This is a genomic window from Mycolicibacterium llatzerense, from assembly GCF_025331195.1.
GTDB classification, from domain to species: Bacteria; Actinomycetota; Actinomycetes; order Mycobacteriales; family Mycobacteriaceae; genus Mycobacterium; species Mycobacterium llatzerense.
Genome location: NZ_LXOV01000018.1, coordinates 334,947 through 390,991 on the forward strand (window position 1 = coordinate 334,947; position 56,045 = coordinate 390,991).

Sequence of the window (56,045 nt, forward strand, 5' to 3'; positions counted from 1 at the left end):
AGAGCAGATAGATCGTCGCCATCTCGATGCCGGCCTGCTGGCACCAGCGGAGCACTTCGGCGATCTTGGCGGCGCCCATGCGGTAGCCGTAGCTGACGTCGTCGTGACCTGCCTCACGTGCCCAGCGCCGGTTCCCGTCGCACAGCACCGCGATATGGCGTGGCAGTTGCGCTTTCGAGGCCGTCAGCTCTTGACGGAGCCGCAGCTCATAGAGCCGGTACGCCGGTTCCTTGAGGCGCGGAGGAATGATGTCCACGAGAAACCAGACTACTGTGGACTTCTGGGTATCCCATGGCTGTTAGTGGAGGAACGTTGACCGCTCCGAGCAATACAGATCCGGCTGCCACCGAAGCGGCCGATGCGCCGGCGCACATGACCAAGCCGTACCGTGCTGCCGCGGTACTCCGCCATTCAGATTCGCTGCCGGACGTGGTGGTGGAAAGCGTTGTCGAGTTCCTGGGCAAGCCCCGAGCCCGCGGCTGGATCCACGTGTATTCGGCGGTGGTCGCGTTCTTTGCCGGCGCCGCACTGGTTTCGGTGTCGTGGGCCTTACAGGGCACCCGCGCCGGATTGGCGACGTTGCTCTACACCTTCACCATCGTCGCGATGTTCACCGTCAGCGGCACCTACCACCGGGTGAACTGGAAGTCGGTGAAGACGCGCACCTGGATGAAGCGCATGGATCACTCGATGATCTTCATCTTCATCGCCGGCAGCTACACGCCGTTCGCGCTGCTGGCCGTCCGCACCAACGGGTGGCTGCTGTTCTGGATCGTGTGGAGCGGCGCGCTCGCCGGGGTGGCGCTCAAGATGCTGTGGCCGACGGCCCCGCGCTGGCTCGGCGTGCCCTTGTACATCCTGTTGGGCTGGGTGGCGGCGTGGTTCATCGGCCCGATCCTGGAAGGCGCCGGGGTGACGGCGGTGGTGCTGCTGCTCGTCGGCGGCGCGCTGTATTCGATCGGCGGCGTGCTCTACGCGGTCAAGTGGCCCAACCCGTGGCCCCGGACGTTCGGGCACCACGAGTTCTTCCACGCGTGCACCGCGGTGGCGGCCATCTGCCACTACATCGCGATGTGGTTCGCGGTCTTCTCTTGATGATCTGTGCACGATTTTCCGCGGCAAGCGCGGAAAATCGTGCACAAATCGCTTAGAGCTGGGTGACGTTCGCGGGGCCCCAGTAGGCCTTCATCGACGTGATCTTGGCCTCGGCGTCGAAGTTCATGGTGCTGATGATGTCGATACGCATGGCGCTGTTGACGGTCAGGGTCCAGTAGAACGCGGCCTCGTGGCCGCAGACCCGCAGCGTGTGCAGTTCGTGGGAGTTCTTCGTGCCCGCGATGTTCGAGTAGAACCCGTGGATCGTCTGACGGCCGACGTGCACCTCGCCACCCACCGGGTCTTCGATGGCGGCATCGACGGCGTACAGCTGCGCGATCCCGTCGGCGTCCGCGACGTCGACGAGGTCCAGGTAACGGTTGACGTTTTCGGTGATCTGCTCGGCGCTGGGCATGCGCCGCACGCTACACGGCCGCGCCGAGGGCAGCGGCGAGATCCCCCGCCGTCGTGACCGGGAGGTCGCACATCTGGCCACGGCAGACGTACGCGGCGTCCTGACCACGCACCAGGCCACGTCCGTCGAGCAGCGCCGACGACCCTTCCGCCCCGCCGACGACGATCGCGCCACCGGGTGCGAATCTGCGTGCGGCACTGAGCAATTCCGAATCCGGGTCGGCACAGGCCACCGCGATCTGGATGGGGCCGCGGACGGCCGCTTCGGTGACCGCCAGCCAGTGGCCGCCGCCGCGCGGCGAGCGGGCCAGGATCGGGGTCGCCGACGCCAAGGTGGCGGCGGCCGCGTCGATGTAGCGCTGCGGCTCAGCAGCCAGGTGCGCGAACGTCAGCAGCGCTTCGGCGACCAACGAGGCGCCTGACGGCGTCGCCCCGTCGACCGGGTCGGCGGGGCGCACCAACAAGGCCTCGGCGTCGTCCGCGGTGTCGAACCACCGGCCGCCGCGGTCGGGGTCGGTGAAGTGCGCCAGCGCGGTGTCGAGCAGGTTCTGCGCTGCGGCCAGCCAACTGTCCTCCGCGGTCACCTGATGCAGCGTCAGCAGACCCGTCGCCAGCGCCGCGTAGTCCTCTAGGATCCCGACGCTGTCGCCGACGACGCCGCCGAGGCTGGCCCGGCGCAGCCGGCCGTCGACCAGGTGCAGATCCAGCAGCCGGCGGGCGCATCCCGTTGCCGCGTCGAAGAATTCGGGTACACCGAGCGCGACGGCGGCCTCCGCGAGGGCGGTGATGGCGAAGCCGTTCCAGGCGGTGACGACCTTGTCGTCGCGACCCGGCTGCGGACGCAGCTCCCTGGCCGCCATCAACTTCGCACGGACCTGCTCGAAGCGCGCGGCATCGTCGGGGTCGGCCAGCAGCTGCAGCACCGAACTGCCGTGCTCGAACGTCCCGGCAGTGGTGACCTCGAAAAGCGAAGCGGCCCAACGGCCGTCGTCGTCACCCAGCACCGACACCAGCTCCGCGGGCGTCCACACGTAGGTCAGGCCCTCATGCCCGGCGGTGTCGGCATCCAACGACGAGACGAACATCCCGCCGTCGCCGAGGTCATTCATGATGAACCGCGCCGTCTCGTCGGCCACCTTGCGCGCCAACGGGTTTCCGGTCAGCCGCGCCCAGTGCGCGTACACCCGCAGCAGGAGGGCGTTGTCGTACAACATCTTTTCGAAGTGCGGCACCACCCAGGAGGCATCGACGCTGTACCGGGCGAAGCCGCCTGCCAGTTGGTCGTAGATGCCGCCGCGGGCCATCGCGGCGGCTGTGCGTTCCACCGCATCGAGCGCGGAGCCGGTGCGTTCGTGGTGCCGCAACAGGGCTTCGAGCAATGCCGACGGCGGGAACTTGGGCGCCCGGCCGAAGCCGCCCCGAGGCAGGTCCTCGTCACGCAGCACCGCAGCGACGGCGTGGTCGCACAGTTCGGGCGAGGGCACGGGTCCACCATCGGGCAACCCGGACGACATCTTGCGCAGTTCCGAGGCGATCTGGTCAGAGGCCTGTTCGACCTCGGCCCGCCGGTTCTGCCAGGTGTCGGTGACCGCCGAAAGCAGCTGCAGAAAGCCGGCTTTCGGGTAGTAGGTGCCGCAGAAGAACGGCCGGCCGTCGGGCGTCAGGAAGCACGTCATCGGCCAGCCGCCCTGGCCGGTCATGGCGACGGTCGCGCTCATGTAGATGGCGTCGAGGTCGGGACGTTCCTCCCGGTCGACCTTGATGCACACGAAGTTTTCGTTCGCCACCGCTGCTACTTCCAAGTCCTCGAAAGACTCGTGCGCCATCACATGGCACCAGTGGCAGGCCGCGTAACCGATGGACAGCAGGATCGGCACGTCCCGGTCCGCGGCCTCGGCCAGCGCCTCCGGCGACCACTGCTGCCAGTGCACCGGGTTGTCGGCGTGCTGGCGCAGGTACGGGCTGGTGGCGGAGCCGAGGGTGTTCACCGGGCGCCGATCAAGCGGTGAGGTACGAGCCGCGACGAGAAGCCCGGTGCATCAGACTTAGCCATCCCGGGAGTCTGACCCAGCTTCTGGCTTGCCCGCATCCTTGTGCCCGGCATCGGTGTCCGGAGCTTCCAGTGGCACGCCCCCGACGGTGCCGTCGTCGACCGCCTGATCGGCTTCGGGATGCGCGGGGTCGAAGGATTCGGGCAACTTGCGCAGGTGCCGGTTCATCGACCAGACCAGGGCCACCACCGCGATCAACAGGATCAGGGTGATCACCAACCCGGCGGGGCTGGCCTTGCCGAAGTCGGGGCCCGTCTGGCGCGGACCCTCGGCCAGCAGGATGGTGAGCGGAACAGAAATCACAGCGATACTCCCGTGAACAGATCGGTCTCGGGCAACGTCACCGGAACCCTGGATCGGGCCAATTCATACTCCTCGGTCGGCCACAGCCGCTGCTGCCATTCGATGGGCGCGCGGAAGAAATCGCCGTTCGGGTCGATCTGCGTGGCGTGGGCCAGCAGCGCCTCGTCGCGCTGCCGGAAGAAGTCGGAGCACTCGACGCGGGTGGTGACCCGGTTGGCGAACGGATCGTGCTCGGGGTCCCAGTGCTGCAGCCACTTCTCGAACGGCCCGACTTCGCCGTGCTTGGCGAACTCGTCCTGCAGCAGCTGCATGCGCCGGCGCAGGAAGCCGTGGCCGTAGTAGAGCTTGGCGATGCTCCAGGGGTCACCGGCGTCGGGGAACTGCACGTGGTCGGCGGCCGCTTCGTAGGCGGCCATGGACACCTGATGACAGCGGATGTGGTCGGGGTGCGGGTAGCCGCCGTTTTCGTCGTAGGTCGTCATCACGTGCGGACGGAACTCGCGGATCACCTGCACCAGCCGGCGGACGGGCTCTTCGATCGGCACCACCGCGAAGCAGCCGTCGGGCAGCGGCGGCAGCGGGTCGCCCTCGGGCAGCCCGGAGTCGACGAACCCCAGCCAGTGGTGCTCGACGCCGAGGATCTCGGCGGCCTTGGCCATCTCGTCGCGGCGGACCTCGGTGATCCGGCCATGCACCTCGGGCAGGTCCATCGCCGGGTTGAGGATGTCGCCGCGCTCGCCGCCGGTCAGGGTCACCACCATGACCCGGACGCCGTCGGCCGCGTACTTGGCCGTGGTGGCCGCACCCTTGCTCGACTCGTCGTCGGGGTGCGCGTGCACCGCCATCAACCGCAGTTCGCTCACGTGTGCCTTACCTACTGTCTCTACTCGGTGGGACAACTCGATGGAGTCCAACCATGTCGCTGGGTCCTATAGTTCCAGTCCAAGCAATCCGAACCGACCGATGGGGCACCCAAAGCAGCCATGATCGAGCGTCCGACCGCCCGCTACGGGCAGCAGCGCATGTCCCGGCTGACCCGTCGCCGCATCGCGATCGGCCTCACGCTGCTCATCGTCGTCGCAGGTGTGGCGCTTGCCTTCGTCGGTTTCCAGCGCCTCGGGACGTCCCCGGTCAAGGGCGAATTGAGCACCTACAAGCTGGTCGACAACGAAACTGTGGCGGTGACGATCTCCGTCACGCGCGAAGACCCGGCGCAACCGGCGGTGTGCATCGTGCGGGCCAGGGCCCTCGACGGCAGCGAAACCGGGCGGCGCGAAATCCTGATCGAGCCCGCACAGGCCAAGACCGTCCAGGTGACCGCGGTCGTGAAGTCAACAAAACCGCCGGTCGTCGGCGATGTTTACGGCTGTGGCACCGACGTGCCGTCGTACCTGGTCGCGCCCTGATCACCGGCCGGGCGACCAACCATCCGGCGAACTCCGAACTGCGAAATCATGACGGTTGGGAGACGCCCAAGTGGTACGCTTGCTCAGTACACGGTTCCGACTGGGGCCGTGTATTGCTGCATTAGCGGGCACCTGCAGGCACCTTCTGGGGGACCCAAAACCTAGCGATGCCCTCGCGATCGCAGCGCCGCCGGCCCCGGTAACGGGGCAACCCCGGACATGACGCCGGGGCACACAAGCACTTACAACGACAGGAGAGCAGCAGACATGACCGATACCCAGGTCACCTGGCTCACCGAAGAGGCATTCGAGCGCCTGAAGGCCGAACTCGACCAGCTGATCGCGAACCGCCCGATCATCGCCGCGGAGATCAACGACCGCCGCGAAGAGGGCGACCTCCGCGAGAACGGCGGCTACCACGCGGCCCGCGATGAGCAGGGCCAGCAGGAAGCCCGTATCCGCCAGCTGCAGGATCTGCTCAGCCTCGCCAAGGTCGGCGAGGCCCCGAAGAAGTCCGGTGTGGCGCTGCCCGGCTCCGTCGTCACCGTCTTCTACGACGGCGACGAGAAGGACACCGAGACGTTCCTCATCGCCACGCGCCAGGAAGGCGTCACCGACGGCAAGCTCGAGGTGTACTCCCCCAACTCGCCGCTCGGCCACGCGCTGATCGACGCCAAGGTCGGCGAGGAGCGCAGCTACACGGTGCCCAGCGGCGCCACCGTCAAGGTCACGCTGGTCAAGGCCGAGCCCTATCACGCCTAGCCCTGCCACGGCTAGTACTACCCCGCTGGCCACCGGCTGACGATCCATGGCTCAGATCGCCGAGGACCTGTATCTGCTGCTCCTGGACAACTCGTCCGCACAGCCAGGTCTTGATCAACCCCGTCGGCACCGGGTGTTGTCCGGTGCCGTGCTGCTGGACCTGGCGCTGGCGTGCCGAATTCGGCCCGCCTCGCCAGGTGACGGCGCACCCGACGGGCACCTGGTCGCCCTCTCGGGCGACGGGGCCGTCGACCCGGTGTCCACGCCGGCACTGGAGTTACTGCGTCAACGACCGCGGCGACCCGGCGACGTGTTGTCCAAATTGCGCAAAGGCACCGAGAGCAGTCTCATCGACCAGCTGGAGCGCGCCGGGCTGCTACGCAGGCAGCCGTTGGGCGGCAACAGGTTCCGGCCCCAGTACGCGTTGCCGCTGACGGACCGGGCGCGAGTCGGCCAGGCCCGCGCGGAGCTGCTGTCGGCGTTGTTCGACCGCAGACCCCCCAGCCCTCCGACCGCGGCCATCGTGACGCTGCTGCACACCGTCGACGGACTGGGGTCTCTGATGAGCCTCAACGACCGCGGCTGGCGGTGGGTGCATGCCCGCGCCGGCGACATCGCCAGCGGCCACTGGGTCAACGAATACGAGACCGGCGTCGCCGAGGTGAACCTCGCCGTCACGGCCGCCGCGGTACGGGGCGCGCTCGTCTCCTGACGCCGAATGGCCAGTTACCACACGCTTTTTCGCAATTTCCGTGTCATAACCGACCAGTGGGCGGGCTAACCCAGCGCCTGCTCCAGGTCACCGATCAGGTCGGCCACATCCTCGATACCGACCGACAGCCGAACGAGGTCGCTCGGCACCTCCAGCTGCGAGCCGGCGGTCGACGCGTGCGTCATCGCGCCCGGATGCTCGATCAGCGACTCCACCCCGCCGAGCGACTCGGCGAGGATGAAAATCTCGGTGCGCGAGCACAATTCACGTGCGGCCTGCTCGCCACCGCGCAGCCGCACCGACACCATGCCGCCGAACCCGCTCATCTGCTTGGCGGCCACCTCGTAGCCCGGATGGCTCGACAGCCCCGGGTACAGCACCGTCGTGACCGCCTTGTGGTCGTTGAGGAATTCAGCGACCCGCAAGGCGTTTTCGCAGTGCCGCTGCATGCGCAGGGGCAGCGTCTTGAGGCCGCGGTAGGTGAGGTAGGCGTCGAACGGACCCGGCACGGCACCAGCGCCGTTCTGCAGGAACGCGAACTTCGCGTCGAGTTCCTCGTCATTGGTCACCAGCGCGCCGCCGACGACGTCCGAGTGCCCGCCGATGTACTTGGTGGTCGAGTGCAGCACGATGTCCGCCCCGAGCGACAGCGGCTGCTGCAGCGCCGGTGAGGCAAAGGTGTTGTCCACCAACACCTTCACCCCCGACGTCGCGCCGATCTGCACGATGGCCGCGATGTCGGCGATGGACAGCAGCGGGTTGGTCGGGGTCTCCACCCAGATCAGCCGGGTCTTCGACGTGATCGCCGCGCGCACCTCGTCGAGGTTCGACAGCTGCGCCGGTGTGTGCGTGATGCCCCACTGCGTGAACACCTTGTCGATCAGCCGGAAAGTGCCGCCGTAGGCGTCGTCGGGGATGACGATGTGGTCGCCCGGACGCAGCACGGCACGCAGCGCGCAGTCGGTGGCGGCCATGCCGGAGCTGAACGCGCGGCCGTAGTTCCCGCCCTCGACGGCGGCCAGCAGCGTCTCCAGCGCCGACCGGGTCGGGTTGCCGGTGCGGGCGTACTCGAACCCACCGCGCAGCCCGCCGACGCCGTCCTGTGCGAACGTCGAACTGGCGTAGATCGGGGTGTTGACGGCACCGGTCTGCGGGTCCGGCCGGAACCCGGCATGAATGGCCCGGGTCGACGGCCCGTAGGCCCGGTAGTGGTCTGCCTGGCTGCGCTGCTCACTCACAGGCGCCAGCCTAGTCGCGGAGCTTGCGTCCTTGGGTGTCGGGAACGTTCCCCATCAGGATCATGACTCCGTCGATGAGGGGCCAGATGGCACCGATGCCGCAGGTGACGAGCGAGACGACGAGCTGCAGCACACCGATGGTCGTGTAGCCGAGATAAAATCGCCCGACGCCGAAGCCGCCCAACAGGATCTGCAGCAGACCGGCCGTCACCTTGGACTTGTCCGACAGGGGCAGCCCCGTCATGGGGTCACGGCCGAACGGTGCGGAGGGGTCCACCGCGTACTGCGGCGCATAGCCGTAGCCCGGCTGCGGGTATCCCGGCTGCGCGTATCCCCCCTGCAGCGGGTATCCGGGCGGCGGGTAACCCGGCTGTGGCGGATAGCCCGGCTGCTGCGGGTTACCCGGGAATTCCGGCTGGCCGAACTGCGGCTCGCCCGGTTGCTGCTGACCGGAACTGTCGCCGGGTTCGTATGCATTCGACGTCGGCTCGTATGGATTCGACATTGCTTGACTCCCCGTCTAGTAGGTGGTGGTGGTGCCGCTGCTGCCCACGATGAACGCGATCAGGCCGAAGTAGAAAATGGCGATCAGCGCGAAGATCGCCAAACCGATGTAGCCGATGATCAAGCCGGCAAGAGCCATGCTGTCGCCATCCTCACCGCTCTGCTTGATCTGCGACTTGGCGAGGTGCCCGAAGATCACGCCGAGGATCGAGGTGGCCGCGCACGTCGCCAGGCCCAGTAGCGAACAGACCAACGATGCGATGGCCAGCCCGTTGGTCTTCGGCGGCTGCGCGTACCCGAACGGCATCATTCCGGGCATCGGCGGCATGCTCGGGTAGCCCTGGGCCACAGGCGGATACGGCGCGACCGGCGGCGGGTAACCCGGGCCCGGGTACCCGGGAACCGGCGGCGGAAACGCTTCGGGCGCCGGCGTCGGCGGGTAGAGCTCCGCGCCATAGGCCGGGAGCGGCGGCATGCCGTAAGCCGGGGTCGAAGCCTCCGGCTCGCCCGCGCCCTGGTTCTGTTCGTGCTCTGTCATCGTCCACCCCGTCTGTCCCTGAGCGACCAGCGTAGCCGGGGTGGGCACTCGCCTTACGCCGAACTCCCGGTGTAGAACTGCACCATGACAGCCTCGATCGACAACCTGCTCGGCACTGACGACCTGCTGAGCGCCGAGGACATCGAATTACGCACCATGGTCCGCCAGTTCGGCGAACAGCGGCTGCGTCCGTTCATCGCCGAGTGGTTCGAGAACGGTTCGGTGCCGGTGCGCGAGATCGCCACGGAGGTCGGCAAGCTGGGTCTGCTCGGCATGCACCTCACCGGGTACGGCTGCAGCGGTTCGACGGCGACGGCGTACGGGCTGGTGTGCCAGGAACTGGAAGCGGTCGACAGCGGCATCCGTTCGCTGGTGTCGGTGCAGGGTTCGCTCGCCATGTTCGCGATTCACCACTGGGGCAGCGAAGAGCAACGTGAGCAGTGGCTGCCGGGGATGGCTGCGGGTGATCTGATCGGCTGTTTCGGTCTCACCGAGCCCGACTTCGGTTCCAACCCCGGTGGCATGCGCACCACCGCCCGCCGGGACGGCGACGACTGGGTGCTCAACGGATCGAAGATGTGGATCACCAATGCCTCGGTCGCCGATGTCGCGGTCGTGTGGGCCCGCGCCGAGGAAGGCGTGCTGGGGTTCGCGGTGCCCACGGACACACCGGGTTTCAGCGCCCGCGAGATGACGCGCAAGATGTCGCTGCGGGCCTCGGTCACCTCGGAATTCAGCCTCGATGACGTGCGGCTGCCCGAGTCCGCGCGGCTGCCCGGCGCCCGCGGTCTGGCCGGGCCGCTGAGCTGCCTGTCGGAGGCACGGTTCGGCATCGTGTTCGGCGCGGTGGGCGCGGCCCGAGACTGCCTGCAGGCGACGCTGGACTACGTCGGCACCCGCACGGTGTTCGACAAGACGCTCGCGGAATATCAACTGACGCAGGCCAAGATCGCGGACATGGCCGTCGAACTGGGCAAGGCGCAGCTGCTCGCCCTGCAGCTCGGCCGGCTCAAGGACGCCGGGAAGATTCAGCCCGAGCAGATCAGCGTGGGCAAGCTGAACAACGTCCGTGAGGCCATCAAGATCGCCCGGCAGTGCCGAACCCTGTTGGGCGCCAATGGCATCACCCTGGAGTACCCGGTGATCCGGCACGCCAACAATCTGGAGTCGGTACTGACCTACGAGGGCACGTCCGAGGTGCACCAGTTGGTGATCGGGCAGGCGTTGACGGGAGTCAGTGCGTTCCGCTGACGGGAGTGCGCTTGCGCGGCGGTGTCACACAGACCGTCCCCATGACCATGTCGGCGAAGGTCCGCCGATGCGCGTCCCACAGCGGCCAGAGGTAGCCGACGATCGAGAGGTCGGTCAGGTGCACGGCCTGCCGCAGCAGCGACCGCGTGAAACCGATTGGCGCCCCTGAGGTTTGGCCGACCACTCGGCAGCGCAGTGCGGTCTTGCCGAGGCTGGCGCCGGTGCGGCCCTGGCGGTAGCCGAAGTTCCAGACCAGATACCCCACCATGAGCGCCCAGGTCGTGACCAGGCTGACGTAGCCCAGCGTCGAGTAGCCGTCGCCGCATTGCGCGCCGCCGTCGAATGCGGAGGTATCGGTGTCGCACACCCGGTCTCGGGTGAACCAGACCAGCGCCGCGCCGGCCGCGGTGAGCACCAGCAGCGGCAGCAGGTCGATGACAGTGGCGGCGGCGCGTCGCCACCACGGGGCATACGTCATCAACGGGTCGACACGCAGACCGTCGACATGATCTTGTCCGCCAGCGTCTGCCGCTTGGCGTCCCACAGCGGGAACAGGTACCCGGCGTAAACCGGGACGGCGTCGACGACGTGGGCCAGCTGCCGCACCACCGACCGACCGAAACCGACGGGCTCCCCCGTCTTTTCGTCGATCACCTGGAAATGCAGGACCCGCTTACCCAGGCTGGAGCCCGTGGTGCCTTGCAGGTAGCCGTGATTCCACACCATGAACAGCACCGCGCCGATGACGCCAGCCAGCCAGATCAGCACGCCGGCGACCGAGTTCCCGGTGGCGCAGAATGGGCCGATGCTGTAATCCGCCTGATCGGCAAGGCATTTCGTCACACGCTGGGATCGCTCGACCAGCCCGCCGACGATGATGACGAACAGCGGGGGGACCCGGTCGATCAGGCTGGCCACCACGCGGGCCCACCAGGGTGTGTAGTTCAAGTCGTCCTGTCTCATCTGCTGCCGTCATACCTGTTCGGGGGCCGCGACCAACCGGCCACGTCCCCCGAACAGGTCACAGCGTTACTGCGTCAGCGGGGCGACCTGACCACCGCTGAGGCGACGGTAGGTGTACACCAGCATCAGCGAGGCGACCGGACCCGCGACCAGAATGCCGACACCGCAGGCGAACGCGCCTGCGAAGACGATCAACCCTGCCACCAGCCAGACCAGAATCACCTGTCCGACATTGGCTTTCACGATCTCGATACTGGCTTTCAGCGAGTCGATCGGGGACAGATTGCGATCGACCAGAATCGGGTGCGCGAACATCGCGAACAGTGCGACGACCAAACCGGGAATCACGCACAACGCGTAACCGATGCCCACGAGCACGCCCACGATGAGCGTCAGCAGGATCATCGGGCCGATGTAGCGCGGCTTGAAGAACGACCCGATGGTGGTCGGCTGTCCGTCGGCGATGCCCAGCAGGCCGACGTAGTTGGCCGACGAGATCGCCGCTGCGACAACCAGCAGCACGAGGTAACCGAGCACCAGAATGGCGATGCTGGCGGGCCCGAGTGAGGTGATGTTGTACGAGTAGCTGAATCCGGCGTCGTCCGCCGAGTAGCTCGAGACCGAGGTCTCAGCCAGGCCCAGGGCACTGAACTGCACGATGCCGGCGATCACACCGACCACCAGGGTGTAGACCAACGTCGACACGATCAGCGGCGCCGGGTTCTTGGTGAACTTGTTCCACGCCCACGCCAGTGCGTCGCCAACGCTGAACGGGGCCACACCGCCCGGCGCGCCGTACTGATACCCAGCCGGCGGGTAGGCCCCCGGAGGCGGCGGGGCGAAGCCACCCTGCGGCGGCGGGGGCGGCGGGTAGGCACCGCCCGGAGGTGGCGGCGGCGCGTATCCACCTTGCTGCGGTGGGAAACCACCCTGCGGCGGCGGGAAGCCTCCGCCGGGAGGCGGCGGGTAACCACCCTGCGAGGGCGGCGGGTAACCACCCTGCGGGGGCGGCGGGTAACCGCCCTGCGGCGGCTGCGGGAATCCTCCGCCTTGCGGCGGCTGCGGAATGTACTCCGTCGGAGCGCCTCCCGGAGGCGGCGGGGGGAACCCTCCCGGCGGTGGCTGCGGAATGTACTCCGTCGGCTGATTCGCGTCCGGCGGCGTGCCTTCCGTCGGTTGGTCCGTCATCTTTCGTCCCTCCGAGCGATGTGGATGTGGCGTTTCTAGTTACAACGTGAACTACACGTACAACGAAATGAACGGCGCTATCGGCACATTCCGAATAACAAACCAAATGCACATTACCGTCAAAACAGCCGGAGCGGCCCAACGCCGATGCTGCCAACTGGTGATTCGTCGGCCCACGACTCGACCATAGGTCCATGCGCCATAGGCCCAGATGAGCAGGACCAAGGCGATCAGACCGACCGCGTTGAAGTGCAGCGCAGCCGAAAAGTCGCCGTGCATCAGCGAATACAGCATTCGCATGCTGCCGCAGCCGGGGCAATCGATGCCCAATAGCGCCTTGGTGGGGCAGACCGGAATCGGGCCACCCGGCACCGTCGGGTCGCTCAGCCACACCGCGCAGCACACGACGCCGGCGGCTGCCGCAACACCGAGCGGCCCAAGGAGCGGACTAACCGCCTTGGGCCGCTGCAGGTGTTGCATCGTCGGACCTGACTAGCCCGGGTACGACGTCGAGAACGAGAACGCGCCGAGCACGACGACGAAGACGATGTAGAGCACGGCCACCACGGCACCGGCGATGGCGCCCCACATGGCCCACTTCTTGGCCTCGTCGGCGGCGGCCTGCGCCAGGTCAGGCCGGCCCTGCTGCCACAGTCCGGAGACCTGCGTCGCCTTGACGATCGACACGATGCCGAACGGCAAGCAGCAGAAGATGGTGACGAGAATGCCCCACACCAGGTTGTTGTCCGGCGGCCCGCCTGCAGCGGGATACCCACCAGCCGGCGGGTAACCGCCCGGCGGAGGCGGCGGGAAGTTCCCCGGAGGGGGCGGCGGGAAATTCCCGGGCGGCGGTGGCGGGTACTCGGTCATTGCGGCCTTTCCAAAGGTGAATTAGCGAGAAGCGAGCATCTCGCCCTAACGGAGAAGATAAGTCAATCTCCCCTGCTTACGCGGCTTATTTACGCGAGCCGCCCTGGGACAGGAAGCCGAGCAGATCGTGCCGGGTCAGCACACCGACGGGCTTGCCGTCGTCGACGACCATGACGGCGTCGACCTCGCGCAGTTCCTTGGCCGCCGCGGACGCCAGCTCGCCGGCACCGATCAGCGGCAGCGGCGGGCCCATGTGCTGCGCCACCGCGTCGGCCAACTTCGCCCGGCCTTCGAAAACCGCTGAGAGCAGCTCACGTTCGGACACGCTGCCCGCCACTTCACCGGCCATCACGGGCGGCTCGGCTCCGACCACTGGCATCTGCGAGACGCCGTACTCGCGCAGGATGCCGATGGCGTCGCGCACCGTCTCCGACGGGTGGGTGTGCACCAGGTCCGGCAGCGCGCCGGACTTGCCGCGCAGCACGTCGCCGACGGTGTGTTCCTCGGGTGTGCCATCCAGCCGGCTCCGCAGGAAGCCGTACGACGACATCCACTCGTCGTTGAAAACCTTTGACAGATAGCCTCTTCCGCCATCCGGCAGCAGCACGACGACGACCGCGTCGGGACCTTCGCGCTCGGCGACCTTGATCGCGGCGACCGCAGCCATGCCGCACGAGCCACCGACCAGCAGGGCCTCTTCACGCGCCAGGCGCCGGGTCATCTCGAACGAATCGGCGTCGGACACGGCGATGATCTCGTCGGGAATGCTCGGGTCGTAGGCCGACGGCCAGAAGTCCTCACCGACGCCCTCGACGAGGTACGGCCGGCCGGTGCCACCGGAGTACACCGAGCCCTCGGGGTCGACGCCGACGACCTTCACCCGGCCGCCCGAGACCTCTTTGAGGTAGCGGCCTGTGCCCGTGATGGTGCCGCCGGTGCCGACGCCCGCCACGAAATGCGTGATCTTGCCGTCGGTGTCGGCCCAGATCTCCGGGCCGGTGGTCTCGTAGTGACTGGCCGGACCGTTCGGGTTCGAGTACTGGTCGGGCTTCCAGGCACCGTCGATCTCGGTGACGAGGCGGTTGGAGACGCTGTAGTAGCTGTCCGGATGGTCGGGGGCCACGGCCGTCGGGCAGACGACGACGTCGGCGCCGTACGCGCGCAGCACGTTCTGCTTGTCCTCGCTGACCTTGTCGGGGCAGACGAAGATGCACTTGTAACCGCGCTGCTGCGCGACGATGGCGAGCCCGACGCCCGTGTTACCGGAGGTGGGTTCGACGATGGTGCCGCCCGGCTTCAGTAGTCCCGCCTCTTCGGCGGCGTCGATCATCTTGACCGCGATGCGGTCCTTGGCGCTGCCGCCGGGGTTGAGGTACTCGATCTTGGCCGCCACCACCCCGGAGCCAGCTGGGACAACCGAGTTCAGTTGGACCAGAGGCGTATTGCCGATGAGCTCACTGATGTGCCGGGCGATGCGCATGGGTACATGTTGTCAGGCCGCACCCGGGTTGCGCATACCGGATTACCAGGTTGCCTCGCGGATGTACTCGCCGATCTGCTTCAGCGAGCGGTCGGCTTCCTTGACCAGCGGGGCAGCGAGTTGGAACACGTGCATCTGACCCGGCCAGACGTGCACCTCGACCGGCACGCCGCTGGCGGCCAGCATGTGGGCGGCCTTGCGGGCGTCGTTGAGCAGCACCTCGGAGCCGGAGACGTGGATCAGGGTGCGCGGCAGCCCGGGCTCGATGTGGTCGAGCGGCTCGTACACCTCTTCCGGCCGGCCGTCGACGATGTGGCGCGACGCGGCGTCCTCGATGAGTTCGACCAGCGCGTCGAAGGCGTGCGCCGGGAACATCGCGTCGGACTTCATGTTCGGGTGCTGGGCCCGGCTCTCGTTGTCGATCTCGAACAGCGGCGACATGGTCGCGACCGCGGCCGGCAGCTCGCCGTCCTCCTGCAGCTTCTCGGCCAGCGCCAGCGACAGGTAGCCGCCGGCCGAATCCCCGGCCAGCACGATCTGATCCGGCTCGTAGCCCTTCAGACGCAGCCAGCGGTTGGCGTCGTAGCAGTCCTCGATGGCCTCACCGATCGAATGCCTGGGGATCATCCGGTAGTCGACGACCAGGACGGGGGCGTCGGCGTACTTCGACAGCGCGCCGACCACGCGGGCGTGGGTATGCACGCCGCAGGTCAGGAACGCCCCGCCGTGCATGTAGAGGATGACGCTGCGCCTGCCATCGGCCGGCAGCACGCCCTTGGCGCGGACCAGTTGCGCCGTACAGTTCGGCAAACCGATCGTGGCGCGGATGGTACCCGGCTCGGGCCTCATGACGCGGGCGACGAAATCGACCATTCCCCATGGCCAGGGGGCCTTCGGAACGTAGCTGCCGATGGTCAGAGTTGACTTGATGGCGAGGGTTGCGGCCACTGACATCAGGCGTCCGGCAAGGCTCGGACCGTCCTCGATGATCTCTACCGGCGCGCCGTCGCTGACCGGGTAGCGGCGTGGTTTCCGCCCCTTAACAGGACTTATAGCAACACTATGGGTTCTGACAACCCTGCTCGGTGCGGTCATCGCCACCACTCCTACGCCTTTGTAGTTCCGGTGCACTTCGTTATTTACGTCACTTAATAGACAACCCGCGTAACTTAGCTTGCCACTGCTACATAGATCAACAATCAAAGTCGCCGAATTAATGCCCCAGTCGATATGACTACGTGACCGGGCTGCCCGCGGTTCATCGACCTGCGAATCTCCGCAACCGACCTAGACTGAACGCCGTGGGCATACGTGCACCGCGCCGGACGACAATCGCTCTGGCGACCGCAGCCACCATTGCCTCGACGGGGTCGGTCTACGTCGGGGCCCGCAACCTCCTGAGCGGCCAAGCGGCCAAGGCGCGCCGGGTCATCCCCAAGTCATGGGAGGTCCCGCCGCGCGCCGACGGCGTCTACAGCCCCGGGGGCGGACCCGTCGAAAAGTGGCAACGCGGCGTGCCGTTCGACCTGCACCTGATGATCTTCGGTGACTCCACCGCCACCGGGTACGGCTGCCGAGACGCCGACGAGGTGCCCGGCGTCCTGCTCGCCCGCGGGCTCGCGCAGCAGTCCGGCAAGCGAATCCGGTTGTCCACCAAGGCGATCGTCGGGGCGACGTCGAAAGGCCTGTCCGGCCAGATCGACGCCATGTTCGTGGCCGGCCCACCCCCGGACGCCGCGGTCATCATGATCGGGGCCAACGACATCACCGCCGTCAACGGCATCGGGCAGTCGGCCCGCCGGCTCGGCAACGCGGTGCAGCGCCTGTGCGCCAGCGGCGCCGTCGTGGTCGTCGGCACCTGTCCGGACTTCGGGGCCATCGCGGCCATCCCCCAACCGCTGCGGTTCGTGGCCCGCAGCCGCGGTCTGCGTCTGGCGCGCGCACAAGCCGGTCAGGTCCGGTCGAACGGCGGCGTGCCGGTGCCGTTCTCCGACCTGCTGGCGCCCGATTTCCTCAAGGCGCCCGAGGTGCTGTTCTCCTCGGACATGTTCCATCCATCGGCCGCCGGATACTCGCTGGCCGCCCAGCAGCTGCTGCCCGCCCTGTGTGAAGCGTTGGGCGAGTGGACAACTGAGTCGCCGCCGGCATCCGCGCTGGTCTCCCGGACCGCGGACATGTCGAGCCTGCTGGCCCGCCTGGCAGGCGTGGCGCACCTGTGGCGGCGCACGACAGGTGTACCCGCGCCGATCGTCGCTCCCGTCACGGGATAAATTCGCCAGGAAGTATTTCCTGGATCCTTAGGAGCTCCTGTCATGCCCGAAGCCGTCATCGTCTCCACCGCCCGCTCCCCCATCGGCCGTGCCGTCAAGGGCTCGCTGGCCACCATGCGGCCCGACGACCTCGCCGCCCAGATGGTGCGCGCCGCGCTGGACAAGGTGCCCGCACTCGACCCGCGCGATGTCGCCGACCTGATGATCGGCTGCGGACAGCCCGGCGGTGAGGCCGCCTACAACATCGGCCGCGCCGTGGCCGTCGAGCTCGGCTACGACTTCATGCCGGGCACCACCGTCAACCGCTACTGCTCGTCGTCGCTGCAGACCACCCGCATGGCGTTCCACGCCATCAAGGCCGGCGAGGGCGACGTGTTCATCTCGGCCGGTGTCGAGACCGTGTCCCGCTTCGGCGTCGGTGCTGCCGACGGCGCGCCGAACAGCAAGAACTCGATCTTCGACGAGGCCCAGGCCCGCACCGTCAAGCAGGCCGAAGGCGCCACCGAGTGGCACGACCCGCGCGAAGACGGCGTCCTGCCGGACGTCTACATCGCCATGGGCCAGACCGCCGAGAACGTCGTCCTGCACACCGGCATCAGCCGCGAGGACCAGGACCACTGGGGCGTCCGGTCGCAGAACAAGGCCGAAGAGGCCATCAACGCCGGCTTCTTCGAGCGCGAGATCGTCCCGGTCACCCTGCCCGACGGCACCATCGTCTCCAAGGATGACGGCCCGCGCGCCGGCACCACCTACGAGAAGATCAGCCAGCTGAACCCGGTGTTCCGCCCGAACGGCACCATCACCGCCGGTAACGCCTGCCCGCTGAACGACGGCGCCGCCGCCCTGGTGATCATGAGCGACGAGAAGGCCAAGGCCCTCGGCCTGACCCCGCTCGCGCGCATCGTCTCGACCGGTGTGTCGGGTCTGTCCCCGGAGATCATGGGCCTGGGCCCGATCGAGGCCGTCAAGCAGGCCCTCGGCCGCGCCAACATGAACATCGGCGACGTCGACCTGTACGAGATCAACGAGGCCTTCGCCGTGCAGGTTCTGGGCTCGGCCCGCGCCCTCGGCATGGACGAGGACCGCCTGAACGTCTCCGGTGGCGCCATCGCGCTCGGCCACCCGTTCGGCATGACCGGCGCCCGCATCACCGCGACGCTGATCAACAACCTGCAGACCCACGACAAGCAGTTCGGCATCGAGACCATGTGTGTCGGTGGTGGCCAGGGTATGGCCATGATCATCGAGCGGCTTTCGTAAGTTCCTGACGCGGCGCCCCGCCGCCTCGCGTTGACCCTGTACTCAGGGCGCAAATGTTCGAGTGACATGCGCCCCAGGTACAGGGTCGACGTGTTTCTGGGGGACGGTGGCGTTGACCCTGAGTCCTTGGCTTAATTCAGATACCCGACGCAGTCCGCGACGGCAGAAATGCCGCAGGATTTCGTCGATACAGCGCCCGCGCCCACGCACGATTGACCCATCCGACGATCTCGCCACGGCGATGTCCGGCGGCAACCCTCACCACGGTCCACCCGATGCCGGCGACGTATTCGCTGCGCACGATGTCGTAGCCGATCTGGTCCGCATGCTGCTCACCGTCGTACTCAACAGCGAGCATCAGGTCTTCCCAGCCCATGTCGAGGAAATATTTGGCACGACCATCGGGGCCGGGCACCGGAATCTGCGTCTGAGGCTTCGGAAAACCCTCCGCGATAAGCAATTGCCGAAGCCAGGATTCTTTCGGCGACTGCGCGCCAGAGTCATAGAGATCCAGAGCGCGCTCCAATTGGCGCAAGCCTCGTGCATGCCGATGCTGTCCGGCCAGTGCCACGACGTCGTCGACGCTGAATCCGGTCGCGGCCCCGAGTGCGTCAAGTCGGGCAACTGCCTCACCAACTCGCCCCTGTCGCCCCAGATCAAATGCCGTGCGGTGGGGTGCGGTAACGGGCATGCCGTCGATGTGCTGAATCTCGCCGTCGAGAAGGAAGTCGTCGCGGGCGATGACGCCTCGCGGCGGCCTGGTGTTGGCATAGATGAGCTCGATCGGCACGTCCTCAGGCACCCAGCGAGCGCCGTGCACTGCGGCTGCGGCGCTTCCGGCGATGATTGCCTCGCGACCAGACCACAACCATGCGGCCTTCGTCCGCTGGTAGAGCGACAGATCAATTCGCTTGTCTACGTAGATGTTCGGCAATATCGCCCGGTGATAACGGCGCAGCTCGTAGCGCGTGAGTGACTGAGCCACCACTGCCTCGCTGCCGATGAATGGGTCCGATTCTGTAGACATGACGCAACGGTCCGTCGCCCCTCTGACAGCAGTGCCCCGAAACTGTGGCCTGAGCCGTAACGTGTGGATCAACTGCGATCTGTGCACAACCTCCGTTGATCCTGCATCCGCGGCGCATTCGTGCGAGAAGCCGAGGCCACCATTACAGGGTCAACGCATCGACGGGCGATCAGGACTCTGCCCCTGAATCCTTGGCGCATTTGTTCGAGTGACATGCGCCCACGATTCCGGGTCAACGCAAATCGGGCCGCACCCCATAGACTCAGCCCCCGATGATCACCATCGGAACCCCTCTGTCGCCCAGCGCGACCAAGGTCATGCTGCTCGGCTCCGGCGAACTCGGTCGCGAAGTGCTTATCGCGTTGCAACGCTTGGGCGTCGAGACCATCGCCGTCGACCGCTACCCCAACGCACCGGGACATCAGGTCGCCCACCACGCGCGCACCATCTCGATGACCGACCCCGACCAGCTCAAAGCGCTGATCGAGGCCGAGAAGCCGGACCTCGTGGTGCCCGAGATCGAGGCCATCGCGACGCCGGCGCTGCAGGAACTCGAGGACGCCGGTGTGGTGCGGGTGATCCCGACGGCTCGCGCCGCCCGCCTGACGATGGACCGCGAGGGCATCCGCCGGCTGGCCGCCGAGGAGCTCGGGGTGCCGACCAGTCCCTACAAGTTCTGCGATTCGCTGGAAGAGCTCCAGGCCGCGATCGATGGTGGCATCGGCTACCCGTGTGTGGTGAAGCCCGTGATGAGCAGCTCGGGCAAGGGCCAGAGCAAGCTCGACGGACCGGACGACGTCGCGAAGGCCTGGGACTACGCGATGGGCGGGGCGCGCGTCACCAACACGCGCATCATCGTCGAGGGCTTCGTCGACTTCGATTACGAGATCACGCTGTTGACCGTCCGTGCCGTTGGGACGAGCGAAGCGACGGGGAACACCACAGACGCCGAGGGCCAGGTCGAGACCCAGTTCTGCGAACCGATCGGGCACCGTCAGGTCGCGGGCGATTACGTGGAGAGCTGGCAGCCGCACCCGATGTCGGCCGCCGCCCTGGCCAATGCCCAGCAGATCGCGCACAAGGTCACCGAAAACCTCGGCGGGCAGGGCGTTTTCGGTGTCGAGCTGTTCGTCAAGGGCGACCAGGTGTGGTTCAGCGAAGTCAGCCCGCGGCCGCACGACACCGGCATGACGACGATGATCACGCAGTGGCAGAACGAGTTCGAGCTGCACGCCCGCGCGATCCTCGGCCTGCCGGTGGACACCTCACTGAAGACGCCAGGGGCCAGCGCGGTGATCTACGGCGGTGTCGAGGCCGAGGGCATCGTCTTCGACGGCGTCGATCACGCGCTGCAGGTGCCGGGCACCGATATTCGCCTGTTCGGCAAGCCGGAGAGTTTCCGGACCCGCCGGATGGGCGTGGCCCTGGCCCGCGCCGCGGATGTCGACACCGCACGACGCAACGCTGCCGAAGCCGCGAGCCGGGTCACGCCGCGCGTGGTCTGACCGACAGCACCGTGACACGAAGAAGGGGCGCCCGCCGAAGCGGACGCCCCTTCTCTGTCAACGGAGCTAGTCGTTGTTGAAGTAACTCAGCAGTCGCAGGATTTCCACGTACAGCCAGACCAGGGTGACGGTCAGGCCGAGCGCGACGCCCCACGCCGCCTTCTCCGGCGCACCGGCGCGGATCATCTGGTCGGCCGCGTCGAAGTCGAGCAGGAAGCTGAACGCCGCCAGCGCGATGCAGACCAGCGAGAAGATGATCGCGATGGTGCCGCCGCTGCGCAGGCCCATGCCGGCGCCGCCGTTGAAGAAGCCGATGATGAAGTTGCCGAGCATCAGCGCCAGGACGCCGAACATGCCGGCCACGATCATGCGGGTGAACTTCGGGGTGACGCGGATGGCGCCGGTCTTGTAGACGACGAGCATGCCGAAGAACACACCGAAGGTGCCGAGGATCGCCTGGCCGATCAGGGCGCCGGCGTTGGCGCCGGACACCGCGAAGTTGGCCATGATGAACGAGAAGGCACCGAGGAACATGCCTTCGAGCACCGCGTAGGTGAGCACGATGCCCGGGTTGTCCTGCTTGCGGCCGAACGTGGCGATGAGGACCATCACCAGGCCGCCCAGGGCACCGATCATGGCGATGGGCCCGGCCAGCGCCAGGTTCGACATGATCACGAAGTACGAAACGACCGCGCTGACCGTCAGCACCGCCAGCGTGATGCCGGTCTTGGTGACGACGTCATCGATGGTCAGCGGGCGGGCGAAACCGGCCTGCTGCTGCGGGTACTCGGTGTACGGCTGGGCCATGGTCTGCTGGGCACCATATGCGGCTGCGCCACTACCGAATTGCGCGTATCCGCCCTGCGACTTGGGCAGGGAACGAAATATCGGGTTGCTGCTCTCGCGCACCGTCGGGTTCCTCTCCTGAAGCTGTGGTCCGTCTGCTGACGAACACCCACACAACGTACGACTTCGGGTGTTGGTTCCCGGCGAGACGGAGAAACTGGGAACTTACTGTGAAACGGTACCTGGTCGACGTAGCCGACGCGCAACGATCTAGATTGCTTACCGTGGCGGAAAACGAGGATATCCTAGTAAATGTCGAGAACGGCGTCGGCGTCGTCACGCTGAACCGTCCGAAGGCCATCAATTCGCTCAACCATGTGATGGTCACGGGCCTCGCCGACGCGCTCACCGCATGGGAGCACGACGACAGCGTGCGCGCGGTCCTGCTGACCGGAGCCGGCGAGCGCGGCCTGTGCGCGGGCGGCGACGTCATCGCGCTCTACCACAGCGCCAAGGCCGGCGACGACAACGCCAGAACCTTCTGGCACGACGAATATCTCCTCAACGCCCACATCGGCCGCTACCCCAAGCCGTACGTCTCACTGATGGACGGCATCGTGATGGGCGGCGGCGTCGGCGTCGGCGCGCACGGCAACATCCGCGTCGTCACCGAGAAGACCAAGCTCGGCATGCCCGAGGTCGGCATCGGCTTCATCCCCGACGTCGGCGGCACCTACCTGCTGTCGCGGGCACCCGGCCTGATCGGCCTGCACGCCGCACTCACCGGTGCCCCGTTCTCCGGCGCGGACGCCATCGCCCTGGGATTCGCCGACCATTTCGTCCCGCAGGCCGACCTCGCCGCTTTCCGAGACCTGGTCATCAGCGATGGACCCGACGCGGCCCTGGCGAAGCACGCCATCGAGCCGCCGGCCAGTGAGCTTCTGGCACAACAGCATTGGATCGACGAGTGCTACGCCGCGAACACCGTCGCTGAGATTCTGGAGAACCTGCGCGGCCATGAGGCCGCCGAAGCCAACGCCGCAGCCGACCTGATCGCCACCCGGTCCCCCATCGCGCTGACTGTCACACTGGAGGCCGTGCGCCGCGCCGCCAAGCTGCCGACCCTCGAGGACGTCCTCACCCAGGAATTCCGGGTCTCGATGGCGTCGCACAAGTCCCACGATTTCGTAGAGGGCATCCGCGCCCAGCTCGTCGACAAGGACCGCAACCCGCAGTGGTCCCCGGCTAATCTGTCGGACTGCACCACCGCCGACGTCGACGCCTACTTCGTCTCCGCCGACCCCGACCTGACCTTCTAGGAGCCCTGATGACGTTCGAAACCATCCTGGTCACCCGCGACGACCGCGTCGCGACCATCACCCTGAACCGGCCCAAGGCCCTCAACGCGCTCAACAGCCAGGTGATGGCCGAAGTCACCACGGCCGCAGCCGAACTCGACGCCGACCCGGGCATCGGCGCCATCATCATCACCGGCAGCGAGAAGGCCTTCGCCGCGGGCGCCGACATCAAGGAGATGGCGAGCCTGACGTTCGCCGACGTCTTCTCGCAGGACTTCTTCGCACTGTGGAACAAGTTCGCCGCGACCCGCACCCCCACCATCGCGGCCGTCGCCGGCTACGCGCTCGGTGGCGGTTGTGAGCTGGCCATGATGTGCGACCTGCTGATCGCCGCCGACACCGCCAAATTCGGCCAGCCCGAGATCAAGCTGGGCGTGCTGCCCGGTATGGGCGGCAGCCAGCGCCTGACCCGCGCCGTCGGCAAGGCCAAGGCGATGGACCTGATCCTCACCGGCCGCAACATGGACGCCGAAGAGGCCGAGCGCTGCGGCCTGGTGTCGCGCGTGGTCCCCGCCGACACGCTGCTCGACGAGGCCAACGCCGTCGCCAAAACCATTGCCGGCATGTCCCTTTCGGCGTCGCGGATGGCCAAAGAGGCCGTCAACCGTGCCTTCGAGAGCACCCTCGCCGAGGGCCTGCTGTACGAGCGCCGGCTGTTCCACTCGGCCTTCGCCACCGACGACCAGACCGAGGGCATGGCGGCCTTCACCGAGAAGCGCGCACCGAACTTCACGCATCGGTAAAGTCGAGCGGTGGCCGACACTGCTCAAGACTCTGATCCTGCCGACGACGACGGCACCGCTGTAGCGGTAGCCGACCCGTCGGGCGAGGAGTCGCTGGCGGCGAAACTGGAAGAGCCGCCGTCGGATTGGTGGGTCCGCCGCTACACGTTCTTCGGCACCGCGGTGGGCCTGATGTTCATCTGGCTGTCGATGACTCCGTCGTTGTTGCCGCGCGGCCCGCTGTTCCAGGGCATCGTCAGCGGTGCCGCCGGCGCGTGCGGCTACGGCTTCGGAGTCCTCGGCGTCTGGCTGGTGCGCTACATGCGGTCGAAGGACAGCAGCCCCAAGGCTCCTCGCTGGGCCTGGCTGACCCTGATCGGGATAGGCACCATCGGCCAGGTGCTCGCGATCATCTGGTTCCACGTCTGGCAGGACGACGTCCGGGACATGATGGGCGTGCCGCGCATGGGCTTCTGGGATCACCCGCTCACGGCAGTGCTGTCGGTCGTCTTCCTGTTCGCGTTCGTCGAATTCGGGCAGTTGGTGCGCAAGCTCGTGCTGTTCCTGGTGCGCCAGCTGGAACGTGTTGCGCCGCCGCGGGTGTCGGGCGTGGTCGCCGTCGTCTTGGTCGTCAGCCTGTTCATCGCGATCCTCAATGGCGTCGTGGTCCGCTTCGCCATGTCGACGATCAACAACATCTTCGAGAACGCCAACAACGACACCGACAACCCAGCACCCACCAGCACGCTGCGCTCCGGCGGCCCGCAGTCGCTGGCCAGCTGGGACTCCCTGGGCCATCAGGGTCGGGTGTTCGTCAAGGGCGGACCGACCGTCGACGAACTGTCGAAATTCAACGGCACCAAAGCAATCGAACCGATTCGTGCATACGCCGGCCTGCACTCGGCAGAAGGCATCCGCGCCACCGCCCGGCTTGCCGCCGACGAACTCAAACGCACCGGTGGACTGAACCGCAAGGTGATCGCGGTCGCCACGACGACAGGTACCGGCTGGATCAACGCTGCCGAGGCATCAGCGCTGGAGTACATGTACAACGGCGACACCGCGATCGTGTCCATGCAGTACTCGTTCCTGCCCAGCTGGATCTCGTTCCTGGTGGACAAGGAGAACGCCCGCCAGGCCGGCCAGGAGCTGTTCGAGGCGGTTGACGAGATGGTCCGTGAACTGCCCGAAGGCAAACGGCCCAAGCTCGTGGTGTTCGGCGAGAGTCTCGGCTCGTTCGGCGGCGAGGCACCGTTCCTGTCGCTCAACAATCTGATCGCCCGAACCGACGGCGCCCTGTTCTCGGGACCGACATTCCAGAACACGATCTGGACCGATCTGACCGCCCGGCGCGACGCCGGCTCCCCCGAGAAGCTGCCCATCTACGACAAGGGCGAGTACGTCCGGTTTGTCTCGCAGCCAACGGATTTGGACCGCCCGACCACCGTGTGGCACCACCCACGAGTGGTGTACCTGCAGCACCCGTCCGATCCGATCTCCTGGTTCAATCCGGATCTGTTGTTCCACATGCCGGATTGGTTGCGCGAACCCCGCGGCCGCGATGTGTCGCCACGGATGGAGTGGATTCCGGTGGTGACCTTCCTGCAGGTCTCGGCTGATATGGCGGTGGCCGTCGAGGTGCCGGACGGGCACGGTCACGTGTTCATCCGCGACGTCGCCAACGCCTGGGCGGCCATCCTGCAACCGCCGGGATGGACACCGGAGAAGACCGAACAGCTGCGCCCCTTGTTGGCGCGCGGTTACTCGAGCTGAGACGACCCGCTACACCCAAGCGCCGGCGCGCAGCAGCACCGACGCGGCCGTCCCGCCCAGCAGTCCTTCGGCGACCAGCGCCCGGTACCCACCGATGACGTCGGTGGCCCGGTAGAGCCCCAGGTCCTGCAGCGCCGCAGCGGCCAGGCTCGAGGTGTAGCCCTGCGAGCACAGCACGACCCACTCGACGTCGTCGCCGGTGGCCTGCGGCAGGCGGGCGTCGCTGGTCGGGTCGCAGCGCCATTCCAGGACGTTGCGCTCAACCACGAGCGCGCCGGGGAACTCGCCCTCGACGGCGCGCTGCGCGGCCGGCCTGATGTCCACGAGCACGGCGCCCCGATTCAGCGCGGCCGGGATTTCGGCGGCCGACAGCCGGACCAACCGCTCCCGGGCGGCATGCAACATAATGTCAACTTTGCTCAGCACATTCCCCGTCGCTTCGCTCGCCTGGAGCATCAGTCCCCCTCGGGTTTGTCGGTGAGTTCGGTGTAGACGCGACGCAGCTTGTTGCTCTCAGAGACGTCGTAGTACGACATGGCGGTCAGCGGCGGCGAATAGGCGTGCACGCTCAAGGTGGGATTCGATACCGTCGCCGGCTCATCGGCGGCGCGCACCACGTCGTGGACCCAGCCCAGCGGGAACGCCGCCTGGTCACCGGCCGCCAACGTGCGTTGGCGCAGCCCGCGACCGTCCCATCGGGTCTCCTCCAGCGCACCCGACACCACGGTCAACGCACCCAGCGATCCGCCGTGGTCGTGCAGTTCGGTGCTGCGCGCGGGGACCCAGCTGATCAACCAGAGATCGAGTTCGTCGTCGCCGTACAACCGGCGGTACCAACGTTCTTCGAGTGGCAGGCCATCGGCGGGCAACAGCCGGTCGTATCGACCACTGAGCACATCGTCTGCGCACCGGTCAGTGGCGTGCAGCAGGTCGGGTAGGCGCAATCGGGTCGGCGCGACGAGAGCAGGACCAGATACAGAAAAATCGGTCAGGACGGACATGACGGAACTCCAATGCAGAAACGAACGGTGGGCTATCAGCCCTCATGAGGCCGGGCTCAAGCCCGACAACACGTCGCGTTCTGCACGTTCTGCACTGCCATGTTCCCCATCGTGACGGGCCCCCGGCGAGTGGGAAAGGGTTAGCGTCAGGGTGATCCTGAATGCGCGACGACCTAGATTGGCTCTCATGCTGACCATCAGCCGAGCAACGCTGCTCACCGCCACCGCCTTGACCGTGCTCACGGGCTGCGGTCCGGACAAGCAGTCGGGTACTGCTCAGACGCCCGCCGCTGAGCTGCCCACGCAGTCGCACGAACACCCGGCCCCCGGCGGGGTCGCCGTCTCCCCTGGCGGTGTGACGACCGCCGTCGACGTCCCGTCGGCGGCCACGGAGTCCGAATTCGGCCAGGCCTGCCACGCCGCGAAACTGTGGATGGACGGCCAGCGAGCCGACCCGACGACGCTGGTCGAGCCGTACCTGAGCATCCTGCAACGGCCGGAAACACGTGATCCCGGTAACTTCAACACCCCCTGGGTCGAGCTCACAGCAGCCCAACAGGCGGGCGTGATCATGGCCGCGACCAGCGCATCCAAGGGCGAATGCGGCTGATCACCGGCGTTCTCTGAGGATTCGCTGAGTCAGGGGCGTTGCCCTAAAATCGGTGGTGCTGCCGTCCGGTCACTGAACACGCATCCACGCGGGCCGCGGTGCTACCGAACTTCCGACCGCCGGATCCGACCGGCGGCCCACACGTACCCGCGAGGCCCGCCGAGATGAACGCCATGACCGCATCCCCTCGAGGTCGCATCTGAGCACCCCCGATTTCCAGCGCAGCGATTCCGCCCGCCACCGTCTTCCAGCCCGGCACCGCCGGAGCCGGCTGCAAAGCCTGCTCAGCGCCCGCGTGGGCTGGGACACCGTCGGCCGCGTAGCGCTCGCGCTGGTGACGGTCGTGGCCGTGGCGGCGACCGGTCTGGGTTGGTGGACGGTGCGCGGCGCGCTGCACGGCATCACGGTCAGCGACGCACTCGGAGCGGACGCGCCGAAGTCCACCGGCGGGGCGATGAACATCCTGCTGATCGGCCTGGACTCCCGCAAAGACCAGCAGGGCAACGACCTGCCGCAGGCACTGCTCGACAAGCTGCACGCCGGCGATTCCGATAACGGCGGCTACAACACCAACACGCTGATCCTGGCGCACATCACCGCCGACAACCATGTGGTCGCGTTCTCGATTCCGCGTGACGACTACGTGCGGGTCACCGGCATCCCCGGGTACGACCACATCAAGATCAAAGAGGCGTACGGCCTGACCAAGGCCAACGCCATGCAGCACCTGATGGACAAGGGCGTCACCGACCAGGCCGAGCTGGAGCGCAAGAGCCGCGAGGCCGGACGCGCCGCGACACTGGCCGCGGTCCGCAACCTGACCGGTGCGCCCATCGACTACTTCGCCGAGGTGAACCTCGCCGGCTTCTACGACATCGCCGAGAGCCTCGGCGGCGTCGAGATCTGCCTGAACCACCCGGTGTACGACGACTACTCCGGCGCCGATTTCCCGGCCGGCCGGCAGACCCTCGACGCCTCGCAGGTCGTCGCCTTCGTCCGGCAGCGGCACGGCCTCGACAACGGCGATCTGGACCGGACCCACCGCCAGCAGGCGTTCCTGATCTCGGTGATGCACCAGCTGCAGCAGGACGGATCGTTCAGCGACCTCGGCAAGCTGAACCAGCTGATCGGCGTGGCACAGAAGGACGTCGTGCTGTCGGCCGGTTGGGGCCAGGAGCAGTTCAAGCGCATGGGCGAGATCGCCGGCGGCGCGAACGTCCAGTACCGGACGCTGCCCGTCGTGCGTTACGACAACATCGACGGCCAGGACGTCAACATCGTCGACCCGATGGCCGTCAAGACCGAGGTCGCCAAGGCCTTCGGCCTCAAGCCGCCGCCGGGAGCGACGACGTCGACGCCGACCACGTCGACCGAGCCGTCCACGCTGGACAAGGCCTCGGACAGCACGGGCACCACGTCGAAGAACGCCAAGACCGCGATCATCGACGTCATCAACGGTTCCGACGTGATGGGCCTGGGCCGGCAGATGTCGGAGATCCTGGGCGATCTCGAATACTCCATGGGCCAGACCAGGAGCTCGCAGGACGGCGAGCTGAGCTCGACGGCCGTCGACTTCGGCACCGGAGCCGACGCCGAGGCCAAGCACCTGGCCGAACTGCTCGGCATCGACGCAGTCCGTGCCGACCCGTCGGTGCCCGCGGGCCGCATCCACGTCACGCTGGGTCCGGGCTACCAGGTGCCCGACACCCTGGACAGCGTCTCCATGGCCGCGGCCAAGTCGTCCAACTACGACACCACGTTGCCGACGCCGGAATCCGGCCCGCCCGTCCGGGCCAACGGCGGGATCCCCTGCGTCAACTGAAGCGCGTCAGCGGCGGCCGCGAACCTGCGCACCTGCTCAATCGAACTTTTGCAACCTCAGTACAGACTCAACGTCCTCGAACTTCACCGAGCCTGACCACACGGCGAATCTCGATGCATGTTTCCGCCGTCCCGTCAGGCTCGCGCCACCGCCGTACGTGGCGGCGGACCTGACCTGCGCCGGGCGAGCGGTGTTCGTCGCGGTGTCAGCCCCCTCCCCAAGGACAAGTACCTGAGCGCAATCGGCATTGCGATCAACCGGTGGTTTTTGCACTCAGGGACCGCAGACGCCGCGGAAAGGTCCCTTAGTGCAATCACGGTCGCCGCGTGCGATTGGTGATTGACGCTAGGCACTCCTGCGAGCGGGTCTCGCTCCGAACCAGCGGAGGCCAGCCTTGAACGCACGCTGGCCCTGGCAACATCGATTTCGCGATCTGACCGCACGCTCGCGATGTCATACATCGCACGCAAGCCGGTGCCTCCGGAGAATTAATTAGATTAGTTCAACGAATTAATTTTGCGGCCTCTTGCGGCTCAAAATCGGGCCCGAACGCCATTCCCAGAACACAAAGCACAACTAACAAATTTGCCTGCCGACCAGGCAAAACATCGCGAAACCAATGAGATCAGCTAACGAATGCGACGTATTTCCCAACTACTGGTCAGTAATTGTGCTTCGCCTCACACAATGGTGCACACTATGGGATGTCTCACTCATAGTCGAAGGGATGAGCCCGATGGTTGCTCGTCAGCACGTACCGGTCGCGCGGGCGCACAGTGGCGCGGTCAACGGTCGCCGGATGCTCTTCATGGGCACCCTGTTGCTGCTCATCGCGGTCGCATCCGTCAGCGGCATCGTCTTCGCCATGAGCAGCGGACAGCCGCAGGTGGCCTTGATCATCGGCCTGATCTCCGCGGCCTTCTTCTCGCGCATCCGCTGCTGACGCCGCCTCGCCTCACCTCAGCCTGATCCGCACGCCAAGATAGGGCCATGCGGGTCGCACTGGTCCTCGGCAGCGGTGGCGCCCGGGGTTACGCACACATCGGAGTCATCGACGCGCTTCGCGAGCGCGGATACGACGTCGTCGGCATCTCCGGTTCGTCCATGGGCGCACTCGTCGGCGCCCTGCAAGCCGCCGACAAACTCGACGAATTCACCGCGTGGGCCAGCGCCCTCACCCAGAGCGCGGTACTCCGCCTGCTCGATCCGTCCCTCACTGCCGCCGGGGTCCTGCGGGCCGAGAAGATTCTGGCCACCGTCCGCGAGATCATCGGCCCGCGGACCATCGAGAGCCTGCCGATCCCTTTCACCGCCGTCGCAACCGACCTGATCGCGGGAAAGTCGGTCTGGCTGCAGCGCGGCCCCATCGATGCGGCCATCCGGGCCTCCATCGCCATCCCCGGCGTCATCGCCCCGTATCTGCTGGATGGCCGGTTGCTGGCCGACGGCGGCATCCTGGACCCACTGCCCATGGCGCCGCTCGCGGCCGTCAACGCCGACCTGACCATCGCGGTCAGCCTCAACGCCAGCGACCCCAGTCACCCGGCAGAGTCCCCCAGTGCCACCGCCGAACTGTTGAGCCGGATGCGACGCAGCACGACGTCACTGATCGACCGGGCCGCGGCGAGCACCCTGCTCGACGGCCCCACCGCACGATCGGTGCTGAGCCGCTTCAGCAACGCGGTCGACGGAATCGACCAGCCCGCCGAGGCCGACGCCGAGGCCGAGGACTCCGCCGTGCCACGGCTCGGCGGGTTCGAGGTGATGAACCGCACCATCGAAATCTCGCAGGCCGCGTTGATGCGGCACACCCTGGCGGCGTACCCACCTGATCTGCTGATCGAGGTCCCGCGCACGGTGTGCCGCAGCCTGGAGTTCTATCGCGCCGATGAGGTCATCGACATCGGGCACGAATTGGCCAGCGCCGCACTCGATTCCCTCGATCTCGGCAACTAGGCCAGGAACGCGGCGACCTCAGCCGCGACCCGGCGGCCCTGCGCCCGGCCGGCCTGCGCCGACGGAATGCGGCAGGCCGGATCCAGCGGATCGAGACCGAAGGCGGCGAGGGACTCGCCGTCGGCGTAGATGGCGCAGGCGCTGCCCGCGAAACTCTTGACGTCGGCGCCGGGGCCCGCGCCGAACGGTGACGGCGAGTCCGAGGGAGCCGGGACGAGGACGACGGCGGCGTCACAGTCCTTGACCGCAACCATGTTGACGCTGCTGCCCATGCCGCCGTCCATATACCGGCGGCCGCCGATGGTCACGATCGGCCAGGCCGCCGGCACCGCGCAACTGGCCTGGACCGCATCGACCAGGGACACTCCCGACTCGCGGGTGAACACCACCAACTCGCCGGTGTCGATGTCGACGCCGGTGATGCGCAGGTCATGGTCGGGCCACTCGCGCGACGGCAGCCGGCGCTCGATGACGTCGCGGCGCACGGCCGGGCTGACGGTGTCGGCCTCCGCCGCGGCGACCCCGAGGCGCTGCAGCTGCTGGGCGCGGGTGCCGTTGGCGGTGGACATCGCCTCGATGAACACAGTCAAGGCGACTTCGATGTTGATACCGGGGCTGATCTCCGCGGACTCGGCGGCGACCTGGCGTTCGAACAGCTCGCCGATGCTCAGCGCACTGCCCAGCTGAGCGCCGACCGCCGAGCCCGCCGAGGTGCCCAACACCACATCCGCATTCCGCACCGCTGCCGCGATCTCGGGGGCTTCGTCGGCGATTCCCTGCAAAATGCCGGTCTCCCATGCGATGCCGGCGATGCCGCCACCAGCCAAAACGAGCGCACGCTTAGTCATTAGTTCATCTAACATGATCCGGCGTGCACCGTGGGACTGTCATCCCACCAGGAGGTCAGAAAGATGCTCCAGGGACCGGCCGGCGTAGCCCTTCCACAACCGGCCGAACACCGGCAGCAGCGGAGCGGTCGCCGCACCGCGCCGATGCAAGGTCCAGCGCCAGGTGATCTTGGTACCGGTGCCGGCGGGTTGGAACAGCCATTCGCCGTTGACGCCACTGATCAGCGCGGCCATCGGGCCGGTGATGTCGGACAGGGTGTAGCCGAACGAGTGCGGCTCGTTGAACGACGTCAGCGTCTCGGCCATGCTGCCACCGCCCTGCAGCAGAATCGTGCGGGTCTGCCCGACCGCGTCCCAGATGCCGGTCTGGTCACGAACCGCCTTGATCGGCGGGATCGGCCCGTACCACCGACAGAACAGCTCGTTCAACGGCATCGGAACCGTACCGCTGAACGCGTCAGCGACCGTGACGGGAACTGTTCGTGATTGCTCGACCACCAATGCCTGCGCCATGATGGCGATCGTAACCATCGAAGCTGACCACTGGAGTGTCATGACCTCAACGATGCGGGCCCAACGGTTCTACTCCGACACCAAAAAGATTGCGGTGGAAGATGTTCCGATTCCAGAACCAGGCCCCGGCGAGGTCCTCGTCAAAGTCGCCTACTGCGGCATCTGCCACTCCGACCTCAGCCTGATCAACGGCACGTTCCCGTCGCAGCTCCCGGTGGTGACCCAAGGGCACGAGACATCAGGCACCGTCGCCAAGCTGGGACCGGGCGTCACCGGCTGGGCCGAGGGCGACCGCGTCGTCGTCGCCGCCGGCAAGCCGTGCATGGACTGCGTGAACTGCATGCGCGGCGACATGTCGAACTGTCTGCGGATCCGGCTCATGGCGTTCGCGTACGACGGCGGCTGGGCCGAGTACACGGTCGCGCAGGCCTTCGGGCTGACCCGCGTACCCGACAACGTGCCGCTGGAGCAGGCCGCGATCCTGGCCGACGCGGTGTCCACGCCGTTCGGCGCCGTGGTCCGGACCGGCCAGGTGGGCATCGGCGAGTCGGTGGGCGTCTGGGGCGTCGGAGGGCTCGGCACGCACATCGTGCAGTTGGCTCGGTTGGTCGGGGCCGCGCCCATCATCGCCGTCGACGTCAATCCGGCGGTGCTGGAGCGCGCGCTGGCCGTCGGCGCGGACTACGCGTTCGACGCGCGTGACCCGGAGCTGGCGGCGCAGATCGCGTCGGCCACCGGAGGCCGGATGCTCGATGTCGCGTTCGATGCGGTCGGCAAGGGGTCGACGTTCGATCAGGCGCTGGCGTCACTGACCGTCGGCGGCCGGTTCGTCGGTGTCGGCATGAGCGCCGACGCCCCGACGATCGGCCCCACGTCGTTCTTCAACCTGACCCGCAAGCAGGTGCTCGGCCACCTGGGCTACCAGAACGCCGACATCGGCACCCTGGCCACGCTGGTCTCTCGCGGCCGCCTCGACCTCACCCGGTCGATCAGCGAGATCGTGCCGCTGGAGGACGTCGCCGAAGGCATCGCGAAACTCGATCGGGCCGAAGGCAATCCGATCCGCATCCTGATCCAGCCCTAGCCCATTTCCCGCGAGCGTGCGCGAATGAACGCTATCTCAGGCGCGGCGCTGCCTTCGCGCTGACGAGCGGCAGGTCCAGGTAGGTGGCGATACCCGGTTCCGCGGCACACACCGCGGGCACGGAGTTGACGCAGTGGGCGGCGGTGCCGACGACGCCGGGTTCCGGTCCGTCCTCGCCGACGAGTCCCTGAAAGCCCTTGATCGACACGGTGAAGTCCGGATTGCCCTTGACCTCCATCTCGTAGCGTTGACCTTCGGGGCCGAAATCCCATGCGGGATCGAGGTTTTCCTCGCCCATGAACCAGTTGACGGTGATGCGGACGACGACCTCGTCGCCGACGACCGCCTCCCAGTGGAACTTGCGGGCCGCCACCTGGCCGGGCTGGATGAGCCCGAGCGGCGAGTCGATGGGTGCGGTCGCCACCGCAACCTCTTGGCGGGCAACGATCTTCGGGTCGGCGTTGAAACCGAATTGGTCGACGCACATCCGGACAGCCTGGATGAAGCCGCTGTCCAGGAGCTTCTGCATGGGGCCCGTCAGCGCCTTGTCCGGGGTCTCACCGAACCCCATCACGTGCCGCAACACGTCGGGTGCCTCGTAGGTCCGAAGGTCCGAGAACTCCTCGGCCCGAACGAAAGTCACGCCGGTGGACATCGCCGAGAACAGCAGCGGGAACTTCTCGCTGATGCCGCCGGGCGCGATGCCGGTGCCGTGCAGCGTGACGCCACCGGCCAACGCGGCCTCGCGCACCGGCGCGCCCTGCTTTTCGCTCGGGTACACCCAGCCGACCGGCGTCACCACGTTCTTGCCGGACCGCAGCAGCGCGGCGACCTCGTCGGGGTTGGCCATCAGCGGGGCGTAGATGACGGCTTCGGCGTCCAGGTCGAGGATGTCCTGGATGTTGTTGGTGGCGGTGACGCCGAGCGGCGCCACGCCGATGATCTCGCCAACGTCCTTGCCATTCTTGGCTTCCGAATGCACCCAACAGCCGACGAGCTCCAGGTCGGGGTGTTCCAGCACGCCGTTGATCGCGGCGACGCCGACTCCGCCGGTTGCCCACTGCACGACCCGCAACGCCATGAAACCTCCCGAGGACCGGCAGAACTAGAACACGTTCTAGGTTGTATACCACCGGCTCGGCTCCGGAGACCAGACCTTTGAGGTCTTGACTAAAAGCGCCGCGCGTGACTGAACTACAGGTAGTAACGAAAGGAACCCCATGACCAAGAATCGTGTGTTCGTCGTCGGCGTCGGCATGACCAAGTTCGAGAAGCCCGGCAGTCGCGAAGGCTGGGACTACCCGCAGATGGCCAACGAGTCCGGCAACAAGGCGCTCGCCGACGCCGGCATCTCGTACGACCAGGTGGAGCAGGGGTACGTCGGCTACTGCTCCGGCGACTCGACCTCCGGCCAGCGCGCCCTGTACGAACTGGGCATGACGGGCATCCCGATCGTCAACGTCAACAACAACTGTTCGACGGGTTCGACCGCGCTTTACCTTGCCGCACAGGCGATTCGCGGCGGCCTGGCGGATTGCACCATCGCGCTGGGCTTCGAGAAGATGCAGCCGGGCTCGCTCGGCGGCGGCGCACAGGACCGCGAATCCCCGCTGGGCCGGCACGTCAAGGCCCTCGCCGAGATCGACGAGTTCGCCTTCCCGGTGGCGCCGTGGATGTTCGGTGCGGCCGGCCGTGAGCACATGAAGAAGTACGGCACCACCGCCGAACACTTCGCGAAGATCGGCTACAAGAACCACAAGCATTCGGTCAACAACCCGTACGCGCAGTTCCAGGACGAGTACACGCTCGACGACATCCTGGCCGCCAAGATGATCTCCGACCCGCTGACCAAGCTGCAGTGCTCCCCCACCTCCGACGGATCGGGTGCGGCGATCGTCGCCAGCGAGGCGTTCGTCGACAAGCACGGGCTGGCCTCGCAGGCCGTCGAGATCGTCGGCCAGGCCATGACGACCGACTTCGCGTCGACGTTCGACGGCAGCGCCGCCAACATCATCGGCTACGACATGAATGTGCAAGCCGCACAGAAGGTTTACGACCAGTCGGGCCTCGGCCCCGAAGACTTCCAGGTCATCGAGCTGCACGACTGCTTCTCCGCCAACGAGCTGCTGCTGTACGAAGCCCTGGGCCTGTGCGGAGAGGGTGAAGCGCCGCGGCTGATCGACAACAACGACACCACCTACGGCGGGCGCTGGGTGGTCAACCCGTCGGGCGGCCTGATCTCCAAGGGTCACCCGCTGGGCGCGACGGGCCTGGCCCAGTGCTCCGAGCTGACCTGGCAGCTGCGCGGCACCGCCGACAAGCGTCAGGTCGACGGCGTCAACGCCGCTCTACAGCACAACATCGGCCTGGGCGGCGCCGCCGTCGTGACGGCCTACCAGCGCGCCGAGCGCTAGTCACCACCTCTCGCGAGCAGACGCAAAACTGTCAATTTCCGAGCGGAAACGACAGTTTTGCGTCTGCTCGCGGCTGTAACTCGCGGCAGTAATCAGCCCGCGAACATGGCGTCGACCAGGCGGCGCAGCACCTGCCTGGTCTCGCGACGAGTCTTCTTCGGGTCCTCGGACGTGGCGATGAGCATGGCCGCCTCGTCGAGGGCCCCGATCAACACGTGCGCCAGTGCCCGCACCGGCTGACGGGCCAGCTGGCCGGCCTTGATGGCCTCGCTGAGCAACTGCTCCGTCATACCCAGGCTGTAGCGCTGGGCCACATCACGAAAGCCCGCCCAGCCCAGCACGCTCGGGGCATCCAACAGGACCAGCTGCCGCACCTCGGGGTCGCCGGAAACCTCCAGCCAGCCGTCGACCGCGGCCCGGATGGCATCGGCCGGTGTCGTCGCGCCGGACGCCGCCACCGACTCCCCGAGCCGGGCCATCACGTCCTGCTCCACCGCCTCCACCACGGCCAGGAAAAGCGCAGCCTTGTCGGCGAATTGGTGGTACATCGCGCCGCGCGTCACCCCGGCGGTCGTCGCGATCTCGGGCGTACCCACCTCGGCATAACCACGCTCACCCCACAGTCGCCGCGCAGCGACGATCAACGCCTCACGCGTCGCCGCGGAGCGTTCTTCCTGGGTACGCCTCTTGTTTTCCATACACCCTGTTGGTAAGTTGCGGACAGCCTGTTTGTAAATCAGTATCGAGCTAGGAGTGATCCATGTCGATCATCGAGATTAACGCCGGAACCATCCATTTCGAGGAATTCGGGCCGAAGGACGGCAGACCCGTCGTCTTTGTGCACGGATACATGATGGGTGGCCAGCTGTGGCGACAGGTCGGCGCGCGCCTGGCCGCACGCAGCCTGCGATGCATCGCCCCGACCTGGCCGCTGGGGGCGCATTCCGAACCCCTGCGGCCCGGTGCCGACCGAACCATCCATGGTGTCGCGCGCATCGTCGCCGACACCCTGGCCGCACTCGACCTCGACGACGTCGTCATCGTCGGCAACGACACCGGCGGTGTCGTCACCCAGCTGGTCGCGGTCCACCACCCCGAGCGCATCGGTGCCATGGTGCTGACGAGTTGCGATGCGTTCGAGCACTTTCCGCCGCCGATCCTCAAGCCGTTGATCACAGCTTCGCGCTCGAAGGCCATTTTCCGCACCGCCGCCCAGGCAATCCGAATCCCGTTGGTACGCAAGCGCGCCTATGCCGGCCTCGCCTACTCCGACCTCGATGCCCTGACCCGGGAATGGGTCAGCTACCCGCTGTCCAATCCAGCGATCGCCGAGGACCTCCGAGTGTTCACCAGCTCGCTGCGCACCGAGGTCACCACCGCGGTGGCGGCGCGGCTGCCCGAGTTCGACAAGCCGACGCTCATCGCGTGGTCCGCCGACGACGTGTTCTTCGAAGTCGGCGACGGCGAGAAGCTGGCGGACTTGATCCCGCACGCCCGCCTCGAAATCATCGACGGTGCAAGGACTTTCTCGATGCTCGACCGGCCGGACCGGCTCGCCGACCTGATGTCGACCCTCGCGGTCCGCGCTTGATCCCGCGAGCAGACACAAAACTGTCGTTTTTGGCCGAAATACGACAGTTTCGCGTCTGCTCGCGAGGGAACTAGATGGTGACGACCTCGTAGGCGCCATCGGCGTACCGGGCGCGGATGGTCTTCTTGTCGTACTTGCCGACGCTGGTGCGGGGCACCTGGTCGATGAACGTCCAGCGCTCGGGTAGCCACCAGCGAACCACCTTGTCCGCCAAGAACTCTCGCAGCTCGACGGCAGTCGCGGCAGCGCCGTCGTGCAGCACCACAGCAACCAGCGGGCGCTCCTGCCAGCGATCGTCGGGCACTGCGACCACGGCGGCTTCCAGCACGGCCGGGTGCGCGATCAAGTGGTTCTCCAGCTCGACCGACGAAATCCACTCGCCGCCGGACTTGATGACGTCCTTGGCTCGGTCCGTGAGCGTGACGAACCCGCAGTCGTCGATGCGGCCGACGTCACCGGTGCGCAGCCAGCCGCTGTCGAACTTGCTCGCGTCGTAGCCGAGGTAATAGCTGCCGGTGATCCACGGTCCGCGAATCTCGATCTCCCCGACCGCTTCTCCGTCGTGCGGCAGCGGGGTGCCGGCGTCGTCGACGATCCGGATTTCGACGCCGCACATCGGACGCCCCGCGGTCGCGCGGGACGCCCAGTACTGCTCGTCGGACACGTTCGGCAGCGGCTTGGCGGTGGTGGCCAGCGGTGAGGTCTCGGTCATCCCCCAGGCCTGACGGATGTGGACGCCGTACCGTTCCTGGAAGATCCGCATCATCGACACCGGCACGGCCGAGCCGCCGCAGCCGACGATCCGCAGGGACGAAATGTCGTGTCCCGGGTTCTTTTCCAGGCAGTTCATCACGTCGTTCCAGATCGTCGGAACGGCGCCGGCGATGGTCGGGCGATGGGTCTCGATGAGGTCGATCAGCGACGCGCCGTCCAGGAACCGGTCCGGCATCACCAGGTCGGCGCCGGCCATCAGCGCGGCGTACGGCAGACCCCAGGCGTTGGCGTGGAACATCGGCACGATGGGCAGGGTCACGTCGTCACTACCGACGTCCAGCGCATTGCTGGTGCACGTCGCCATAGCATGCAAGAAGCTCGAACGATGGCTGTAGACAACGCCTTTGGGATTTCCGGTGGTGCCGCTGGTGTAACACATCGCGGCTGCGGACCACTCGTCGATCTCGGGCCAGTCGAAGTCGAAGGGCTGGGCGGCCAGCAGTTCGTCGTACCGCAGGACCGTCTTGCCCAAGGCTTCCAGCGGCCCCAAATCCCCTGCGCCGATGGCGATCACGGTGTGCACCGTGGTCATCTGCGGCAGCACCGGGGCGAGCTGAGCGGTCAACGAGAGGTCGGCGATGACGACCGAATCCTCGGCCTCGTTGGCGATGTACGCGATCTGCTCGGGTGAGAGCCGGATATTGAGGGTGTGCAGCACCGCACCCATCGACGGAACGGCCAGGTACGCCACCGTGTGTTCGGCGTTGTTCCACATGAACGTGGCCACCCGCTGGTCCCCGGTGATGCCGAGACCGCGCAACGCGTTGGCCAGCCGCCCGCACTGCTCGCCGACTTCGCCGTAGGTCACGGTGCGGTACTGCCCGCCGCCGAGCGCCGTGGTGACGGTTCGGCGGGAATTCTGCCCGGTCGCGTGCCGCATGATCGTGGCGATGGTGAGCGGGGCGTCCTGCATCGTACTGAGCATCGTGAATTTCGCCTCTGGGTTGCTGCCGCTGGGATGTCGAGATGCTAGCCGACCCTGCCAGGTAGGAGGATGATTAGTGTTGGCACGACAGGAGAAAATCATGCGCAGGAATTGGACGCTCGCCGCAGCGATGGCCGGAGCTGCGCTGACGGTGCTGGCACCGGCGGGATTGGCCGCTGCTGAAACGGCACAAGACACGATCAACCGGCTGCAGTCCGAGGGCTATGTGGTCACGATCGACAAGCTGGGGACGGCGCCGATGTCCCAGTGCAGCGTATCCAGTGTGCGCAATCCGCAGTCGACCACGCAGTGGGTGCCGTTCGCCGGACCGGTCCTGGGCCGCAATGGCAACTCCATCCTGCTGCCGCAGACCAGCAAGACCATTTCGGTGTCGCTCGACTGCACGGGCACGCACTAGCCGCACAACGCAGAACGCCCCCACCTTCACAGTGGGGGCGTTCTCTTTGGACTGATCAGACGGTCGCGGGCTCCAGCGCGCGCACGTCGTTCATGGCCACGGACTTGGTCGCCATGAACTGCGAGTAGAGCAGCGGCTTGGGCGCCTCGACGGCGACCGCGGTGACGTCACCTGCGACGTCCGCGACGTAGAGCCGCGATCCGTCGCGGCTGACGGTGACGCAGGACGGCTGGACATCGGCGGTGATGGTGTCGACGACCGCGTTGGTCTGGGTGCAGAACACCGAGACGCGGTCGTAGTCGACGACGTAGGCGCGGGTGCCGTCGGCACCGAGCACCAGCTGGGTCGGGGCGTCACCGACGGCGAAGCGACCGGTCACGCGGCCCGCGGCCAGGTCGACGACGTGCACCTCACCGCGGGCGGTCAGGTCCGAGGTCAGCACGTAGGCGGTGTTGTCCGGGCCGAGCGCCAGGCTGCGGATCGGGGCACCGATGACGATGGTGTTGCGGATGCGCGCGGTCTCGGTGTCGACGACGACCAGCTGGCTGCCCATCTCGTCGGTGGTGGCGACGTAGAGCCGGCGACCGGTGTGGTCGACCGAGAGGGCGTCGATGCTGATGGCGGCACCGGTGGCGATCTCGATGGTGCCGACGCGGTCGGCGGTGATGTCGATGACGGCGACGTCGATGTAGGCGTCACCTGCGCGGCCTGCGAACACGCGCTTGCCGTCGGGGCTGACTGCCAGGGCGCTGACGCCGGAGGCCAGCGGGTAGGCGGCCAGCTCGGCACCGGTGGCGACGTCGATGACGGCGATGCCGTCGAATTCGGCACCCGACACGGCGACGTAGGCCCGGTCATCGGTGGCGACGACCGCGAACGGCTCACCGTCGACGGCGATATCGCGGATGCTGCGGCTGCGCGGCTCGATCAGCGACACCATGTTGTCGGCGTAGCTGGTCGCGACCAACTGGCCCGCGCTCTCGGCGATGTCGGCGATGGTGCCGCGGCCAACCTGCGCGATGTCCATGGTTCCGCGCAGCGCCTGGGCGCCCGCCCGCTTCGCTTTTGCACGAGCGTTATTATTTGCCACGATCTTCGGTACCTCCGCCAGCGCGGCAACGCGCCGGTAGTCGATTTCCCGTCCGGGTGCGCCCGGATGAGCGCTGCTTTCAAGAAGTGTAGTGATCCCCACCGACATTCCGGACGGCTTCAGCGACGCCACATCGCGAATTGAACAGGTGCTCTTAGGAGTTACTTAAGGTGCGAATTGTTATGCACTTGTTATCAAAGGCGATCGACGCTCCGACCTGGGTAAACATCAGGCAAATTCAATTTGAGCAAACTCAGGCAGACCTCATTTCTGAGGGTTTCCAAACACTGTTTCGCGACATTCCCAGGCAAAGTGAGCGAAACATCACACCGCGACACGAACGCATTGAATCCCATCCGTCTCATCCGCACGATACAACTCAGGCCCCACTTCTGTTCATCAAGATCGTTAGGGCGTCAGCACCCGCCTGAACTGGGCTTGAGATTCGCTGTTATCGACGAGTTCACATTTTGTTCATGATGAGACGGGCGTCACACCGACGTTGCGGACGGGCTGGGGACACCCGAATCGAGCATCGTCAGTTCGTCGAACGGATCGGCGCCGTGCAACACCGCCTCGGCCTTCGCGCGGTCGAGTGTCCCGGTCCACGATCCGATCAGCACCGTGGCGACCGCGTTACCCGAGAAGTTGGTGACGGCCCGCGCCTCCGACATGAACCGGTCGATACCCACGATCAGGCCGACCCCGTCCAGCAGGTCCGGGCGGTGACTCTGCAGGCCTCCGGCCAGCGTCGCGAGGCCGGCGCCGGTGACGCCGGCAGCGCCCTTGGAGGCGACGATCATGAAGACGAGCAGCGCCAGCTGCTCCCCGATCGCCATCGGCCGTCCCATGGCGTCGGCGATGAACAGCGCCGCCATGGTCAGGTAGATCGCGGTCCCGTCGAGGTTGAACGAGTAGCCGGTCGGCACCACGACGCCGACGGTGCTGCGGTCCACGCCCAGGTGTTCCATCTTGGCGATCAGCCGGGGCAGCGCCGACTCCGACGACGACGTCGAGAAGATCAGCAGGTACTCGCGGGCCAGGTAGCGGACCAGCCGGAAGATCGACATCCGCGTCACCGACCACAGCACCACCCCGAGCACACCGAAGACGAAGACGATGCAGGTCACGTAGAAGCCGAGCATCAGGGTCAGCAGCTGGGTGACCGCCTTCCAGCCGGTCTGGCCGACGACGCCCGCCATCGCGCCGAAGGCGCCGATCGGGGCCAGCCACAGGATCATGCTCAGCACCCGGAACACCAGTTTCTGCAGGTGCTCGACGCCCCGCAGGACGGGTTCGCCGGCGGTGCCCATCGCCTGCACGGCGAATCCGACGAGCAGGGCGATGAACAGGGCCTGCAGCACGTTTCCGCTGGTCAGAGCGGACAGCAAGGTCTCGGGGATGATGTGCGAGACGAAGTCCATGAGACCGCCCGCCTCGTGCGCCTTCTGAGCCAGTTTCGCGCCCTGGCCGGTCGCCTGCGCGGACAGGTGCAGGCCTGATCCGGGGCTCAGAAGGTTGCCGACGACGAGGCCGATGGCCAGCGCCACGGTCGACATCAGCAGGAAGTAGGCGAGCGACAGGCCACCGATCTTGCCGACGGTCGCCGCTTTGCGCACCGAGCCGATGCCCAGCACGATCGTGCAGAAGATGACCGGGGTGATCATCATCTTGATCAGGTTGACGAACAGGGTGCCGAGGATCGCGATGTCCTTGCCCACCCCCGGTGCGATGAGGCCAACGGCCACACCGCCGACGACGGCGACGAGCACGGCGATGTACAGCCAGTGCGTGCGGTCGCGACGCGGCGCTTGATCAGTCATGTCGGGGAATCCTCCGGCCTCGATGGCGAAAACTTCTGCAAGGATGTTGGTCCAGAACGTGAGGCACGTCACGCATATGTTCATTTCGTTCACGGAAGTTCACAGAAGGGCGCAGGGATGCGCAGATGGCCGGCCGCGCCGCGCTGGTCTCTGGCTGGGCAGATCGTCGCGCTGCAGATCGCGATCATCATCGTGGTGGTGGCCGCCGGTAGCGCGCTGGCGCTGGTGCAATCGCGCCGCACCAACGACGCCGCGGCCAAGCAATTACTGACCGGCATCGTCACGGCGCTGGCCGACGCCCCATCGACAGCGGCCGCGCTGCAGGCGGGCCGAGCCACCGAGGTGCTCCAGCCGGTCACCGAAACCGTTCGGGCACAGACCGGGATCGCGTTCATCACCGTCATGGCGCCCGACGGCACCCGGTTCACCCACACCGACCCGAGCCGGATCGGCGCCCACTATCTGGGGACCATGGAGCCGGCCCTGAAAGGCCAGACGTTCACCGAGTTCTACACCGGGACGCTCGGCCGGTCGGTACGCACCATCGCCCCGGTTCGGGACGGTTCCGGACGGGTGCTGGGTCTGGTCGCCGCGGGCATCACCGAGACCACACTGACCGCGCAGTGGCGCCACCAGATTCCCGTGATCGCGGCGATCAGCCTTGCCGCCCTTGCTCTTTCATTGGCCGGCGCCTGGCTGATCCGGCGCCGGCTGCTCCGTCAGACGCACGGCCTGCGGCCGGAGGAACTGCGCGTGATGTACGAGCACCACGACGCCGTCCTGCATTCGGTCTCGGAAGGTCTGCTGGTGCTCGAGAAGGGCCGTGTGGCGCTGGCCAACGACGAGGCGCGCCGCCTGCTCGCCCTGCCGCCGGGCACGGTGGCACTGTCCGATCTGCCGGAGTTCCTGCGCGCCGCTGACCCCGGCGTGCGCGACGAGGTCCACGTCACCGACGAGCGGGTGCTGGTGGTGAGCCGCTCACCGGTGTTCGGTGCCGCGGGTTCGGAGGTCGTGACGATCCGGGACCGCACCGAATTGCAAAGCACCCTGGGCGAACTCAGCTCGCTGAAGGTCCTCACCGATTCGTTGCGGGCGCAGGCGCACGAAGCCGCCAACAAACTGCACACGGTGATCACCATGGTCGAGATGGGCCGCCCGTCGGACGCCGTCGCCTTCGCCACCGACGAACTGGAGCTGTCGCAGCGACTCGTCGACCGGCTGTCCAGCGAGGTCCATGAACCCGCGCTGGTGGCGCTGCTGCTGGGCAAGAGCGCACAAGCCAACGAGCGTGGTATCGATTTCACCGTCACGTTGGACTCGCAATTGCCTTCGGACACTTCATATCTACCGCTGACCGGGCAGGAGATGGTGACGGTGCTGGGCAACCTGATCGACAACGCGATGGATGCGTGCGACCGCGACGAGCCGTGGATCGAGGTGACGGTGCGCTGCGAGCCGGGTGCCGAACTGGTGCTGCGGGTGGCCGACAGCGGCTCCGGCATGGACCCGCAGACCTTCGAAAACGCCATGCGCCGTGGCTATTCGACGAAATCGGCGCCGGGGCACGGCCTCGGCCTGGCCCTGGTGGCGCAGGTGGTCAAGCGGCACGGGGGCACCCTCGAGTCGGACGTCAGCTACGGGTCGGTGGTCTCGGTGACGATCCCGGCGGTACTCAGATGACCAGGGTGCTGATCGTCGACGACGACCCGCTGATCGCCGAGGCCCACCGCACGTATGTCGAACGGCTGGAAGGTTTTTCCGTCGCGGCGGTGGCACACACCGCACGTGAGGCGATGCAGTTCGCCAGCCGCGCGACCACCACCGACGAGCCCGTCGACCTGGTGCTGCTGGACCTCGGGTTGCCCGACGCCAGCGGGATCAGCCTGGCCTCGGCGCTGTCCGGGCTGCGGCCGGCGCCGGACATCATCGCCATCACCTCCGAGCGCGACCTCGAAATGGTGCGGGCGGCCGTCGCGCACGGTGCGCTGGCCTACCTGTTGAAGCCCTTCACGTTCGCCGCGTTCCGGGACCGGTTGGATCGCTATCAGCGGTACCGGACGGCGCTGCCGTCCGGGGTGGACGCCGCGAGCCAGGCCGAGGTGGACCGGGCGCTCGCCGAATTGCGCACCGGCGCAGACAAATCCGCGGCCCCGAAGGGTGCCGCCACGCTGACCAACGACGACATCGCCCGCGCGGTGCGGGACAGTCCCGACGGGCTGACCGCAGACGAAGCCGCGAAGGCGGTCGGGGTGGCCCGGGTGACCGCGTGGCGTTATCTGGAACGGCTGGCGGACGACGGAACGGTCACGCGCCGAAGCGAATACGGCGGGACCGGCCGGCCCAAGACCCGCTACCTGTGGCGTTGAGCCGCCCCGCCGGGTGTGACAGCATCGGAACATGAGTCGCGACGACGATCCCGAGGCCCGCATCCGCGAACTCGAACGCGCGATGAACGAACAGGCCCGGGCCTCGGAGCTGACCGAACCCGGCCAGCAGTGGTCCTCGCGGGCGCCGGTCACAAATCGGCCGTACTCCGCCCAGTACAGCCGACCGCAGAAGACCTGGCCGGCGCAGCCGCTGCCGTCGGGGGTGCCGAGTACCGCGGCACGTCGCATGATCTTGGGCGCCGTCGTCCTCGCGGTGTTGGTGGGTCCGGTGGTGGCGGGAATCGTCTTCATCGCCAACCTCACCGGAAAGAAGCACACGACGTTTCTCCCGCCCAGCGCCGGTCAGCAACCCAGCGTCTCGGTCGCCGTTCCGACCCCGGCTCACCCCGGCGACGAATCCTCGGTGGTCGTCAACGGCACCACCGTGATGTCCGGACCGGGCCTGGTCGAATTGCCGCCGCAGTCCGATGATCCCAACGCGCCCATCCAGGTCGCGGGCGTGCGTGGCCACCGAACCGTGGCGTGCAACGACCGCACGATCAACATCAGCGGGGTGTCCAACAGCGTCACCATCACCGGACACTGCTCGACCGTCCAGGTATCCGGCATCGAGAACACCGTGACCGTCGACTCCGCCGACAAGATCGTCACGTCAGGCATGGACAACCACGTCACCTATCACTCGGGGACGCCGGACATCCCGAATCCGGGCAGGTCCAACACCGTCAGCCGCGGCTGAGTCAGCTTCCGACGATTTCCCCCGAATCGGGGGACGACGTAGGTCTGCGGCGCTCATAATCTCGTTGCCATGGCGCACAACGGAAATGACGATTGGACCCAGCCCGCAGCTCTAGCCATCCCGAAGGAGGGCTACTTCGAGCTGACCCGCGGCCGCTACGGACCGGTCTACCCGCGCACCCCGGCGTGCTACGGCTTCAACATCATCGCCAAGGTGCTCGACGGCCATGAGCAGGCGATCCGCGACTACGGCAAACAGCTCGAAGCCGCCGTCGCCGCACAGCCCGACGTCCTGGCCCCGCTGAAGCTGCACTACCTGCGGTGGCAGCTGTTCGACGTCGGCTCCGGTCTGCACTTCCAGTACCAGGGCATCTTCGACACCGACTTCGACAAGTACACCGAGGACGCCGTCAAGCTGTTCAGCTCGACCGGCATCACCACCGCGTTCACCCACCTGGAGGGCTTCCCGAAGGATTGGCAGACCAACCCCGAGGCCTTCATCATGTTCGTCCGCGAGCACCAGGTACCCAGCTTCCTGGAGTACGGCGAGTACCCGTACGTGACGTCCGTGGAGGTCAAGAAGGCACTGCGGCTCAAGGCCGCGTTCTCCGAGATGTTGGACCAAATGCAGTGACAGCCCTCGAATTCGACGACATTCAGCACATCATGCTGACCGGGACGCCCCATCTGACCGGTCGGTACGAGTTCCTGACTTTCGACACCCCCGAAGCCGGCCAAGCCTGGCTGGCCGAGATGGTTCCCCTCGTGCAGTCGGCGACCGATGTCCGCGAGAAGGTCAACATCTTCAAGCGGTGGGTCAACCTGGCGTTCACCTGGAACGGCTTGCGCGCGTTGGGACTTGACGAGGACGCGCTGGCCACCTTCCCCGCCGAGTTCCGGGAGGGCATGGCCGCCCGCGCCGACATCCTCGGCGATACCGGTGCGGCCGCACCCGAGCATTGGGTGGGTGGGCTCGCGGGCGACGATCTGCACGCGATCGTCATCCTGTTCGCCCGGGACGAGGACGAACGGGTGCGGTGCGTCGGTGAACACGACGCGCTGCTCGCCCGCTGCCCCGGGGTGCGGTCGCTGTCGCATCTGGATCTGGCGGCCACCGCGCCGTTCGACTACGACCACGATCACTTCGGGTACCGCGATCCGGTATCCCAGCCGCAGATGCAGGGGTCCGGCGAGGAGTTGATCCCGGGTGCGGGTGGGGCGCTGGCCCCGGGCGAGTTCCTGCTCGGCTATCCGGACGAGGAGGGGCTCGTATCGAATCAGCCTGCGCTCGAAGCTCTTTCACGCAACGGCAGCTACATGGCGTATCGCCGGCTGGAGGAGCATGTCGGGGTCTTCCGCGACTATCTGCGGCAGAACGCCGAGGACGCCGAGAGCCAGGAGCTGTTGGCGGCCAAGTTCATGGGCCGCTGGCGCAGCGGCGCTCCGTTGGTGCTGGCCCCTGAGCACGACGATCCCGAGCTCGGTGCGGATCCGATGCGCAACAACGACTTCGACTACGGCACGATGGATCCGCACGGCTATAAGTGTCCGCTGGGCTCGCATGCGCGTCGGCTCAATCCACGTGATACCGAGCCGAATCCCAATCGGCGCAGGCTGATCCGGCGCAGTGGCACATACGGGCCGGCACTGCCGGAGGACGTGCCCGACGACGGTGTCGAACGCGGCGTCGGGATGTTCCTCATCTGCGCCAGCCTGGTGCGGCAGTTCGAGTTCGCCCAGAACGTGTGGATCAACGACGCGGCGTTCCAGGAGCTCGGCAACGAACACGACCCCATCTGCGGCACCCAGGACGGCACGCTGGACTTCACGATCCCGAAGCGGCCGATCCGCAAGGTACACAAGGGGTTACCGGCATTCACCACGCTGCGCGGCGGGGCGTATTTCTTCCTGCCCGGCCTGAGCGCACTGCGTCATCTCTCGACTTTGAAGAACTAGGAGAAATCATGGCATCGACCCAGTCCTACGCCCGCACCTACAACCAGGCGCACATAACCCGCCCGCACAACGGCAACCGACGTGTCAGCATCTACTGGTCGTGGAGCTACCCGTGGGAGGCGCAGCGCGACCCGGCGCTGCTCTACAACCGGTTCTCCACCATGACCGAGGTGCGCGCGGCGACGTGGCCGGCGTACGAAGGTCCCGAGTACAGCCCGCGGAACTTCCTGCAGGGCGTCGACGGCACGTTGGAGCTGTTCCACCGCTCCTCCTTGACCTTCCAGGACGTGGCCGGGGAAGCGACCGGGCATCCGGTGGCGGTGTTCCAGCGGGTCGATCAGGCCGGTTACCGGCTGCCGATCGATGAGCGCATCCTGAACGACACCGACACTCTGATGATCTTCGGCCTGGACCACCTGCTGGGCGACGAGGACGCCGCCCCGGAAGAGATCGCCGCGATCCAGCAGTGGCTCAAGCGCGAGGGCACGTGCCTGATGCTGGCCCCGCACCACGACGTCGGCTTCACCGACGACAAAGAGCAGCAGCAGATGGAGTACCTGCACCACGGCGACCCGCTGACGCCCCGGATCCAGCGCTTCAGCGGTTTCGCGCGGTCGCTGCTGACCGGGCTGAACATCCCTGTGCACAACACCTGGGGCCTGCGCCCCGCGACGGTCGAGGGCACCAAACAGATTGTGCCGCTTACCGCTTTCCGCGATCTGGATTCGGCCGGCCTGCTGCGGGACGTCTCCACGCTGGCCCTGCATCCGCATCTGCCGCACTACGCGCTGACGGCCCCGGAGAGCCCGGACCTTCGGGTGCTGGGCCGGCAGCTGATCGACCAGACCCGGCCGCATCCGTTCACCCTGGCGGGCAACACGGAGTTCAACGCGCTGATCCACATGCCGCCGACCGGTGACCGTGCGGGCGACATCGTGCTGGTCGACTCAACGCACTTCACGACCCTGTTCGGCGCCAGCGACAGCCTGAAGTCGTTCTGGCGCAATCTGGTGACGATGTGACGCTGAGCGATCTGGCGGCGCGCGGTGCCAACATCGCCGTCGTCCTGTTCGTGGTGTCCAGCACTCTGGGCGTCGGGCTGAGCCTGACCCCGGCCCAGATTCTGGCACCGCTCAAGGACATTCGGGTGGTGAGCCTGGCCCTGGTCGCCAATTTCGTTGCGGCGCCGCTGGTTGCCTTCGGACTGTGGCGCCTACTGGCCCTCGACGAGCCACTGGGCGTCGGCCTGCTGCTGTGCGGGCTGGCGGCGGGTGCGCCGTTCCTGATCAAACTCGCCGAGTTCGCCAAGGCCGACGCGGGTTTGACGGTGGGCCTGATGGCGCTGCTGATGATCACCACAGTCGCCTACGTGCCGATCGTGCTGCCGATCTTCCTCAAGGGATCGGAGGTCGATCCGCTCGCGATCGCGTCGTCGTTGGTGGTCCTCATGCTGATCCCCTTGGCGATCGGGCTGTTCTGCCGGAAGCAGGCTCCGACGGTGGCCGTGCGGATCAGGCCGGCCATCGGACTGCTCAGCACCGTCAGCATGGTGCTGGTGGTCGTCCTGACCATCGTCGCCAATTTCCGGGAGGTGCTGTCGGTGTACGGCACCCGTGGCATCCTGGCGGCCATCGTCTACACCGCCGTGTGCGCCGGAATCGGTTGGGGTCTGGTATTTTTCAGCACCACCGCGCGGCCGGTGCTCGCATTGGGCACGGCACAGCGCAATGCGGCGGCGGCCTTCGTGGTGGCCGGCCAGAACTTCGACGATCCACGCGTCACGGTGATGATCACGGTGGTGCTGATCGCCGAGTTCACGATGCTCATCCCGTTCGCCCGGTTCCTGGCCCGCAGGGCCTGACAGGTCAGGACTGGTCGAGCAGACCGAGGCGCGCCGCCTCGGTCACGGCCTCGGTGCGCGACGACACCGACAGCTTGCGGTAGATCGATTTGGCCTGGCTCTTCACGGTTTCCCGGCCCAGGTGCAATTCGCCGGCGATCTTCTGCAGCGACAGGTGGGTGGCCAGGTGCGGCAGCAGACGCAGCTCGGCCGCGGTCAGGGCCGGCCGCGGCCCGTGCTGCGCATGCGCCGCCAGCAGTTCCCGGACCCGCGCCAGCCGGAGCTGCACCGCGGCCGCGTCGGGCTCCCGACGGCCGGCGAGCTGCCCCGCATCGAGATGCCGTCGGCACAACTCCGGGTCGTCGATCTCGAGGGCGGTGGCGGCGGTCAGCGCGTGCCCCAGTGCCGCGGTACGTGCTGCCAGGTCGCCCAGCCGCTCCAGCAGCCGTTCGGTGCCGCGGACCGCGTCGCGTGCCCCGGCGACGTCGCCGCGGTGACCCCGCACCAGCCCGTCCACCGCGTACACCACCACCATCGGCACGAGGTCGCACAGATCCCGGGAGTCGACGATGCTGCGGGCCTGCGCGCTGCGCTGCGCCGCGGACAGCAGGGCCCCGTCGTCGAGGTCCAACAGGGCGAGATGCGCCAGTGCCACGGCCCGGAAGCCGGGTAGGTCGTCAAGGACCGGGAGTGACGATTCCAGTGTGGCCCTGGCATTTCCCGCGTCACCGATCATCGACAGCGCGCCGCCTTTGACCGAGGCGGCGGCGCCCCACCACGGGTTGACCAGGTGGTCGCCGGCGTCGCACACCGTGTCGGCGTGCCGGACCACCTCGAGCACACCGCCGATGCCGACGAGGGAACCGACCAGGGCCGCACCAACTTTCACCGACGGCGTGCCGTCGGCCAAGGCGGCGCCCCGGTCCGCCGCCGAGGCCGCCAGCAGGGACCGCTGGATCAGGTCGGCGTCCCCCAGCGTCACCCCCAACCAGGCTCGGGCGATCGCGGCATCGGCATGGTCGGCGAAGACGTGCTCGTCGAGGAGCCTCAGTCGACGCTCCAAGATGCCTGCGCGGCCGTCGAATCCGAGCCGCACGGCATCGCGTTCGACCAGCGCCGCGGCGTGTGCCGCGTCGTCGGCCGCCAACGCCTGTAACAGCGCACCGTCGATGTCGCCGACGCGTTCGAGGTGCTCCGCCGCCCGGGCGGCGACAGCGCGGTACCGCTCCGGATCGCGGTTGTACAGCCGCGCACGGAGCAGATCGGCGAACAGCCGGTGGTACCGGTACGCGGTGCCCTGGTCATCGAGCGGCACCAGGAACAGGTTGCCCGAGGCGCGGACGGCATTCAGCACGTCGGCTGAATCATCGCGCTGCAGAACGCCGTTCAGGTCGTCGGCGCTGAAATGATCGAGTACCGCGGATTCGACGAGGAACGACTCGACGGCCGGGTCCAGCCGCCCCAGCACCTCTTCGACCAGATAGCCCGCCACCAGACGGTGGCGGCCGGTGATCGCGTCACCGGAGGCGCCGTCGCGTAACGCCATCGCCGCCATGACCACCCCGGCGGCCCAGCCCTCACAGCGGTCGATCACCAGCGCGGCCGTGGGGCCGTCGGGGCCACCGACGGAATCGAGGGCCGATTGTGCTTCAGCGGCAGAGAGTTTCAGCTGTTCGGTACCAACCTCGAGCACGCTGCCCTGCAGCCGGCGCCGCGCGAGATCCAGCGGCGGCGGTGTCCGGCTGATCAGCGTCAGCGTCGTCGACGCGGGAGCCAGCTGCACCAGGGCACGCAAGGTGTCGACAGCCGCGTCGTGTGTCAGTGCATGAACATCGTCCAGCACCACGACAATTGGCCCAGTGGACTCCAATGCTGCGACCACGGCCGGCACCAGTTGGGTTTCGACGGCCCGGCCTGCGCCGCGCAGGTACTGGAACGTCGCAGCATCGACGGCGGCGACTTGATCCACCGCGGTCAGCAGGTGCAGCAGCAGATGGGCAGGGTCGTTGTCGAGGTGATCCAGCCGCACCCAGGCGAACGGCCGGGCGTCGGCGGCGTCCCACAGTGCCACCGCGGTCGTCTTGCCGTATCCGGCGGGCGCCGTCACCACCACGAGTTTCGCGTCCGAGGCGAGCAGGGATCGGGTGATCGCCGGCCGCGCGATGACGGCCCCGCCCAGCCGAGGCGGGCCGTAGGTAGCCGTCGGAATGTGCGCTACCCAGCCTTCCCCTGCCACGTTGGCATCGTATGTGCGATGCACGCAGCCACCCAACCGGGCAATTTTTGACCGCTCCGCCGAATACGTTGATACCGTGCGCTCAGCGAGGGGAGCGACCATGAGCAACTCAATTCGTTCGGTGGCAGTCGCGGCGGCAGTGATCGGCCTCGTGGCCGGCTGCAGCAGCGGGTCCGACTCGGGCGCCAAAAGTTCGTCAAGTTCAGCGTCGACGAGCGCCGCAGCGTCCAGCACCGCGTCGACTAGCACCGCGTCATCAGCAGCTGCGGCGACCCCTGCAGAACTGCAGGCACTGGTGCCGACGCCCGCCGGTACCGTGCAGACCTTCGGCCCAGACCCTATCGCGGACAACGGGATTCACCTCAGCTTCAAGGTGACGGGCGGACCCGCTGACGTGGTCAAGGCCTACAAGGCCGCGCTCGAAGGCAAGGGCTGGGCCGTCACGACCATCGTGTCGAACGACGGCGGATCGAGCGGTGGTGGCGGCGCCACCTACACCGGTACCCACGGCAACAACTACGGCGTCTTCGACGGCGGCGGGTTCGGCACCGAGACGTTCTTCAACGTGTGCGCGTGGCCGGCCAAGCCGGCCCAGCCGAACTGCGGCCGCAAGAACTGACGCCCGTCAGGGGTTGATCGTGTTCTCGCCGTCCTGACGGCCCCACACGTATTCGGACGCGAATGGCGAGCCGAGGCCAAAGTGGTTGTACGGCGCGATCGATGCACCGGTGTCCATCACCATGTACGGCATCGGCCAGATGTCGCGGGTGACGGTCCAACACCCCGGCCGGCCCATGGGGCCGCCCCTGGCGTTGATCCGCGGCAGGTTGTCCGGGTAGACGTACTGGTTCGCCGAGCCGACAAGCGCTGTGTGCGAGATCAGCGAGTAACCGTTGCCGCCGACGGCGAAGGACGTTGCCTTCACCGCACGAGGGAGAGCCCTTATCCCGCAATCGATCTCGGGGCTGTACTCGTCGAGTACCCGAGTCGTCGGTAGGAGGTCCTGCGCGCCACGAACCAGGTACGGCCCGCCGCGCTCGAAGATGTCGCCGCCGGTGTTGCCGAAGCCCACTGATGCCATCAGCGCCTGATCTATGTTGCTGCGCTGGTCATTCAAGGTGCGCTCGGTGGTCACCGCGTTCGTGAGTCCGTCCCACAGATCTGGCGACGCGTTCGCGTAGACCTCGGCCAGATCGGCAAGGGCGCGGTTGTCGTGCCGGATCGACGGCATCCGCTGATTCAGGTCGGCCAGAATGACGTTGCCGTTGACCAGCGACTGACCGAACTTGTCACCCAGCCCCTCGAGCGCCTGTGCCGCGGCGGTCAGCGTCGCGTTCAACTTCACCGGGTCGACCTGTTCGGAGATCGCAGTGATGGTCTCGAACAACGTATTGAACTCCGTGGTGACGCTGACAGCGTTGACGGTGTCGCCTGACTTGAGACGCTGCGGCGACGGGTTCGGCGGCGACGTCATCGAGATGTATTTGTTGCCGAATACCGTTGTGGCCAGCAGCTTGACGTCCACGTTGCGCGGCAGCACGCCAAGGTATTGCGGGTCGACGTCGAGGATCAGTTTGGCTTCGGGCTTCTCGCCGGGTGCGGTGACGATTTCGGTGCCCTTCAACCGCCCGATCGGCACTCCGTTGTAGGTGACCTTCGAGCCGTTGTCCATCGACAGCCCTGCGCGACTGGCCAGCACGTACACCTGGGCTTTGGAGTCGAACGCTCCTCGGAACTGGAGCCAGGTGAGCGCCATCCCTGCGGCAGCAACGAGAGCCAGGATCAGGCCGGCGATCTTGTACGGCGGGGTCCGATCTCGATTCAGCGGCGCATGCACCTGCCCCGCAGCGACAGGCGGCAGCGGCTCCAGCGGCGGCCGTGGTTTTGTCATGCCATTCCACCATCAGATCGAAGTGCGGCCGGGCGCCGTTGCCAGGCCTTCATCGATGTCGACTGGTAAGCAGGGTACGACTGTCACCGGCCTAACGGCGCGCAAATGACAAACATCTAGCAAACCGTAATCTGGCAGGCCGGGCACTCAATGGCGACCTTCTCGCCATCACACGGCGGTTACCACCAAAGTGATGACAGCCGTCAGCAAATTGGCGGCCGTGGCCTTCGGCGCAGCACGTGCGCTGAGTTACGGAACTGCTGGAGCAGGCCGACCGACGGCACGGACACGCAGCAGCCCTATTGCCTCCTGCAGCGCGCCGAGGTTCCACGCCAACGAGCACGTCGTCTTGCGGCGGTCCACACCGGACAACCACGCCGCGGCCCATACGATCGATTGCAGCGCCGCCCCCATTGCGGCGGGTCCCAGCCACCACGGGCGGAATTTGTCCAGGATGCGTGCTTCGCCGCGGCCGAAATTCCGATACTGCACGAACGCCGCCTTCAGATCTGTGCGCTGCACCTTGCTCACCACCGCACCGGGCACGAACTCCAACATGAACCCGGCTTCGGCTACCCGCCAAAAGAAGTCGACCTCATCGGCGCCAAGCTTGAACGTTTCATCGAAGCCGTGCACGCGGGAAAACACCTCACGGGTGAAGCCGCAGTTCGTGCCGTTCGCGAAGACATCCTTGCGGGCCAGAGTCGGGTAGAGCCGACGTTGCCGCGCCAACAGGGTGCCGTTGTCGAGGATTCGATCGAGCCCACCGCCGACCGCCTCTGCCCCACCCAGGAAAGCGCGGTGATACGCCTCGATCCAGCCCGCGTGGACCACATCGTCCGCGTCGGTGAGCAGAATGAACTCCCCCTTGGCAGCTGTAATCCCCACATTACGAGCGACATTCGCGCCCGGCGCCCGACCCGCATCCACAACACGCACGCGCGGATCAGAATAGGAGCGCACCAGGTCGGCAGTGCCGTCCGTTGACCCGTTGTCGGCCACGACGATCTCGAACTCGGCACTGGTTTGCTGCGACAGCAGGGCATCGAGTTGTTTGGCGAGGACACGCGCACCGTCCCGGCATGGGATGACCACGGAGATCATGAGCCGAAAGGTAGCTGAGATTCGTCCCGTACGCCTGTCACGCGAGGCGCTTCACAGGGCACTCGCAGCTATGCGCCCGATTGCGGCGTCACGAGGAACTTCTCGCCGGTCGCCTTCTTGAGGTAGCTGTTGAACGCCTCGGGCTTGAGCAGGCCGGCCAATGAGACGTCTTGCGTGTAGGTGCTCGCGAAGGTCGTGGTGAGCTCCGCGGCGACGCGGGCTCGTAGCCTGCCGATGACCTCCGCCCCGGCGCTGGCGAGGAACGGCGTGAGCAGCCAGCCACCGATGCCCCACGACATGCCGAAGCTTCGGTTGAGGACGGTGGGTCCGGTGTCGAGGCTGCCGTAGATGTACACCTGCTTGTGGACGGCCGAGCCGTAGCGGGAGTACTGCGTCGCGGTCGCGTTGGCGGCCTGCTCCATGCCGTTGAGGATCTGGCTCGCCAGGGTGCCGCCGCCGGTGGCGTCGAACGCCAGTGTCGCGGAAGTGGCTTTGAGCGCCTCGAGCAGGTCCTGTTCGAAAGTCGTTGCCGCGGAATTGCATACGTAGGTCGCACCGAGGTCGCGCAGGATTTCTTCCTGCTCCGCCTTGCGGACGATGTTGACCAGCGGCACCCCGTCCGCGAGGCAGATCTTGACCAGCATCTGACCGAGATTCGACGCCGCGGCCGTGTGCACCAGACCCGAATGTCCTTCTCGCCGCATGGTTTCCACCATGCCCAGCGCGGTCAGCGGGTTGACGAACGAAGACGCCCCGTCCCGGGCCGTCGCGCCGTCGGGCAGGACCAGACAGGCGGCGGCATTGACGACGCGGTACTGGGAGTACATGGCGCCGCCGGCGGTGCCCACGGTCTTGCCGAGGAGCGCCTGCGCCGCCGCCGACTCCCCCGCCGCCACTACCGTGCCCGCACCCTCGTTGCCGACGGGAAGCGATTGCCCGACCCGGACGGCCAGATGTGCCAGCGCCCCGGGCGGCAGCGGTGCGGTGACGACGGGGCGGTCCGGGGTGCCCGTGACCGTCGCGGCCGACATGTCGGCGCCGGGAATCAGCAGGCCCAGATCCGACGGGTTGACGGGCGACGCCTCGATCCGGACGACGACTTGGTCGGCGGTCGGGGCCGGGATGTCGACGTCATGCAGCGAGAGCTCGAGCACGCCGTTCGGTGTCACCAATGACCGCAATTCCAGTGCGGTCTCGGGTATTTCGGTCATTTGATATGTCCCCGCTCTAGATCTTGCTCGCCGCGAAATCGGCTGCCTGCGTGACCTTTCCGGACTGCACGTAGGAACCGTGAGCGCCGGGGTCGAAGCCGCCGCCTTCCCAGCAGATCGGGTCGGCCTGGGCGCACTGATCGATGGAGTTGGCGACATACTGCGGCGCCAGCTCCGGCAGCTGTCCGCCGGCGAGCATGCTCGCGAAACCGGTGCGCGGCGCACCGAACAGTGCGGTGGCGGCGACGTGACCGGCGACCTGCGGCGGCGCCGCGCTCGTGGCACCTTCGATCACCGCAGCACCCTGTGAGTAGCCGCCGAGCACCATCTTGGTCTT

At 67.0% G+C, this 56,045-nt stretch carries 58 protein-coding genes (2 of these 58 cut by a window edge); 27 read left to right on the forward strand and 31 right to left on the reverse strand.

Annotated features, from left to right (window positions below):
- Positions 1-256, reverse strand: partial view of a (2Z,6E)-farnesyl diphosphate synthase gene (locus A7G45_RS31375; protein ID WP_043395793.1) — the start only. 542 nt of this gene lie to the left of the window's left edge; only the first 256 of its 798 coding nucleotides appear in the window; its start codon is at positions 254-256; its stop codon lies beyond the left edge, outside the window.
- Between the two features lie 116 nt (positions 257-372).
- On the opposite strand from A7G45_RS31375, the gene trhA reads away from it, so the two are divergent.
- Complete coding sequence (gene trhA, locus A7G45_RS31380) at positions 373-1,095, forward strand: PAQR family membrane homeostasis protein TrhA (protein WP_260943367.1); 723 nt, start codon at positions 373-375, stop codon at positions 1,093-1,095.
- A gap of 52 nt (positions 1,096-1,147) precedes the next feature.
- Here the strand turns inward: trhA and A7G45_RS31385 are convergent, their stop codons facing one another.
- From A7G45_RS31385 to mca, 4 genes are read right to left on the reverse strand one after another with little or no spacing between them, the layout of a single operon-like run.
- On the reverse strand, positions 1,148-1,510 hold the full coding sequence (locus A7G45_RS31385) for a nuclear transport factor 2 family protein (protein ID WP_043984818.1): 363 nt from the start codon (positions 1,508-1,510) through the stop codon (positions 1,148-1,150).
- 10 nt (positions 1,511-1,520) lie between these two features.
- Complete coding sequence (locus tag A7G45_RS31390; RefSeq protein ID WP_260943255.1) at positions 1,521-3,497, reverse strand: thioredoxin domain-containing protein; 1,977 nt, start codon at positions 3,495-3,497, stop codon at positions 1,521-1,523.
- A 57-nt stretch (positions 3,498-3,554) separates the two neighbouring features.
- Entirely contained in the window at positions 3,555-3,863 is a 309-nt protein-coding gene (locus tag A7G45_RS31395; protein WP_043395801.1) for a hypothetical protein, read from the reverse strand.
- Positions 3,860-4,726 (reverse strand): mycothiol conjugate amidase Mca, encoded by an 867-nt coding sequence (gene mca / locus A7G45_RS31400; protein ID WP_043395804.1) that lies wholly within the window; start codon positions 4,724-4,726, stop codon positions 3,860-3,862. Before mca ends, A7G45_RS31395 begins: the two co-directional genes overlap by 4 nt.
- Before the next feature lie 120 nt (positions 4,727-4,846).
- Between mca and A7G45_RS31405 the strand changes: the two genes are divergently transcribed.
- The 3 genes from A7G45_RS31405 to A7G45_RS31415 all read left to right on the forward strand — a co-directional run bounded on the left by A7G45_RS31405 (position 4,847) and on the right by A7G45_RS31415 (position 6,743).
- Positions 4,847-5,269 (forward strand): DUF4307 domain-containing protein, encoded by a 423-nt coding sequence (locus tag A7G45_RS31405; protein WP_043395807.1) that lies wholly within the window; start codon positions 4,847-4,849, stop codon positions 5,267-5,269.
- 267 nt (positions 5,270-5,536) lie between these two features.
- On the forward strand, positions 5,537-6,031 hold the full coding sequence (gene greA, locus A7G45_RS31410; RefSeq protein WP_043395809.1) for a transcription elongation factor GreA: 495 nt from the start codon (positions 5,537-5,539) through the stop codon (positions 6,029-6,031).
- A gap of 46 nt (positions 6,032-6,077) precedes the next feature.
- Positions 6,078-6,743, forward strand: coding sequence for a GOLPH3/VPS74 family protein (locus A7G45_RS31415; protein WP_260943256.1), 666 nt, complete (start codon positions 6,078-6,080; stop codon positions 6,741-6,743).
- A 65-nt stretch (positions 6,744-6,808) separates the two neighbouring features.
- Here the strand turns inward: A7G45_RS31415 and A7G45_RS31420 are convergent, their stop codons facing one another.
- From A7G45_RS31420 to A7G45_RS31430, 3 genes are read right to left on the reverse strand one after another with little or no spacing between them, the layout of a single operon-like run.
- A complete protein-coding gene (locus tag A7G45_RS31420; RefSeq protein WP_043984694.1) occupies positions 6,809-7,981 on the reverse strand; it encodes a cystathionine gamma-synthase in 1,173 nt (390 codons plus the stop codon).
- Between the two features lie 10 nt (positions 7,982-7,991).
- A complete protein-coding gene (locus tag A7G45_RS32420) occupies positions 7,992-8,486 on the reverse strand; it encodes a TM2 domain-containing protein (RefSeq protein ID WP_276555864.1) in 495 nt (164 codons plus the stop codon).
- Between the two features lie 15 nt (positions 8,487-8,501).
- The gene (locus tag A7G45_RS31430) at positions 8,502-9,023 is read right to left on the reverse strand and encodes a DUF4190 domain-containing protein (RefSeq protein WP_260943257.1); all 522 of its coding nucleotides are present in this window, start codon (positions 9,021-9,023) and stop codon (positions 8,502-8,504) included.
- An 84-nt stretch (positions 9,024-9,107) separates the two neighbouring features.
- Between A7G45_RS31430 and A7G45_RS31435 the strand changes: the two genes are divergently transcribed.
- Entirely contained in the window at positions 9,108-10,274 is a 1,167-nt protein-coding gene (locus A7G45_RS31435) for an acyl-CoA dehydrogenase family protein (RefSeq protein ID WP_260943259.1), read from the forward strand.
- Here A7G45_RS31435 and A7G45_RS31440 read toward each other — a convergent pair.
- From A7G45_RS31440 to A7G45_RS31470, 7 genes are all read right to left on the reverse strand, one after another.
- Positions 10,258-10,752 carry an RDD family protein gene (locus A7G45_RS31440; protein WP_052506305.1) on the reverse strand — a complete coding sequence of 165 codons (495 nt, stop codon included), beginning with the start codon at positions 10,750-10,752 and terminating at the stop codon, positions 10,258-10,260. The genes A7G45_RS31435 and A7G45_RS31440 overlap by 17 nt on opposite strands.
- A complete protein-coding gene (locus A7G45_RS31445) occupies positions 10,752-11,237 on the reverse strand; it encodes an Rv1078 family RDD domain-containing protein (RefSeq protein WP_260943262.1) in 486 nt (161 codons plus the stop codon). The genes A7G45_RS31440 and A7G45_RS31445 overlap by 1 nt, the downstream gene beginning before the upstream one ends.
- Positions 11,238-11,303: 66 nt before the next feature.
- Complete coding sequence (locus tag A7G45_RS31450) at positions 11,304-12,425, reverse strand: DUF2189 domain-containing protein (RefSeq protein WP_260943263.1); 1,122 nt, start codon at positions 12,423-12,425, stop codon at positions 11,304-11,306.
- 51 nt (positions 12,426-12,476) lie between these two features.
- The gene (locus A7G45_RS31455; RefSeq protein ID WP_260943265.1) at positions 12,477-12,905 is read right to left on the reverse strand and encodes a DUF2752 domain-containing protein; all 429 of its coding nucleotides are present in this window, start codon (positions 12,903-12,905) and stop codon (positions 12,477-12,479) included.
- Positions 12,906-12,917: 12 nt separating this feature from the next.
- The gene (locus A7G45_RS31460) at positions 12,918-13,295 is read right to left on the reverse strand and encodes a CD225/dispanin family protein (RefSeq protein WP_043395822.1); all 378 of its coding nucleotides are present in this window, start codon (positions 13,293-13,295) and stop codon (positions 12,918-12,920) included.
- 85 nt (positions 13,296-13,380) lie between these two features.
- Complete coding sequence (locus A7G45_RS31465) at positions 13,381-14,775, reverse strand: cystathionine beta-synthase (RefSeq protein ID WP_260943267.1); 1,395 nt, start codon at positions 14,773-14,775, stop codon at positions 13,381-13,383.
- 42 nt (positions 14,776-14,817) lie between these two features.
- A complete protein-coding gene (locus A7G45_RS31470) occupies positions 14,818-15,870 on the reverse strand; it encodes an alpha/beta hydrolase fold domain-containing protein (protein WP_260943269.1) in 1,053 nt (350 codons plus the stop codon).
- A 206-nt stretch (positions 15,871-16,076) separates the two neighbouring features.
- Between A7G45_RS31470 and A7G45_RS31475 the strand changes: the two genes are divergently transcribed.
- Positions 16,077-17,045, forward strand: a complete 969-nt coding sequence (locus A7G45_RS31475; protein ID WP_260943272.1) for an SGNH/GDSL hydrolase family protein — start codon at positions 16,077-16,079, stop codon at positions 17,043-17,045.
- A gap of 42 nt (positions 17,046-17,087) precedes the next feature.
- The gene (locus A7G45_RS31480) at positions 17,088-18,305 is read left to right on the forward strand and encodes an acetyl-CoA C-acetyltransferase (protein ID WP_260943273.1); all 1,218 of its coding nucleotides are present in this window, start codon (positions 17,088-17,090) and stop codon (positions 18,303-18,305) included.
- Between the two features lie 136 nt (positions 18,306-18,441).
- On the opposite strand, the gene A7G45_RS31485 is transcribed toward A7G45_RS31480, so the two are convergent.
- On the reverse strand, positions 18,442-19,332 hold the full coding sequence (locus A7G45_RS31485) for an endonuclease domain-containing protein (RefSeq protein ID WP_260943275.1): 891 nt from the start codon (positions 19,330-19,332) through the stop codon (positions 18,442-18,444).
- A gap of 272 nt (positions 19,333-19,604) precedes the next feature.
- Here A7G45_RS31485 and purT point away from each other — a divergent pair, with 272 nt between their 5' ends.
- Entirely contained in the window at positions 19,605-20,837 is a 1,233-nt protein-coding gene (purT, locus tag A7G45_RS31490) for a formate-dependent phosphoribosylglycinamide formyltransferase (RefSeq protein WP_260943277.1), read from the forward strand.
- Positions 20,838-20,903: 66 nt separating this feature from the next.
- On the opposite strand, the gene A7G45_RS31495 is transcribed toward purT, so the two are convergent.
- On the reverse strand, positions 20,904-21,746 hold the full coding sequence (locus A7G45_RS31495; RefSeq protein WP_260943279.1) for a Bax inhibitor-1/YccA family protein: 843 nt from the start codon (positions 21,744-21,746) through the stop codon (positions 20,904-20,906).
- A gap of 161 nt (positions 21,747-21,907) precedes the next feature.
- Here A7G45_RS31495 and A7G45_RS31500 point away from each other — a divergent pair, with 161 nt between their 5' ends.
- From A7G45_RS31500 to A7G45_RS31510, 3 genes are read left to right on the forward strand one after another with little or no spacing between them, the layout of a single operon-like run.
- On the forward strand, positions 21,908-22,942 hold the full coding sequence (locus tag A7G45_RS31500) for an enoyl-CoA hydratase/isomerase family protein (RefSeq protein WP_260943281.1): 1,035 nt from the start codon (positions 21,908-21,910) through the stop codon (positions 22,940-22,942).
- Between the two features lie 8 nt (positions 22,943-22,950).
- Positions 22,951-23,724: an enoyl-CoA hydratase gene (locus A7G45_RS31505; protein ID WP_260943282.1), complete on the forward strand. Its 774-nt coding sequence runs from the start codon at positions 22,951-22,953 to the stop codon at positions 23,722-23,724.
- Positions 23,725-23,733: 9 nt separating this feature from the next.
- Entirely contained in the window at positions 23,734-25,476 is a 1,743-nt protein-coding gene (locus tag A7G45_RS31510) for an alpha/beta hydrolase (protein WP_377042165.1), read from the forward strand.
- Positions 25,477-25,485: 9 nt separating this feature from the next.
- Here the strand turns inward: A7G45_RS31510 and A7G45_RS31515 are convergent, their stop codons facing one another.
- Positions 25,486-25,881, reverse strand: coding sequence for a rhodanese-like domain-containing protein (locus A7G45_RS31515; RefSeq protein WP_260943283.1), 396 nt, complete (start codon positions 25,879-25,881; stop codon positions 25,486-25,488).
- A gap of 50 nt (positions 25,882-25,931) precedes the next feature.
- Positions 25,932-26,477 carry a cysteine dioxygenase gene (locus tag A7G45_RS31520; RefSeq protein WP_071287090.1) on the reverse strand — a complete coding sequence of 182 codons (546 nt, stop codon included), beginning with the start codon at positions 26,475-26,477 and terminating at the stop codon, positions 25,932-25,934.
- 187 nt (positions 26,478-26,664) lie between these two features.
- Between A7G45_RS31520 and A7G45_RS31525 the strand changes: the two genes are divergently transcribed.
- The 4 genes from A7G45_RS31525 to A7G45_RS31540 all read left to right on the forward strand — a co-directional run bounded on the left by A7G45_RS31525 (position 26,665) and on the right by A7G45_RS31540 (position 30,865).
- Positions 26,665-27,087, forward strand: coding sequence for a lipoprotein LpqV (locus A7G45_RS31525; RefSeq protein ID WP_043987789.1), 423 nt, complete (start codon positions 26,665-26,667; stop codon positions 27,085-27,087).
- A 199-nt stretch (positions 27,088-27,286) separates the two neighbouring features.
- On the forward strand, positions 27,287-28,909 hold the full coding sequence (locus A7G45_RS31530; protein ID WP_043395849.1) for an LCP family protein: 1,623 nt from the start codon (positions 27,287-27,289) through the stop codon (positions 28,907-28,909).
- A 727-nt stretch (positions 28,910-29,636) separates the two neighbouring features.
- Positions 29,637-29,852, forward strand: coding sequence for a hypothetical protein (locus A7G45_RS31535; RefSeq protein WP_043395855.1), 216 nt, complete (start codon positions 29,637-29,639; stop codon positions 29,850-29,852).
- 47 nt (positions 29,853-29,899) lie between these two features.
- The gene (locus A7G45_RS31540) at positions 29,900-30,865 is read left to right on the forward strand and encodes a patatin-like phospholipase family protein (protein WP_071287089.1); all 966 of its coding nucleotides are present in this window, start codon (positions 29,900-29,902) and stop codon (positions 30,863-30,865) included.
- On the opposite strand, the gene A7G45_RS31545 is transcribed toward A7G45_RS31540, so the two are convergent.
- Positions 30,862-31,713, reverse strand: coding sequence for a patatin-like phospholipase family protein (locus A7G45_RS31545; RefSeq protein WP_110797146.1), 852 nt, complete (start codon positions 31,711-31,713; stop codon positions 30,862-30,864). The two genes, A7G45_RS31540 and A7G45_RS31545, sit on opposite strands and share 4 nt — an antisense overlap.
- Before the next feature lie 39 nt (positions 31,714-31,752).
- Positions 31,753-32,226 carry an SRPBCC family protein gene (locus tag A7G45_RS31550; RefSeq protein WP_071287087.1) on the reverse strand — a complete coding sequence of 158 codons (474 nt, stop codon included), beginning with the start codon at positions 32,224-32,226 and terminating at the stop codon, positions 31,753-31,755.
- Between the two features lie 40 nt (positions 32,227-32,266).
- On the opposite strand from A7G45_RS31550, the gene A7G45_RS31555 reads away from it, so the two are divergent.
- Positions 32,267-33,310, forward strand: coding sequence for a zinc-binding dehydrogenase (locus A7G45_RS31555; RefSeq protein ID WP_260943286.1), 1,044 nt, complete (start codon positions 32,267-32,269; stop codon positions 33,308-33,310).
- Between the two features lie 31 nt (positions 33,311-33,341).
- Here the strand turns inward: A7G45_RS31555 and A7G45_RS31560 are convergent, their stop codons facing one another.
- Positions 33,342-34,391, reverse strand: a complete 1,050-nt coding sequence (locus A7G45_RS31560) for an NAD(P)H-dependent amine dehydrogenase family protein (RefSeq protein ID WP_260943288.1) — start codon at positions 34,389-34,391, stop codon at positions 33,342-33,344.
- 139 nt (positions 34,392-34,530) lie between these two features.
- Here A7G45_RS31560 and A7G45_RS31565 point away from each other — a divergent pair, with 139 nt between their 5' ends.
- Entirely contained in the window at positions 34,531-35,724 is a 1,194-nt protein-coding gene (locus A7G45_RS31565) for a lipid-transfer protein (RefSeq protein ID WP_071287085.1), read from the forward strand.
- Positions 35,725-35,816: 92 nt separating this feature from the next.
- Here A7G45_RS31565 and A7G45_RS31570 read toward each other — a convergent pair whose 3' ends face one another.
- Positions 35,817-36,422, reverse strand: a complete 606-nt coding sequence (locus tag A7G45_RS31570) for a TetR/AcrR family transcriptional regulator (RefSeq protein ID WP_043395874.1) — start codon at positions 36,420-36,422, stop codon at positions 35,817-35,819.
- A 62-nt stretch (positions 36,423-36,484) separates the two neighbouring features.
- On the opposite strand from A7G45_RS31570, the gene A7G45_RS31575 reads away from it, so the two are divergent.
- Entirely contained in the window at positions 36,485-37,315 is an 831-nt protein-coding gene (locus A7G45_RS31575; protein ID WP_260943291.1) for an alpha/beta fold hydrolase, read from the forward strand.
- Positions 37,316-37,385: 70 nt separating this feature from the next.
- Here A7G45_RS31575 and A7G45_RS31580 read toward each other — a convergent pair whose 3' ends face one another.
- Positions 37,386-39,014 carry a fatty acid--CoA ligase gene (locus A7G45_RS31580; protein ID WP_260943293.1) on the reverse strand — a complete coding sequence of 543 codons (1,629 nt, stop codon included), beginning with the start codon at positions 39,012-39,014 and terminating at the stop codon, positions 37,386-37,388.
- 100 nt (positions 39,015-39,114) lie between these two features.
- Between A7G45_RS31580 and A7G45_RS31585 the strand changes: the two genes are divergently transcribed.
- Positions 39,115-39,432 (forward strand): hypothetical protein, encoded by a 318-nt coding sequence (locus tag A7G45_RS31585; protein ID WP_043395880.1) that lies wholly within the window; start codon positions 39,115-39,117, stop codon positions 39,430-39,432.
- A 55-nt stretch (positions 39,433-39,487) separates the two neighbouring features.
- Here A7G45_RS31585 and A7G45_RS31590 read toward each other — a convergent pair whose 3' ends face one another.
- Both A7G45_RS31590 and A7G45_RS31595 read right to left on the reverse strand, forming a co-directional pair.
- Positions 39,488-40,624 carry an MmpL3/TtfA transport complex stabilizer gene (locus A7G45_RS31590; protein WP_260943294.1) on the reverse strand — a complete coding sequence of 379 codons (1,137 nt, stop codon included), beginning with the start codon at positions 40,622-40,624 and terminating at the stop codon, positions 39,488-39,490.
- A gap of 389 nt (positions 40,625-41,013) precedes the next feature.
- Positions 41,014-42,345, reverse strand: a complete 1,332-nt coding sequence (locus A7G45_RS31595) for a cation:dicarboxylate symporter family transporter (protein WP_043396082.1) — start codon at positions 42,343-42,345, stop codon at positions 41,014-41,016.
- Between the two features lie 117 nt (positions 42,346-42,462).
- On the opposite strand from A7G45_RS31595, the gene A7G45_RS31600 reads away from it, so the two are divergent.
- The 7 genes from A7G45_RS31600 to A7G45_RS31630 all read left to right on the forward strand — a co-directional run bounded on the left by A7G45_RS31600 (position 42,463) and on the right by A7G45_RS31630 (position 49,287).
- Positions 42,463-44,025, forward strand: a complete 1,563-nt coding sequence (locus tag A7G45_RS31600) for a sensor histidine kinase (protein ID WP_260943295.1) — start codon at positions 42,463-42,465, stop codon at positions 44,023-44,025.
- On the forward strand, positions 44,022-44,711 hold the full coding sequence (locus tag A7G45_RS31605) for a response regulator (protein ID WP_260943296.1): 690 nt from the start codon (positions 44,022-44,024) through the stop codon (positions 44,709-44,711). Before A7G45_RS31600 ends, A7G45_RS31605 begins: the two co-directional genes overlap by 4 nt.
- A gap of 31 nt (positions 44,712-44,742) precedes the next feature.
- Entirely contained in the window at positions 44,743-45,471 is a 729-nt protein-coding gene (locus tag A7G45_RS31610; RefSeq protein ID WP_260943297.1) for a DUF3060 domain-containing protein, read from the forward strand.
- Positions 45,472-45,540: 69 nt separating this feature from the next.
- A complete protein-coding gene (locus A7G45_RS31615) occupies positions 45,541-46,104 on the forward strand; it encodes a hypothetical protein (protein WP_260943298.1) in 564 nt (187 codons plus the stop codon).
- A 32-nt stretch (positions 46,105-46,136) separates the two neighbouring features.
- Positions 46,137-47,426 (forward strand): Dyp-type peroxidase, encoded by a 1,290-nt coding sequence (locus A7G45_RS31620; RefSeq protein WP_260943372.1) that lies wholly within the window; start codon positions 46,137-46,139, stop codon positions 47,424-47,426.
- An 8-nt stretch (positions 47,427-47,434) separates the two neighbouring features.
- On the forward strand, positions 47,435-48,448 hold the full coding sequence (locus tag A7G45_RS31625; RefSeq protein ID WP_260943299.1) for a hypothetical protein: 1,014 nt from the start codon (positions 47,435-47,437) through the stop codon (positions 48,446-48,448).
- Complete coding sequence (locus A7G45_RS31630) at positions 48,445-49,287, forward strand: bile acid:sodium symporter family protein (RefSeq protein ID WP_260943300.1); 843 nt, start codon at positions 48,445-48,447, stop codon at positions 49,285-49,287. Before A7G45_RS31625 ends, A7G45_RS31630 begins: the two co-directional genes overlap by 4 nt.
- 4 nt (positions 49,288-49,291) lie before the next feature.
- On the opposite strand, the gene A7G45_RS31635 is transcribed toward A7G45_RS31630, so the two are convergent.
- Positions 49,292-51,502 (reverse strand): winged helix-turn-helix domain-containing protein, encoded by a 2,211-nt coding sequence (locus A7G45_RS31635; protein ID WP_308204191.1) that lies wholly within the window; start codon positions 51,500-51,502, stop codon positions 49,292-49,294.
- A gap of 100 nt (positions 51,503-51,602) precedes the next feature.
- Here A7G45_RS31635 and A7G45_RS31640 point away from each other — a divergent pair, with 100 nt between their 5' ends.
- Positions 51,603-52,121 carry a hypothetical protein gene (locus A7G45_RS31640; RefSeq protein ID WP_071287075.1) on the forward strand — a complete coding sequence of 173 codons (519 nt, stop codon included), beginning with the start codon at positions 51,603-51,605 and terminating at the stop codon, positions 52,119-52,121.
- A 6-nt stretch (positions 52,122-52,127) separates the two neighbouring features.
- Here the strand turns inward: A7G45_RS31640 and A7G45_RS31645 are convergent, their stop codons facing one another.
- The 4 genes from A7G45_RS31645 to A7G45_RS31660 form a co-directional block, all read right to left on the reverse strand.
- Positions 52,128-53,393, reverse strand: a complete 1,266-nt coding sequence (locus tag A7G45_RS31645) for an MCE family protein (protein WP_083420367.1) — start codon at positions 53,391-53,393, stop codon at positions 52,128-52,130.
- A gap of 249 nt (positions 53,394-53,642) precedes the next feature.
- Positions 53,643-54,497, reverse strand: coding sequence for a glycosyltransferase family 2 protein (locus tag A7G45_RS31650; RefSeq protein ID WP_260943302.1), 855 nt, complete (start codon positions 54,495-54,497; stop codon positions 53,643-53,645).
- A 68-nt stretch (positions 54,498-54,565) separates the two neighbouring features.
- Complete coding sequence (locus A7G45_RS31655) at positions 54,566-55,708, reverse strand: zinc-binding dehydrogenase (protein ID WP_260943303.1); 1,143 nt, start codon at positions 55,706-55,708, stop codon at positions 54,566-54,568.
- Positions 55,709-55,724: 16 nt separating this feature from the next.
- On the reverse strand, positions 55,725-56,045 hold the 3' portion of the coding sequence (locus A7G45_RS31660) for a cutinase family protein (RefSeq protein WP_236737281.1). It continues 204 nt past the right edge of the window; 321 of the gene's 525 nt are visible here — the last part of the coding sequence; its start codon lies off the right edge, out of view — the gene reads right to left on this strand; its stop codon occupies positions 55,725-55,727.

Coding starts and splice junctions, on each gene's coding strand:
- trhA (WP_260943367.1), top strand. CDS start 373: ATGACCAAGCCGTACCGTGCTGCCGCGGTACTCCGCCATTCAGATTCG.
- A7G45_RS31385 (WP_043984818.1), bottom strand. CDS start 1,510: ATGCCCAGCGCCGAGCAGATCACCGAAAACGTCAACCGTTACCTGGAC.
- A7G45_RS31405 (WP_043395807.1), top strand. CDS start 4,847: ATGATCGAGCGTCCGACCGCCCGCTACGGGCAGCAGCGCATGTCCCGG.
- greA (WP_043395809.1), top strand. CDS start 5,537: ATGACCGATACCCAGGTCACCTGGCTCACCGAAGAGGCATTCGAGCGC.
- A7G45_RS31415 (WP_260943256.1), top strand. CDS start 6,078: ATGGCTCAGATCGCCGAGGACCTGTATCTGCTGCTCCTGGACAACTCG.
- A7G45_RS32420 (WP_276555864.1), bottom strand. CDS start 8,486: ATGTCGAATCCATACGAGCCGACGTCGAATGCATACGAACCCGGCGAC.
- A7G45_RS31430 (WP_260943257.1), bottom strand. CDS start 9,023: ATGACAGAGCACGAACAGAACCAGGGCGCGGGCGAGCCGGAGGCTTCG.
- A7G45_RS31435 (WP_260943259.1), top strand. CDS start 9,108: ATGACAGCCTCGATCGACAACCTGCTCGGCACTGACGACCTGCTGAGC.
- A7G45_RS31440 (WP_052506305.1), bottom strand. CDS start 10,752: ATGACGTATGCCCCGTGGTGGCGACGCGCCGCCGCCACTGTCATCGAC.
- A7G45_RS31445 (WP_260943262.1), bottom strand. CDS start 11,237: ATGAGACAGGACGACTTGAACTACACACCCTGGTGGGCCCGCGTGGTG.
- A7G45_RS31450 (WP_260943263.1), bottom strand. CDS start 12,425: ATGACGGACCAACCGACGGAAGGCACGCCGCCGGACGCGAATCAGCCG.
- A7G45_RS31455 (WP_260943265.1), bottom strand. CDS start 12,905: ATGCAACACCTGCAGCGGCCCAAGGCGGTTAGTCCGCTCCTTGGGCCG.
- A7G45_RS31460 (WP_043395822.1), bottom strand. CDS start 13,295: ATGACCGAGTACCCGCCACCGCCGCCCGGGAATTTCCCGCCGCCCCCT.
- A7G45_RS31465 (WP_260943267.1), bottom strand. CDS start 14,775: ATGCGCATCGCCCGGCACATCAGTGAGCTCATCGGCAATACGCCTCTG.
- A7G45_RS31470 (WP_260943269.1), bottom strand. CDS start 15,870: ATGACCGCACCGAGCAGGGTTGTCAGAACCCATAGTGTTGCTATAAGT.
- A7G45_RS31480 (WP_260943273.1), top strand. CDS start 17,088: ATGCCCGAAGCCGTCATCGTCTCCACCGCCCGCTCCCCCATCGGCCGT.
- A7G45_RS31485 (WP_260943275.1), bottom strand. CDS start 19,332: ATGTCTACAGAATCGGACCCATTCATCGGCAGCGAGGCAGTGGTGGCT.
- purT (WP_260943277.1), top strand. CDS start 19,605: ATGATCACCATCGGAACCCCTCTGTCGCCCAGCGCGACCAAGGTCATG.
- A7G45_RS31505 (WP_260943282.1), top strand. CDS start 22,951: ATGACGTTCGAAACCATCCTGGTCACCCGCGACGACCGCGTCGCGACC.
- A7G45_RS31515 (WP_260943283.1), bottom strand. CDS start 25,881: ATGTTGCATGCCGCCCGGGAGCGGTTGGTCCGGCTGTCGGCCGCCGAA.
- A7G45_RS31520 (WP_071287090.1), bottom strand. CDS start 26,477: ATGTCCGTCCTGACCGATTTTTCTGTATCTGGTCCTGCTCTCGTCGCG.
- A7G45_RS31525 (WP_043987789.1), top strand. CDS start 26,665: ATGCTGACCATCAGCCGAGCAACGCTGCTCACCGCCACCGCCTTGACC.
- A7G45_RS31535 (WP_043395855.1), top strand. CDS start 29,637: ATGAGCCCGATGGTTGCTCGTCAGCACGTACCGGTCGCGCGGGCGCAC.
- A7G45_RS31540 (WP_071287089.1), top strand. CDS start 29,900: ATGCGGGTCGCACTGGTCCTCGGCAGCGGTGGCGCCCGGGGTTACGCA.
- A7G45_RS31545 (WP_110797146.1), bottom strand. CDS start 31,713: ATGACTAAGCGTGCGCTCGTTTTGGCTGGTGGCGGCATCGCCGGCATC.
- A7G45_RS31550 (WP_071287087.1), bottom strand. CDS start 32,226: ATGGCGCAGGCATTGGTGGTCGAGCAATCACGAACAGTTCCCGTCACG.
- A7G45_RS31555 (WP_260943286.1), top strand. CDS start 32,267: ATGACCTCAACGATGCGGGCCCAACGGTTCTACTCCGACACCAAAAAG.
- A7G45_RS31560 (WP_260943288.1), bottom strand. CDS start 34,391: ATGGCGTTGCGGGTCGTGCAGTGGGCAACCGGCGGAGTCGGCGTCGCC.
- A7G45_RS31565 (WP_071287085.1), top strand. CDS start 34,531: ATGACCAAGAATCGTGTGTTCGTCGTCGGCGTCGGCATGACCAAGTTC.
- A7G45_RS31570 (WP_043395874.1), bottom strand. CDS start 36,422: ATGGAAAACAAGAGGCGTACCCAGGAAGAACGCTCCGCGGCGACGCGT.
- A7G45_RS31575 (WP_260943291.1), top strand. CDS start 36,485: ATGTCGATCATCGAGATTAACGCCGGAACCATCCATTTCGAGGAATTC.
- A7G45_RS31580 (WP_260943293.1), bottom strand. CDS start 39,014: ATGCTCAGTACGATGCAGGACGCCCCGCTCACCATCGCCACGATCATG.
- A7G45_RS31585 (WP_043395880.1), top strand. CDS start 39,115: ATGCGCAGGAATTGGACGCTCGCCGCAGCGATGGCCGGAGCTGCGCTG.
- A7G45_RS31595 (WP_043396082.1), bottom strand. CDS start 42,345: ATGACTGATCAAGCGCCGCGTCGCGACCGCACGCACTGGCTGTACATC.
- A7G45_RS31600 (WP_260943295.1), top strand. CDS start 42,463: ATGCGCAGATGGCCGGCCGCGCCGCGCTGGTCTCTGGCTGGGCAGATC.
- A7G45_RS31605 (WP_260943296.1), top strand. CDS start 44,022: ATGACCAGGGTGCTGATCGTCGACGACGACCCGCTGATCGCCGAGGCC.
- A7G45_RS31610 (WP_260943297.1), top strand. CDS start 44,743: ATGAGTCGCGACGACGATCCCGAGGCCCGCATCCGCGAACTCGAACGC.
- A7G45_RS31615 (WP_260943298.1), top strand. CDS start 45,541: ATGGCGCACAACGGAAATGACGATTGGACCCAGCCCGCAGCTCTAGCC.
- A7G45_RS31620 (WP_260943372.1), top strand. CDS start 46,137: ATGCTGACCGGGACGCCCCATCTGACCGGTCGGTACGAGTTCCTGACT.
- A7G45_RS31625 (WP_260943299.1), top strand. CDS start 47,435: ATGGCATCGACCCAGTCCTACGCCCGCACCTACAACCAGGCGCACATA.
- A7G45_RS31640 (WP_071287075.1), top strand. CDS start 51,603: ATGAGCAACTCAATTCGTTCGGTGGCAGTCGCGGCGGCAGTGATCGGC.
- A7G45_RS31645 (WP_083420367.1), bottom strand. CDS start 53,393: ATGACAAAACCACGGCCGCCGCTGGAGCCGCTGCCGCCTGTCGCTGCG.
- A7G45_RS31650 (WP_260943302.1), bottom strand. CDS start 54,497: ATGATCTCCGTGGTCATCCCATGCCGGGACGGTGCGCGTGTCCTCGCC.
- A7G45_RS31655 (WP_260943303.1), bottom strand. CDS start 55,708: ATGACCGAAATACCCGAGACCGCACTGGAATTGCGGTCATTGGTGACA.